The sequence below is a fragment of the Microcystis sp. LEGE 00066 genome, assembly GCF_015207925.1.
GTDB classification, from domain to species: domain Bacteria; phylum Cyanobacteriota; class Cyanobacteriia; order Cyanobacteriales; family Microcystaceae; genus Microcystis; species Microcystis ichthyoblabe_A.
On the sequence record NZ_JADEVX010000014.1, the window covers coordinates 1 to 44,724 of the forward strand.

The window sequence follows — 44,724 nt, forward strand, 5'->3', positions numbered from 1 at the left end:
GGTGTGGGGTGTGGGGTGTAGGGTTTTACCGATTTTGAGGGGGTCAATTACCTAATTTTCAGGGAAAAAGTCCCTGAATTTTCCCCCCGATCACTCCCATATTTGGTACTTTTTGATTGACAAAAAGTCTAAAAGTCTTACCCAACAAGGTTTTTAGATTTATTCAGCCAACCCTAAATAGGGTTGGCTGAATATCAGTTTAAGCCTTGCTATAAAATGGTTTTGGGACTTTTTTGGCTAAAAAAGTCCCAGAAACGAACGTTGAGAAATGGGAATGGGGACTCAAAACCCTTGCACTTTCGCTCTTCGATTGGGAAGGGTTCCACTTGCAGACGTGCGAGGTCATTCTGTTATTCTGACTTCCCCTCCCGACGACCGGCTACTGACGACCGACTCCTGACCCCAGCCTAGGACTTTTTCAGCAAACCCTAGGTAGTTGGGGAATCTGCCACAACAAATCGATATTCCGACGCAACAAACGCACCAGCTCCCCGTCATGGCCTTAAACCGCCGTTTTCCGTGACTCAAGGATGGGGTGGATAATTGTCCAGGCTAGGACGATAATTAAAGCCAAGATACCAAAACGAGCCATAGAACTAACTAACTGGTGCAAGGGGAACAAACGGCCTAAAAAGAAAGATAATGTCACCATAATCGTCGCCCACACCGTCGCCCCACCGAGATTACAGAGGAAAAAGCGACCGTAGGGCATTCGGGCAATTCCCGCCATGGGACCTGCAAAGATTCTTAACAAAGCCACGAAACGACCGAAAAAGACCGCCCGGGGTGCATTTTTACTAAATTGATCCTTGGCTAATTCTAGTTTTTGAGGCGGAATCCGAAAGAATTTGCCAACTTTTAACAAAAACGGCCAACCTCCAGCGCGGCCGAGCCAATAGCCAAAATTATCGCCCAAAACTGCTCCTGTAATTGCGCTGACTAAAACTAACCAATAGTTTAAATCACCGCTACCGGCAAGGAAGCCGCCGACAATGGTGATGGTTTCTCCTGGGATGGGAATCCCCGTATTTTCCAGGGTGATGCCGATAAATACTGCCCAGTATCCGTATTGGTGGGCGATTTCTTCAATATTTTCTAGGGATAATAGCTCTAGGGACATGGAGCGCTTTCTTAACAAAGGTTTACGAATATTCTAAGATATTTTTACAGTATTTAACCGTGGCTGAACATGACTTTTCCCAGTATTGATTTATTAGCAATTCGTCAGGGTGAGATAAAAGATTTAGCGGGCATGAACTTGGCAGGGGCTGATTTAGCGGGTGCAGATCTAGCCGGGGCGAATTTACGCGCAAATTTACGCGGTGCTGACCTAACTGGGGCAAATTTAAGGGGAGCAGATTTTCGTAATGCCGATTTACGCGGAGCAATTCTCCTCGATGCGATCGTGACTGGGGCAAGTTTGGCCGGCGCTTTTTTAGCCGGGGCGGTTTTTAATCATCTAGATTTGTCCGGGGCGGATTTTCGCGGTGTCGATGGCCGGGGAGTGAGTTTTGTCGGGGCGATTTTAACCCAAGCGGATTTTACTAGCGCTAATCTGTCCGGAGCAGATCTGTCGGCAACCGATTTAGAGGAAGCAATTTTTTTCGGGGCGATTTTACGCGGAACAAATTTTACTGATGCCAATCTTCTTTGTGCTAGTTTAGCCTCGGCAGTAACCACGGGGGCAATTTTCGATCGAGCTTGTTTAGAAGGGACAGGATTAACCTAAGTAGGTAGTCGTTAAAAATTATCAGACACCCCCCTTATCAAGGGGGGACTAAGGGGGGATCGACACCCCCCTTATCAAGGGGGGACTAAGGGGGGATCGACACCCCCCTTATCAAGGGGGGACTAAGGGGGGATCGGCACCCCCCTTATCAAGGGGGGATTAAGGGGGGATCAGAGGCAAAATCTATCTTCAATTTAATTATAACTACTTACTTAAATGGCTGATAGATAAAAGAAGATGAATTTCTAATCGGTTGCTATCTGCCTCCATAACTCCAGCTATTCTGAACCATTTAACCCCTTTGCTGCCCGGGGTCTTCCTCTTGGCCAAATTGGTCAAGTTTTTGCCATTCTCCACCAGAAAATTTAGTTTAATTGTCTGGGTAATCAGTGCAGTTATTGAAGAATTTTACCCAACCAATTAAGCAATCAACCCAGTTCCTTAAGGGAACCTAGAAGAAAAGATTATGCACAAAAATGATAGGATTGATCGATACCTAGCTGCCGTTAATCGCCATCGATGAGATCTTTACGCCAACTTTACCGCTATTTAAGTTTATTTTGCCTCTGTCTTCTTCTGACTGTGGGCTGTCAGTCCACTAATTCCAATTTACCCCAGGGGGATAGCGATCGCCTGATAATTGGGACAACCCTAAAACCACGCTCGATCGATCCGGCCGATAGTTATGAGTTAGCGGGACTTTTTATTATTTATAATCTCGGTGAAACTCTCTACACCTACGCCGAAGGAACCACTAATTTAAAGCCTCTCCTTGCCACGGAATTGCCCCAAATTAGCCCCGATGGTTTGACTTATACTATCCCAGTACGTCGAGGAGTTATCTTTCATGATGGCACGGTTTTTAACGCAGAGGCGATGAAGTTTTCCCTAGAAAGATTTATCAAAAATGGTGGCGAACCTTCCTTTCTTCTCCGGGATACAATTGATAAAATCACCGCCAGCAAAGAGGACGAAATTACTATTAAATTAACCAGACCTTTTGCCGCTTTTCCCGCTCTTTTAGCTTACCCCGGAGCCTGTGCGGTTTCACCCAAATTTTATCAAATTGGCGAGGGTAAATTTAAACCCGAAGAATTTATCGGCACAGGACATTATCGATTAAAAGCAGTTACTAGCGATTCTTTTAGTTTAGAAGCTTTTGATCGCTATTGGGGAGAACCAGCCAAAAATAAGGGAGTTAATGTGCAAATTTATCTCTCGAATCCTGCCAATTTATTTAACGGTTTTCAAACAGGTGCGGTGGATATTGCCTATCAATCTTTACTGCCTCCTCAAGTGAGAAAATTACGCACAGAAGCAGCCCAAGGAAAATGGCAAGCGATCGAATCTTCTGGGGCAGCAATTAACTTTATGAGCGTCAATCTCAAAAGTGAACCCACCGACAATATTTTAGTGCGACAAGCAATCGCTTCTCTAGTCGATCGAGATTTACTTAATGATCGCATTTTACAAGGTCAAGGCATCCCTCTTTTTAGTCTTATTCCTACTACTTTTTCCGAGTCACAACCGGTGTTTAAAGAGCGCTATGGCAACCATAATATAGAACAAGCCAAACAATTACTAAAAACCGCCGGTTATAGTCCAGAAAACCCCGCAATTGTAGAAGTTTGGCACTCCTCGGGATCGATTACTTCCAGCAGCGTGGCAGCAGTGATGAAAGCTCTAGCAAAACGGGATTTAGATAATATGATTCAATTTGAACCCAATAGTATCCTAGGAGCGGCCTTTTTCCGTAATATTAGCCGGGGACTTTATACCACTGCTCTATCTAATTGGTATCCCGATTTTTTGGATGCAGATAACTATATTTATCCCTTTTTGGATTGTGCTAAAGGTTCCCCAGAAACTGGCTGCGAAGAGGGAGGATCCCAAAGTCAAGGCTCATTTTTTTATAGTCAAGAAATGAATCAATTAATCTCCCAATCCCGTCGGGAAAGTAACCCAGCTAAAAGAAAGCAAATTTTTGGTAAAATTCAGGAAATTCTCGCCGATGAAGTTCCCTATATTCCCCTTTGGCAAACCAAAGAATATGCTTTTGCTCGTCATGGCATCACGGGAGTTATCATTAATCCCAGTCAAACTTTTCCCTTTTGGACAATTGCCCAAAAATCCCGATAATTAATCATGAGTCAGCCGTCAGCTTTTGCTCCCCGGCTCGCCCTGCTGCTAGGGGGATTTTATCTGTTAAAATTTCTTATCATCGTGAGGCGAAAACAAGCGGTTCTGGCCTTGCCTCCTGTCTTACAATGGTTAAATATAGGTTGTGTAGATAAATCGCCATGAAACACACATTATCCGTATTAGTTGAAGATGAAGCGGGAGTCTTAACCCGTATTGCTGGATTATTTGCCCGTCGCGGCTTTAATATTGAAAGTCTAGCCGTCGGTCCTGCCGAACAAATGGGAGTTTCTCGCATTACGATGGTAGTGCCAGGAGACGAGGACAGCATCGAACAGTTAACCAAACAACTTTACAAATTAATTAACGTCCTCAAGGTGCAGGATATCACCCAAACCCCTTGCGTGGAAAGGGAATTAATGCTGATTAAAGTTAATGCTACCGCCGAGCGCCGAGCAGAAGTGATCGAATTAGCGCAGGTATTCCGAGCGCGAATTGTGGATATTTCTGAGGAAACCCTGACCATCGAAGTGGTGGGGGATCCGGGTAAAATGGTGGCGATTATGCAAATGCTGAATAAATTTGGCGTTCGCGAGGTGGCGCGTACCGGTAAAATTGCTCTGATTCGCGAGTCGGGAGTCAATACGGAATACCTGAAAGCTTTAGAGGCTAAAATGGCAATTTAGGCATATTGGGGATGAATTGGGGTGTTAGGGTGTTAGGGTTTTAGTTAAAATTCCCCACTTCCCCGCTTCCCCTATTGCCTTCAGAAGCTGATAAAAACTATGTCTAACCAGTCGCCGAAAACCCAAATTAGTCAACTTGTCACCGTTGCCGTGCAGAAATTGCAAGGAAAGGTAAATTTTCAGGCGGTAAATCTCAAAAAAGGGGCGAGAGTTCCCGAATTACGCCTTAAAAACGAGAATGGCAGCGGGGAAAGCAAATATCCCCTCATTGGCGATCGCTATTTGTTAGGCCGTAGTTCCAGTTCCTGTGATATTACTATCCGTAATAATGTGGTGAGTCAGATTCACTGTTCCCTGCAGCGGGACCCGAAAAATCCCCATAATTTCCTGCTCACAGACGAAAACTCCACCAACGGGGTTTATATGGGTAAACGTCGTCTGAAAAGCGTTTCCCTGCGTCATGGGGATACTTTTACCCTGGCCCCCCCAGACTTAGCTAATTGTGTCACCATCTCCTATTACTGTCCCCCTCCCCTGTGGGCGCGACTTTTGCGCTATGGTTTCTATGGTGCGGGGGGTATTTTCGGTTTATTAGTTCTAGGGATTATCTGGGAAAGTCGCAAAGTTAATGTTTATCCACTCCCTTCCGGGGTGAGCGGTCCAGTGGTGGTTTACCCTAGGGATGGTCAAACTCCCCTCAATCCCAGGCGACAGGAAACTCACCAAGAATTAGGTAATCTGGGCGATTTTTCTCCCTATTTGCCCAAGGCGCTTGTCGCTTCCGAAGATAGTCGTTTTTACTGGCATTTTGGCGTTGATCCTTTGGGGATTGTCCGGGCTGTTATGATTAATCGGGAACGTCAAGGCATTCATCAGGGGGCCAGCACCCTGACTCAACAGTTAGCGCGTAGTTTATTCCCCGAAGTCGGTCGCCAAAATACTGCTGGTCGCAAAATCCGGGAGGCTGTGGTCGCTTTACAATTAGAGGCGGTCTATAGTAAGGATACAATTCTCAAAACCTATCTCAATCGAGTTTATCTCGGTCTGGCTGGTTACGGTTTTGAAGATGCGGCCCGCTTTTATTTCGATAAATCCGCTAGGGATTTAGATATCTCCGAGGCTGCCACCCTTGTGGCTATGTTACCCGCCCCGAATCGATTTAATCCCATTCAAGATTACGACACTTCCGTAGAATTACGCAATCGTGTCATCGATCGCATGGCTCAATTAAGGATGATTTCCCCAGAAGAGGCCGCCAGCGCTCGCAGATCCCGCATTGAAATCAGTCCCCAAGCCAAAAAATCCCTATCTAGTACGATTGCACCATATTTTTATAGTTACGTTTTCGAGGAATTACAGGATCTTTTAGGGGAAGAAGTGGCCAAAGAGGGCAATTTTATCGTTGAAACCAGTTTAGACCGCCGGCTGCAAGCGATCGCAGAAAAAAGCTTAAAAACTCATATTTTAAACCAAGGCCCCCGCTATCGATACTCCCAAGGTGCTTTAGTTACCCTAAACAGTCAAACCGGGGAAATTCTCGCTTTAGTCGGGGGAGTTGATTATCAAAAAAGCCAATTTAACCGCGCTATCCAAGCTAAACGTCAACCCGGTTCCACTTTTAAGGTATTTGCTTATACTGCCGCCCTAGAAAAGGGAATATCGCCCTATAAAACCTATACCTGCGCGGGACTCTCTTGGCAAGGACAGGCCTATTCTCCCTGTGAACGCAGTAGCGGGGCCATCAATATGTTTCAAAGTTTAGCGCGATCGGAAAATAGTGTCGCCCTTCGCATTGCTCGTGAGGCAGGATTAAGCAATGTGGTCAATGTGGCGGAACGTTTGGGGGTAAAATCACCTTTAAATGCTGTACCGGGGCTAATTTTAGGACAAAGCGAGGTAAATGTCTTAGAAATGACCGGCGCTTATGGGGTTTTTGACCATGGTGGACGCTGGAATCGTCCCCACGCTATTAAACGCATTCTCGACGCTTCCGACTGTGAAAATGTGGAGGATTTGAGTACCTGTCGGGTTATTTATGACTATGGCGAGGATAACGAGAGAAATCAGCAGGTAATCTCCCCTAAAACCGCCGAAACGATGAATAGCCTATTGCGGGGGGTGATAACCAATGGTACAGGAGGCGCTGCCAGTATTGGCATGGGAGAAGCGGGTAAAACGGGAACTACGAATAATTATGTGGACCTCTGGTTTATCGGCTATCTTCCCCGTCGCCATTGGGTGACAGGCATTTGGTTAGGGAATGATAACAATTCCCCCACTTCCGGCAGTAGTCAACAGGCAGCCAAATTATGGGGCGATTATCACCGTCAGTTAATCACTACACAAAATTAATCCCATTGACTCTCAAGCTCAGAGGCATTTTAACCGTCTATCCTTAAGATTGGTGGCAGGAACCACAAAGACAGAAAGGACACAAAGATCGATCGCTTCTATAGTAAGTTAAACTGATCACACAAAGAGTGAGAGAGCCGCTGAATCTCCCCCACTTCCCACTGCCCACATAATAAGGGTGTCCTAGTCCTAGCTAACACACCCGCAAATATTATTTCTGGTGGCTTGGTTTTACCCCAAAAATCCACAATTGTCCGACTCACCGCAGGGGAGGGACAGGGATAGATTAGGCAATCACCTGAATATTGCCTGCATTGAGAGTCGCTGCGCCAGGTCCAGCAATGTTTGCGATTGTAACCAGACCACCAATATTCGATAGGTCTTGGTCAAATGATAAAACACCGCCACTATAGATAATTTTGGCAGTGCCATTTTCAGTTGCCGAGAATAGGCTAGGAGTTAAAGCACCGCCAATGGTAGTCAGTCCGCCGAAACCACCGGAAGAAAGTACGATAGCATCTGCACCACCAAAACCAAAATCGGTGATGGTGTCAGCGCCTTCGTTGGAATTGTTGTAAACAAACTGGTCAGCACCCAAACCACCAGTTAGGGTGTCGTTTCCGTCGCCACCGATTAGGGTATCGTTTTCCGATCCACCATCTAGGCTATCGTTTCCGTCGCCACCAAGTAGGCTATCCTCTTCCGAGTTACCAAATAGGGTATCGTTGTCCGAGCCACCAAATAGGGTATCGTTGTCCTCGCCACCATCTAGGCTATCGGTTCCCGATCCACCATCTAGGCTATCGTTTCCGCCGCCACCAAGTAGGGTGTCGTTTCCGTCGCCACCGATTAGGGTATCGTTTACCGATCCACCATCTAGGCTATCGTTTCCCGCGTCCCCATCTAGGCTATCGCTTCCCGATCCACCAAGTAGGGTGTCGTCTCCGTTGTCACCGTGTAGAGTATCCGCGCCGCCGCCACCATCTAGGATATCGTTTCCGTCGCCACCAAATAGGGTATCCGCTACACCACCACCGGTTAGGGTATCATTGAAATTACTGCCTACAATGTTATAGGAATCGGTGGCGACGAAATTCCGGATCCCATTTGGAGTCAGAAGACTCGACGCTTTCGGTATCGTGTTATTAGTATCACCGCTTAGTTGATAAGTGCCGGCAGCCCCACCTCTAACATAGGTAAAGCTATTTGCTGGCAGGGAAAAGTTCTGAGAAAAGCCTCCACGGTACCGGAAAAGGGTTACATTAGCAGCAGCGCCGAAGTTGGTTATTCTCCAAGCTGTAGGGCCGCCGGCAGTTAAAGTGCGCTCGGAAGTGAGATTATCGCTGGTAATGTTAAGCCCTGGTCCTGATACATGAATGAGGATATCATTAAAGGTGTTCATGAAATTACGCACTGAAACAGTGCCACCAGGACTGAAATTAGCACCAGTGGTGAGGGTGGCGAATGATGTGGTTATAGTGGCCATGGTTTTTCCTTTGTAATGATATGTTTGAATGTGAAGAGTCTGATAGTCATCCTCCCGATTATTATATACCGAGAAAAAAAATACAACCCTGTTTTCTAGGCTTGTTTCCGGAATTATTGCTAATGGTTAAGTTTTTATCAATTCTAGGTTAATTTTTGGCTGGGTATGATATAGAGCACCCCAGAAATTAAAGTTAATGTTACTGATAGCCAAAAAGCCCCCTGAGCAATTAAATTATATTCAGAAGGCAAGGGAGCGATTAAGAGAGCGATAGCGATAATTTGGCTGACTGTTTTGCTTTTTCCCCACCAATTAGCCCCTTTTATGTCGCTATTTCCTGTTAAATTGGGATTAATGCGCCAACCAGCGATCGCTAATTCGCGAGCAAGAATCAAAAATACTCCCCAAGCGGCAATTACATCCATTTCAATGAGAGCTAAAAGAGGAGCGAGAACCAGCAATTTATCGACCAAAGGATCGAGAAATTTACCTAATTCGGTGATTTGATCCAATTTTCGCGCTAGATAACCATCGAGCCAATCGGTACTGGCAGCAATCAGAAAGATAATTAAACTTAACCAGCGATCGATTTCTGTGCCTTGATGCAACCAGTATAAAATTAATGGCAGTCCCAAGAGTCGCGATAGGGTAATCGAGTTGGGTAGGTTCATTTTTCAGTGATCAGTAAACAGTAATCAGTGATCAGTAATCAAGCTCTCTTAGGTTTGGTGGGCAAAATGTATTCTAAGATACAGTCCTGCTGGCGAGCGAGTGGAAGGAACCACAAAGACACAAAGGACACAAAGATCGATCATATAGTAAGTTAAACTTATAACACAGAACCTAGAAGAGCCAAAACTGATAACTGATAACTGATAACTGATAACTGATTTTAGCTGGCTAATTTGAGATCGAAATTACTTTGTTTATTGCCTAATTGCCTGAGCCAACGATAATTATAAGCTAAAGCACCCCAGAAGGTGGGATAAACGGCATAATTAACGCCAAATTCTTGGCAAACTTCCGCTAAAATTGGGGCAATTTTGTGGTAGTGAATATGACAAATTTGTGGGAAAAGATGATGAACAACTTGATAATTTAATCCCCCTAAATACCAATTTAAAAAGATATTTTTAGGGGCAAAATCTACGGTAGTTCGCACTTGAAAAATTGCCCATTCGTCTTCGATTTGATTAGCTGCCGAGGGTTGAATAAATTCGGCGGGTTCCAAAACGTGAGCTAACATAAATACATGACAGGCAAGCACTCCATAGGTCATAAAAACAATGAGAAAACCGATCGCTATTTCTAGGGGACTATAACCAACTAAGAGAGGAATGCCAATAAACCAAAAGAGATAAACAACTTTTCCGCTCAATAAAATGAATAGATCGATCGCTTTAGGATTGGGAATTTTAATCTCGCCAAAACGATGACGAAAGAGGATAGAGCGCACATCGGAGAATGACCAATAGATAGGAATTATAGCGTAGAGGATTGGGATAAATAAATGTTGATATCGATGATACCATTTATGCTCGGCATGGGGAGTCATTCGCACCACACCATCGCCGTGAATTTCCAGATCGTACCCTAAAACATTGGTGTAGGTATGATGGAGATAGTTATGACGAAAACGCCAGAGATAACTGGAAGCGCCGATGATATAATCGTAGGTCATGCCAAGGAGAGAATTAACCCATTTTTTACTAGAATAGCCGCCATGGTTGGCATCATGACCAATGCTAAAACCAATCCCTGCTAATCCTGCTCCTAAAACCAGACAACCGATGATTTTTAGCCACCAGATATCCGGACCAAAAAGCACAAATAACCAAGCGGCAATTACCCAAGTTAAAATCGTGATTGTCTTCAGGTACATGGCCAAATTATCTCTGGTGGGGATGCCGTTTTCGGTAAAATAAGCATCAACTCGTTTATTCAATTCCTTTCTAAAACCCTGATTTTCGGTAAAGGTTACTCGCATTCCTATTTTTGTCCTAGAAGTTGGTATGACGGCAATTTGTGGCAGCTCAGAGTTAATTTATGAGTCTTTTACTGGTTTGCTAAGGCTGTCTCACTATAACTGATAGTTTCTTATCAGTCTCTCATCTATTGTCAGAGAAAGAGGTGCGCTTGGCAAGGCAATCGCTCAATTTATTTGCTCCTCTTGCAGAAAATCCTCGGTTTTTACCTAATCAGATAGCAGATACCTGTAGCCGGTGATAGGGATGAGCATTAGGTACTTTTGTACTAAAAGCTTGCGCTTTGATAATGTACCTTTTGGGCGAACGCAGTTCGCCCCTAGATTGTGGACAAAATCCGTTACTGTAGGGGCGCAATGCTTGCGCCCTCCGATCGCTCAGGTTTGCTGATCACCTTAAGTAGGGGGAGAGCCTTCGAGGTGCTAGGGACTTGCGCTTTGATAATGTACCTTTTGGCTGGTCTGGTTCTTCTACAGAGCGATTTCTGGCTGGGATATTATTCCTACGCAAGTCCCTAAGTAGTCGTGCAAAATTAATTTCCTAGTGAAGATAGGCAAGAGCGGGGTTAGATATGTGTAATTAGGGCTTGCTGAATAATGGTAAAACCCTTTTAAAATAAGGCTTTTGACCTGTTAAAGTCCGATGTTAGTGCAAGAAAATAGGATTGGGACTTTCAAAAACCTTGCATTATCCTTCTTATAGTACATTAGTTGGTACAAAAAACAAGGGCAACAAAGCACGAAACTCCTGACTCCTGACTCCTGACTCCTGACTCCTACCCCCAGGAAAAACTTTTTCAGCAGACCCTAATTAATTTTGCTTGGGTACTTATTTTGGCTCTTCCAGGTTCTGTGTGATAAGTTTAACTTACATAGGGCTTGCTGAATAAATCTAAAAACCTTGTTGGATCACACTTTTAGACTTTTTTTCCCTCAAAAAGTGCCAGCCGTTGCGGGAATCGGGGGGAAAATTCCTGGACTTTTTCCCTGAAAATTAGGTAATTGACTACCTCAAAATAGGTAAAACCCCACACCCCACACCCTGCCCCTAGGAAAAGCTTTTTGCCGCAAACCCTACATAGGATCGATCAATTTATTTCATCGAAAATATTGCCAGATAATTTAACCAACACCAATTAATGAACCCTGGAATATAACATCGTCGCTATTCTTGGATATATCAGCTAATTGACTAATATTTTCTAACTCAATTGCGGGAGCAGTTCGTTTAATTAAACCAGTTAAAACCTTACCTGGACCCACTTCGATCGCTTTCTTCACACCCACATCTGGCAATTTTAACATAATTTCTCGCCAGCGAACCGAGCTAGTCATCTGCCAGATCAGATATTTTTTTAATTCTTCCCCATCCTGGGTAGGATTGCTGGGATCGACATTAGAAATCACAGGAACTTTTGCAGACCGAAAATTAACTAATTCTAAAATCTGCTGAAATTGAATAGCGGCATTTTCCATCAAGGGAGAGTGAAAAGCGCCAGATACTTTTAACTGGATAACCCGCTTAACTTTCACTTGACCTAATACTAAATCCACCGCTTCAGGAGTCCCAGAAATCACCACTTGTTCAGCACTATTATCATTAGCAATAACTACATTTTCCGTCTGATTAACCACTGTCTCTAGACTGGTGCGATCAAATTTCATTAAGGCGGCCATTTTACCACCTTCGGCCGCATCCATCAAACGGGAACGGTTCTGCACTAGATTTAATCCTGTCTCAAAATTAAACACCCTGGCCGCATATAAAGCGGAATATTCACCGAGACTATGACCGGCAACTAGATCGGGAAAATGACCTTTTTCTTGCAACAAATCCGCTAAAATACTCTCCACCACAAATAAACAAGGTTGAGTATAAAGAGTACGAGATAGGGTTTCTTCATCCCCTTGACATTTTTCTAAAACCGACCAACCAAGGATTTTTGCTGCTATTTCTAATCTCTCTTGGCCAAGTGCGCTTTCCGCTAAATCTCCAATCATTCCTAACGCTTGCGATCCTTGTCCCGGGAATATCCACGCTGTTTTCATAAGTTCTTAAAATAGATAGATAGTTGTGTTTCGGTCAGTTATCAGTTATCAGTTATCAGTTATCAGATGTGAGTTTTTAGTTTACTGGTTACTGGTTACTGGTTACTGAATTAATCTCCCCAACGGAAGATAATCCCACCCCAAGTTAAACCAGCACCAAAGCCGGAAGAAGCAATAATATCACCTTTTTTGACCTTACCACTCCTGACAGCTTCATCGAGAGCTAGAGGAATCGAGGCCGCGGAAGTGTTGCCATACTCGCTGAGATTGCTGATCACCTTTTCCGGAGGCAGTTTCAGGCGATCGCTAACCGCATCCATAATTCTTTGGTTAGCTTGGTGCAGAACTAACCAATCGATGTCACTGGTGGTTAAATTAGCCCGATAGAGAGCTTTTTCGATGACCTCTGGCACTTTCGCCACGGCAAAACGATAGACTTCCCGTCCGTTCATCTTTAGGGGCTTATAGGTCCCTTTTTGAACCCTTACCCCCTGCTTAAGGGGCAATTCCTCCCCCTCGTAGGCGAGATTGAGAGAACCATTCTGGCTGCCGTCGCTATGGAGTTCAAAACCGAGAATGTTATCTTTTGTATCATTTGCTTGACAAAGAACCGCCCCTGCCCCATCACCAAAAAGGACACAGGTAGCGCGATCGTTCCAATCCACCCAACGGGAGAGAACATCGGCCCCGATAACCAAGACATTGCGGTAAGTACCAGTACGGATAAACTGGGTGGCGGTGACTAATGCCACCAGAAAACCCGAACAGGCGGCGGTGAGATCAAAAGCGATCGCCCGATTGGCCCCGATCTGACTTTGCACTTGGGCCGCGCTACCGAATAGATCATCGGGGGTAGAAGTAGCCAAAAGAATCAGATCGACCTCCCTAGGCGACACCTGAGCCATTTCTAGAGCCTTAATCGCCGCTTGGGACGCTAATTGGCTTAAAGACACCGATTGATCCGCTAAATGGCGTTTACCGATGCCTGTACGACTTTTAATCCACTCATCGGAAGTATCGACAATTTGGCTGAGTTCTTCATTACTGAGAAATTGCCCTGGTGTGGCCGATCCACAACCGGTAATGACGACTGCTGCCCCGAATCCGTTCAAAATATTCCCCCTTTTTCAGTTATCAGTGATCAGTTATCAGTTATCAGTGATCAGTTATCAGTGGGAAGTGGGAAGTGGGGAAGTGGGAAGAATAAATAAAAATAGTCTCCCGTCTCCCGTCTCGGAGTCTCCTGACCGCTTCAAGATGGCTGACAGCTTAATCTTCACCGTTCACCGACAACTTTTTTAATTGATGATGGTGGTCATTGTAGGCTTGAATGCGCTCAGAAACGCGATTATCAACGGCATTTTTCGCCTGTCGGATGGCGTTAAAAATCGAAGGAGCTTGGGAACTGCCGTGACTGATCACACAGACCCCATCGACTCCAAATAACAGCGCACCACCGTGTTCCGCGTGATCCATGCGTTGTTTGATCTGTTTAAGATTGGGTTTAATTAAAGCCGTCCCGACTTTACCCTGTATCCCCCTAGGTAATTCCTCTTTGAGAATTTGTAGGATAACTCCTCCCACCGCTTCGGCAAATTTTAACAGGACATTACCGACAAAACCATCGCAGACGATCACATCAAATTGTCCCGATAGCACATCCCGGCCCTCAGCATTGCCGATAAAGGGAATTTGCTGGTTATTTTCCAATAATTCGTAGGTTTTTAGGGCGAGATCGTTACCTTTGCTGGCTTCTTCGCCGATATTGAGTAAACCGACTTTCGGATCTTCAACCCCCATAACGTATTTACTGTAAATTGTCCCCATTAGGGCAAACTGCTCTAAATATTTGGGTTTACAGTCCACGTTCGCCCCGACATCGAGGATAATCACCGATTTACCTGCCAACATCGTCGGCAGCACCGCACCGATCGCCGGGCGATCGATTCCTTTTAAACGACCTAAACGCAGCAACGCCGCCGCCATGGCTGCCCCGGAGTGACCGGCGGCCACCACCGCATCGGCGCGATTTTGTTTGACTAAATCCATGGCCACATTAATCGAGGCCGCTGGTTTGCGACGGATAGCGGTGATCGGCTCTTCGTCCATGGCCACCACTTCCTCCGCGTGGACGATCGTGAGATTCTTGGGACGGGGATGATGCTCGAAATAAGCCTCAATCCGTTCAGAATCGCCGACTAATAACACTTCTACATCTAATTCTTCGGAAGCTCGCATCGATCCCGCGATAATCTCGTTGGGAGCGTAGTCACCTCCCATCGCATCTACCGCGATTCTTGCCCGATTTAATGCCGTTTCTGCCATTGAGTCAGTGGGATAGAAATCTTTAATAAGTTGAGCGGCAGCTCTTGACAAAAGCTGGCCGATCGAGGATTAGTGTTTTCTGATCGAGCAATTGTTAAAAATTACCAATCATTTCTATACAATAAGGCATCATTGCGATTAAGGAAAAGATGTTCTCAGTTTTTAATTTGGCAGTTTTCGGCTTTCTCTTGGGTTGGCTGGGGGGGCAATCCCAACCGATCGCCAATATTCCCCTAATTTCTTGGCAAAATCAGCCTATTTTTGACCTTCCCACCGCTCCCGATCCCCGGGTAGCGGCGATCGTGGCCGATTATCTGCAAGAGTTGACGAAAAAAGGTTTAAACTCTAGTCAACAACGGGTCTTAATTGAGACGGAATGGGCTGATTTAGCGGATCATCAGGGTAATCTGCCCGCTTCAGCCGCATCTTTAACTAAAATCGCCACTACTCTCGCCGCCGTGGAAACTTGGTCTCTCGATCATCGTTTTGCTACTCGTTTTTACAGCACGGGAGAGGTAAAAAACGGGGTGTTAGAGGGAGATTTAATTATTGAAGGGGAAGGGGATCCGCTTTTTGTCTGGGAAGAAGCGATCTCAGTGGGCAATGGCCTCGATCAATTAGGCATCCGTCAGGTCAAAGGCGATCTGGTCATTACCGGTCAATTCGCCATGAATTTTCAAACCGATCCCCTCAAAGCGGGAGAATTGCTGAAAATTGGGCTTAATCAATCGAAATGGTCAAAAGAAACCCAAAAAGCTTTTCAGAGCCTTCCTAGCGGCACAAAAGCCCCACAGGTGAAGATTTTGGGCATGGTTCGAGCCAGTCCAATTCGCCCCGAAAATGCCCAATTATTATTGCGTCATCAGTCCTTAACTTTAACGGAACTGTTGCGTCAAATGAATATTTATAGTAATAACGTCATGTCAGAAATGTTAGCGGAGCTGCTCGGTGGCCCGGCGGCAGTGGACGCAATTAATACTAAAATTACTGGGGTAGGAGCGGAAGAAATTCAATTAATTAATGGTTCGGGATTGGGTGTAGAAAATCGCTTGTCTCCCCGGGCAGTTATTGAGATTCTGAAAGCATTGGATCGCAAGTTAGCCAATCAACCGATACAAGTCGCCGATTTATTTCCGGTGGGGGGACGTGATACCAAAGGAACTATGCAGTGGCGGGCCATTCCTAAAGGAGTGATGATTAAAACTGGAACTTTAGCCCAAGTTAGCGCCTTAGCTGGAGAAATTCCCACCCAAGAAAGGGGTAAAGTTTGGTTTGTAATTATGAATGCTGGTAGTAGCAATATCGAGGGATTCAGAAATCAGCAGGATCGAGTTTTACAAGCTTTAGATCAACACTGGCAAATTCTCCCAGAAGCGACTCAAGGATCGATTCCTGACAGATCCTTTCTAGGTGATCCCAGTCGAATAAGTCAAGGTTTCTAGGGTGGTTTGGGGGGTTCTACCCCCCAAAGGCTTGGATTGAGTGGTAAAATCGGAAGTAATGACCAATTTTAGAAGATAGTTTCCCTTTAAAAATCCCAACTCAGTAGATTTACAAAAATGAGATGTACCCGGTTAAACGCATCCAGAAATTTTTAGGGATAAAAACACATTTGCGGCAAACCAAGGGATTCTTCCCAACCCATCATGAGATTGAGACATTGTAACGCTTGTCCCGATTGTCCCTTAACTAAATTATCGATCGCTGACATCACTATCACTCGATCAGTTCTCCGATCCACTTCAATACCGAGATAACATAAATTAGTACCACAGGCCCATTTAGTTTGTGGATAGACTCCCCCGGGTAGGATTTTGACAAAGGGAGAAGCGCGATAAAAAGCATTGTAGATAGTGATTAAATCATCCCGCACCAGATTGGGATCCCGCAATGTTGCATAGACTGTGGACAGGATACCCCGAACCATGGGCATTAAATGGGGAGTAAACTGGACGCGCACCTCATGACCGGCTAAATCACTGCAAATCTGCTCAATTTCGGGAGTATGACGGTGTTTTCCCGCTACATTATAGGCCCCGATCGAATTATCTGCTTCTGCCAATAACATATTAATCTTAGCTTGTCTTCCCCCTCCCGAAGTTCCCGATTTGGCATCAATAATCGTGGTTTCCGGGAGAATTAAACCCTGTTTTAACAGGGGAGAAATCGCCATTAAACTAGCAGTAGGATAACATCCGGGGCAACCGATCAAAGAGGCATTTTTAATCTCTTCCCGATAAAGTTCCGGTAAACCGTACACAGCCGTAGATGCGATGGCTTGATCCTGACGTTCCTTGCCATACCATTTACTATAGGTTTCTAGGCTAGTAAAACGATAATCTGCCGACAGATCCAAAACTTTACACCCTTTAGCGATCAAAGGGGGGGCTAAATCACAGGCTAAACCATTGGGTAAACCCAAGAAAACCACTTGACAACGGGAGGCAATTATCTCTAAATCGATCGCCTCCACATTAAGATTAATGCTATGACCGAGATGGGGATATAAATCACTGTAGGGTTTTCCGGCGCTACTATCGCCCCCCAGATAGGCTAATTCTACGAAGGGATGTTCTTTGAGCAAACGTACCAACTGTACGCCACCATATCCGGAAGCGCCGACAATACCCACTGAAACCTTCTGTTCTTGCGTCATTTCCCTTATTCCTAAAAATTCTTATCGTTAATATAACGCTTTAGTATGGCTGAATTTTAGCCTAACCGGCAGGATTTAAATCAAAAAACTTCCTTTAAAAACCTAGTATCTCGGCCGGGTTGTCCATAAACCGTCAATTTCTTTTGATCAATAGGCAGTTATCTTAATGATGAGGTACAAGGTTTTCCTTTTATGATGCCAAATTAAGTTAAACTTCATCCTTAGGAGAAAGGCTGTAATTCAATCCCCCATATTTAAAATTTTGAGCGCACCGTAAATTCATAATCTCCTCCCGGTTCTAATTGATAATCGTAGCGTTCTAAAAACCGATTCAAGGGTTCAAAAATCAAAGCCCTACCTAGGGAAGGTTGTACTAATAACTTGCCTTGAAGAAAATGCCACTGAAAACGCCATTGATATTGTTCCGTCCGCACTTCTCCCTCTAATTTCCCCGTTTGCCAAGATTGCTTAATTATCCGCACATAAGCCGTGCTTTCTGGTCGATTGCCGCCACTCACCTGAACCCTACCTATAGATTAAATATCAAACATTAAGATAGCGAATTAATCCTTGTTTGTCATTACTTGAGCTAATTTTCTCGACGCTATTCCGGGGAAGTGACCTCATTAACCTTAGAAACCAAGACATTTAATTGAAAAGGTCGCCCCATTTCCTTGGCAATGAATTCTTGCAACAATTCTACCTGTCTGGGGGTAATGCTTTCGGCGGTTCTTACGACTAATCTCACCTGGGGAGGTTGATTGAGCCAATTAATCGAAGACTCCAATAATTCTGTCCGTTGAAAAGTAACTGTTCGTTGTAATAAAGCTTTTTTGATCAGCCTTTCTAAGCGAGCTTGATTAGCCAGAGTTGCAAAACTTATTCCTAAGGGAATTAGCAAAACCGCTGTCAGGATAGAAGTCAAAATTAGAGCGTTACGCGCCCGATGAAAACTAGAATAACCTGCCAGCAAAAAGACCAACAAACAGGCGAGAGCAATGCCTAATAAATTGGTAATATATAACAGAGTCGCCCCCAAACTTAGGATCCAATTGCCTTGGGATAATCCTAAACCAATCGTGCAAACTGGTGGCATTAAAGCCACGGCGATTGCTGTTCCCGCTAAAGTACCTGAAATTTTCGGTTCTATTTTGGCATAACCACTGATTGCCCCTGCCGTAATTGCCACTCCTAAATCTAAAAGATTCGGTTGAGAACGGGCTTGAATTTCACTACCAAATTCAGAAATTCCGATTAATAATCCTAGCAACCAAGCTATCGCTAAAGCGATAATCGTACCAACTAAAATCGCCAGGGCTGACTTACGAATTAATCGCCAACTACCAATTAAACCACCAAAAGCCAGACTACGAATCGGCAACATCAAAGGGGCAATAATCATCGCCCCAATAATCACGGCTGCACTATTGGCAACTAAGCCAAAGGTGGCGATCGCACAAGAACTAACAATCAAAGCTAGATAGGGAAAATCGAGGGACGCTTCTAACCATAAATCGCGCCACATGGCCCGCGATTGTTGCCAGGTCAAGGGTTTTCTTGAGAACCACGAGTGGGGCCGTTCTTTTCTCGTCATTGTGCTGAGGAAGATGGACTTTTATTTTACCGAAATAACACGGGAGCATGAAAGCCATTGTCTTTTTAAGCAATGGATGAAATGCGACTTTTCTAGAGAAAGATAGACCCTCTCTCACTAGCCGAGAAATCCTTTGTCGATAGGGAAGATATAGGAAAAGAACAATTAGCGATCTTTGAAAAGAGGGCGAACGAGGGGACTCGAACCCCCGAGTGGTGGAACCACAATCCACTGCCTTAACCACTTGGCTACGCTCGCCGTACACTTTTTCAAGTATAACACAAGACGAATGGTTGACAAGAGGTTTTTTATCCTAATTCAGGCTATGGTTAGGGTAAGTGAGTGATGATTTGAGAGCTTATGAAATTGGCGCGGTTAGGGGGAATGGTGTTAGGAGTGGTTTTAGGGGGAATTGCGGGTATATTGCTGACAACTAACCCTAATCGTCAAGATTACGAACAATACGCTTCCCAGAGGTTAACTAGCTATCTTAAGGATAATGTCTGCGCTCGGGCGCAAGCTTCCCCCGAGGTGCAAGCTCTCTTACGGGGTTACTGTAAAATGTTGGTGGATACGGGTCATCCTTTTTTACAAGAAGCGATCGCCACTAACACCACTAGAAAGAATTTTCTCATTTTCAGCGTTTATCAAACGGAATTATCGTTCCCTCCCCCTTTACCTAGTTATCAATTCAGCAGCGTCGGTTTTTTGAATAAATTATACATCTACGAAGCTTTAGAACTGTAGTCAGATAATTAGACCTCTTGCAAAAATCAAAAATCTGACCTTAGGTGAGGAGTCAGGAGCCAGTAGTCAGGAGTCAGGAGAATTAAGAATGAGCATTAATCAATTAAATGCTCTATTTAGGGATTTTATGCAATTTTATGTCTATTTTTCTCATTTTTGCACTCTCAAAAATTAATTATGCAAGAACTCAATTGAAATTTTCTGAGGGTAAATCCTGATGATAGTGATTTTAGGTACCTAAGCAAAATTAATTACACATCTAAGCCACTACTCCGTCAGACTTCTGGTGTGAGGAAACAGTGAACTGAAAACTCAAATCCGATCCCTAATAGCTGTCTCCCTTCTCCCGTCTCCTGTCTCCTGTCTCCCGTCTCCTGTCTCCTGTCTCCTGTCTCAACTAGGAAATTAATTTTGCACGACTACTTATTGTAGCTGGGTGATTGGGATTTCCTCCATTTACGGAAAAAAGCAGACTTTGCCATTCCAAAAGTACAGGAGTCGGGATAGTGAGAGCGCGGGGATTGTCTAGGGGTAGGGAAAGCTCGATCGCTTCGGTAACGGGTAGCTGCGTTAAGATATCCTGCATCTTGTATTGACCAACGTTAGCTGCGGGTGATTCTTGGGCAAAAGCATCCTCAGCCGCTAAAATTTGGCCTTGAGCAGTGGTTATCGTTAATCTTTCCGGGTGAAGGAACTCAATCCCCTCTGGAAATCCCACCAAGCGCAAACTAATTTCTACCGTTTCCCCATCTTTAACTCGTTTAAATAACACCACCTGCCAAGGACTACCGGTATCATCGCGCAAACTATGACGGGATTGATATAACAGCTGCCCCGGTCCTTCTAGCTGTTGTCGAGTTAGAGCTAGTGCGGACAAGGAAAAATCGATTTGAAGGCTGATAAATACCAAAAAACTCACGAGAACACAAAATAATAACAGGAATCGTTTCATAACTTTATTGACATTAGCTAAAAAATGTGATACAGGCTTCGGCACTTGAGCCAAATTAACATAATTAGGGTTTGCTGAAAAAGTTTGTTGGTGGGAGCAGGGTGTAGGGTGTAGGGTGTAGGGTGTAGGGTTTTACCGATTTTCAGGTAGTCAATTACCTAATTTTAAGGGGAAAAGTCCCAGAATTTTCCCCCTGAGTACTCCCGGTCTCGGCACTTTTGGATTTCAAAAAGGTCTAAAAGTCTTATCCCACAAGGTTTTTAGATTTATTCAGCCAACCCGAAATAAATCCTCGCTCCGCCATTGCCTTGATTCTCCCTGATAATTATGGGACTTTTTGCCCGTTACCAAAACCTCCGTCAGTGGTTTAAATCCCAACACTTCGGACGTAGCGCCACCGATAGTCGCTATGCTTTACTGGTCGCCTGTTTAATCGGAATTCTCTCCGCCCTTGCCGCTATTATCCTGAAATTGGGCATCGGTTGGTTAGGTGGTTGGCGGGTGCATCTAGTAGCCAATTCCTCTCCTTTCCTAGTTTTGCCCCTCGGCGGTTTTCTGCTTGGTTATAGCGCCGGCTGGATTGTGGAACACTTCTCCCCCGCAGCCGCCGGGGGGGGTATTCCCCAAGTAAAAGCAGCCCTAGCTAAATACCCTTTGCCCCTGTCTTGGCGCGTTGCCGTCGTAAAAATGATCGGGGCGATCCTGATCCTTGGCGGTGGTTTAACCCTTGGTCGTCGGGCCCCCACGGTACACATCGGGGCAGCCCTGGCGGCCCAGTTAAGCGTCTGGCTGCCCACCAGTCCCGATCACCGTCGTCAGATGATCGCAGCCGGGGCAGCCGCCGGGTTAGCGGCCGGTTTTACTACGCCCATCGCCGGAGTCCTCTTTGTGATCGAGGAATTAATGCGCGATGTTTCCAGTATGACCCTAGAAACGGCGATCGTGGCTTCCTTTACCGGGGCCGTGGTTTCGATGATGCTGCAGAATACCCCCTCGATCATCACTGAATATGCCAATATTAGCTTCTCTGCCCAAGAAATACCCATTTATTGCCTTTTGGGGGTTTTAGCGGGCTTATTGGGGGCTTTATTCAATCAAGGCATCCTTTTTTGTAGCCAGATGCAGCGGCGTTGGCGGTTATCTTTAGCTTGGCGCATCGGTCTGGTCAGTTGCTTATCGGGAACGGTAGTGGCTTTTTTACCCGACTTTTTTCGAGATAATACGGGTTTACGCGAATTTTTGCTGGCAGGGGAATTAAGTTGGCAGAATACCGCCCTCGCTTTTGTGGTCTATTTTTTCCTGACGATGATTTCCTATAGTTCTGGCGCACCGGGAGGACTGCTCGCCCCTGCTTTGGTGTTGGGCTCCTGTTTGGGGTTTCTGGTGGGGGGAATCGAGACGAAAATTATGGGTTTCGGCAGCGAACCTAGTTATGCTTTAGCCGGTATGGGGGCCTTTTTTACGGGAGTAGTCAGGGTTCCGGTAACGGCGATCGTGATTGTCTTTGAACTGCATCGCAATTTTAATATTGTGCTGCCCCTGATGTTGACCTGTGCCGTTTCTTATATTACTGCCGAAAGCATTCGCCCCGGTTCCCTCTATGAGCATTTACTTTCCGCTAGTGGTATTATTCTCAACGAGGAAACCCCTGCTAATGATGTGCTGGCCCATCTATCGGCTATGGATGTGATGCAATCGCAGGTGGAAATTCTGGCGGCGGATTTACCCCTGGGGGAAGTGGTGAAAATTATGTCCCGTTCCCATCATCGCGGTTTTCCCGTGGTGGAACAGGGGCGACTATTGGGGATTTTTACCCAAAGTGATCTGGATAAATGGCGATCAAAAAACAGTCAAACCGTCCTACGGGAGATGATGACTCCCAATCCGATTACGGTGGCTCCCCAGGCAGCCTTAAGCGATGTTTTATTTCTGTTAAATCGCTATCAGCTTTCCCGTTTACCCGTTACCGATGGTCAAAAACTGGTGGGGATCATCACCCGCACCGATATTATCCGGGTGGAAGCTGATCAATTGGGGGGGGTTTGTCAACTGCCTCAACCCACTACCCCTTCCTATGTGGTTTATCAAACTCGTTCTCCGGCTGTGGGAATAGGCCGGATTTTGTTACCCATTGCCAATCCCGACACCGCTACCGCTTTGTTTAAAATTGCTGCTGCTGTCGCCCGTGAACGCAATTATGAGATAGATTGTCTCTATGTGATTACTGTACCTCGTCTTAGTTCTCCGGCGGAAGTAAAGGTAGATACGCGGGAAGGACGCAAATTACTTCATCGTCTGGAAAGATTAGCGCGACAGCAGAATATCTCTGTTCATACACAAATTTCGGTGGCTCAGGATATCGCCGAAGGGATTTTGGCCACGATTCGCGAACGACACAGCAATTTATTAATTATGGGTTGGACGGGGGAAAGATCCACTACTGGGGCGATTTTTGGGTTTTTAGTCGATACTTTGATCGCCCAAGCTCCCTGTGAAACCATCTTGGTAAAATTGGGGACAAAGGATTGTTTTCCCAATGATCCTAATCGGGAAAGGATTTGGCTGATTCCCACCGCCGGCGGTCCTAATGCCCAACGCGCTTTAGCATTATTGCCTAGTTTGTTGTCTTTGTCCGAGTCTTCGGATTATCCCAAACTTTGGTTATGTAAAATCTATTCTCCGACGGATTTACTGCCAGATCTGTCTATTTTGGAAGTTTTACAAGCATCTTTACAGAAAGCGATCGCACAGCCGATTGTGCCTTTACCGATTCGTTCGGCCTCTCCGGCCGAGGCAATAATTAATCTGGTAGAATCGGAAGACTGTTCCTTGGTGCTTTTGGGTGCATCTAGGGAAAGCTTGCTCAATCAGTTCTTAAATGGCAATATCCCCTCGACGATTGCCCGTGCGGTTAATTGCACTGTGATTCTCGTGCGAGGGGAATTATCAGATTAGTTTATTAGCTAGGCGGAAGCTAAAGTTAAACTGAAGGGTACGGTGTTGTCAATTTTCGCCCCTTGACTTTCCTCTAGGGAATGGGGGTAGAATATTTCCCCGTCTAGTTGACCGTCGGAGTCATCGTCATCCCCATCGCTGATATAAAGGCGTTCACAGGGGATGTTATCGGAAAGGATGGCACTGGCCATCATCCCCGTATGAATCTCTAAGAAAGCATCCGCTAGGGTCTCAAATACTAAACGCTGCCCGGGGAAAACCACCCTTTCAAAATACCAGTTAGCAATATTGGTGATGCGAACAATTTGAATATGATTGGTCGCATTGACATAACAACAAAGAATACTATTTTTCTTGCCGTTGGGGAGGGGATCGAGAATCTGTGCCATAGCAATCGGGGTGATCTTAAAGTGGGTTTGTCATCGCTCCTTCACCCTAACATCCTTTGATCCCCGATAGTTGTAAAGATGATTACATTACTCGGATAAAAATCTACCGATAGCTTTTTCTGGTGATAGAAAGCGGTTTTTATTAAAAAATAATTAAATTTAACTAATGCCTAGTTTTGGCTATTTGTCAAGGGGGAAACTACGCTTTTTTGCTGTTTTTCTCAATTTTTTGCCCAGCTATTTAGGATCTGCTGAAAAAGGTTTTCGTGGGGTGTGGGGTGTGGGGTTTTTCAGGGAAAAAGTACCTGAATTTTCCCCCTGCTCACTCCCAGCTCTGGTATTTTTTGATTGACAAAAAGTCTAAAATTCTTACCCAACAAGGTTTTTAGATTTATTTAGCCGGCCCTAAGTATGCGCTCTCTGATTCTATCTTTTCGTCCCTGTTCGGTAACAATATCAACTACATTGTCAAGTTCACTACCGTTTAGCGGACTAAGCTGCACTGAATTTAAACTGCGTATTGAAAATTTAGTACAAATGCTCTAACTGCCTCTCCCTGCTCATAGACAGTTTTAACGAGTAATTTAGATAGTCAACAGCTTACCACCTAAAGTCGGTAGCTGGAAAAAGGTTAATTGTCTCAGTTGCTGATTTTAGCCTCTAGATTAATCATCGAGAATTGAGCAAGCGATCGCATTTATGATCTGATTTTAATGGCTCTCTTAGGTTTGGTGGGCAAAATGTATTTTAAGATACATTCTTTCTGGCGAGCGAGTGGAAGGAACCACAAAGACACAAAGGACACAAAGACTGATCGATCCTCTGTAAGTTAAACTTATCACACAGAACCTAGAAGAGCCATTTTAATTTATTGAGGGTCAGTAAGAAGAATAGCGATAATTGACATTTCTTAATATCTTATCTCCGACCACTGATAATTAATATTAAGATAGAAAAAAACTTTCTAAAATCTGCTTAGATAAAGATAAATATTGACATTTGCTGTTAAATTAGTCAGCTTATCGCGCCAAATTTGCTAACCATGCCTTCCAGCAATCAAACCCCAGAAAACCAATCGCGTGAACTGATTGACGAACAATTGCGTCAAGCGGGATGGTCCATCCAAGATAAAAAAGAAATCAACTTCAATACCAGTTTGGGAGTGGCTATCAGGGAATATCCAACCGATAGCGGATTCGCTGATTATGTCCTGTTTGTGGATAGAGAACCCGTCGGTATTATTGAGGCCAAACGAGAGGAAAAAGGCTTCTGTTTAACGGTGGCGGAGGAACAATCAAACAAATACGCTAATAGTAAGCTGAAATATATCAATAACCAGCCCCTTAACTTTATTTACGAAAGCACAGGCAAGCTGACGCGCTTTACCAATCGCCGCGACCCGAAACCTCGTTCCCGTCTTGTTTTTTCCTTTCACCGACCGGAAACCCTGCAAGAATGGCAAGATAAACCCAAAAGCTTGCGGGATAAAATGCAAGATATTCCCACCCTTGAGCCGAATGGACTAAGAGAATGTCAAATTAAAGCTATTACCAACTTAGAAGCCTCCTTTAAGCGAAATTTTCCCCGGGCCTTGCTGCAGATGGCCACGGGAAGCGGCAAAACCTTCACCGCTATTACCGCTATTTATCGCCTCCTAAAGTTTGCCGATGCCAAACGGGTGTTATTTCTAGTCGATACCAAAAACTTAGGAGAACAAGCTGAACAGGAGTTTATGAATTTTGTTCCCAATGATGATAACCGAAAATTTACCGAACTTTACAACGTTCAGCGATTATCCTCCAGTTATCTGGCCAAAGATGCTCAGGTCTGCATCTCAACCATTCAAAGACTCTATTCTATCCTTAAAGGGGAAAGTCTCGATGAGGCTGCCGAACAAACCAACCCGAATGAATTAGTACAAGGGAAACAACCCGTCCCCGTGGTCTATAATCCGAAAGTTCCTCTTGAATTCTTCGATTTTATCGTCATCGATGAGTGTCATCGCTCGATTTACAACGTTTGGCAACAGGTTTTATTATATTTCGACGCTTTTCTGATTGGTTTAACCGCCACTCCCGACGTGCGGACATTTGCCTTTTTCCATGAAAATGTAGTTAGTGAATACAGCTACAAACAAGCGGTAATGGACGGCGTAAACGTAGATTATCAAGTCTATACTATAGAAACGGAGATAACCAAGAATGGCGGGCGTATTCTCAGGGAATACATCGAAAAAAGGGAAAAATTAACCCGTGAAAAACGCTGGGTACAACCGGACGAGGATATTGTCTATACCGGCAAGCAACTTGACCGAGATGTGGTCAATCCCAGCCAAATACGCCAAATTATCCGCACCTTTCGCGATAAACTGCCAGAATTATTTCCCCATCGCCAAGAAGTCCCGAAAACCCTGATTTTTGCCAAGGATGACAGCCATGCTGACGATATTATTCAGATAGTCCGGGAAGAATTTAGCGAAGGGAACGATTTTTGCAAAAAAGTTACCTATAAATCGCCAGAAGACCCGAAATCCGTGCTTTCTCAATTCAGAAATGATTTTAATCCCCGTATCACCGTCACAGTCGATATGATTGCCACGGGAACCGATGTTAAACCCCTTGAGTGTTTAATTTTTATGCGGGATGTCAAATCTCGAAACTACTACGAACAGATGAAAGGACGAGGTACACGCACCCTTGACCATGATGGTCTCAAAAAAGTCTCTCAATCGGCTCTTTCTGCCAAAACTCACTTTATTATCATCGATGCTGTCGGTGTGGAACAATCAGCCAAAACCGATAGCCGGCCCCTGGAAAGAAAATCCAGTGTCCCTTTTAAAGACCTGATGAGGGGCATTATGATGGGAACAGACGATAGCGATGCCTATATCTCCCTAGCCTGTCGTTTTGCGCGATTAGAACGACAAATCACGCCAAAAGAAGCTGAAAAGATAAAAGAAATCACCGGAGGGGCAACTTTGGGAGATATGGCCAAAGCCCTGCTTAATGCCACAGACCCCGATAATATTGAGGATAGGGCCAAAGAAACCTATCAAACCACAAATCCGACCCCAGAACAGTTAAAAGCGGCGGAAAAAGCCCTTACTCGTGCGGCTGCCGGCTATTTGACTGGGGAATTGAGTCATTACCTTGAGAATGTGCGGAAAGTACACGAACAGTACATAGATACTCAGAATCTGGATAGGGTGACATTCTCAGGATGGAGTGAAGCGCAACGGATAGACAATCAAGCCCTAATAAATGACTTTACAGCCTTTATTGAGGCAAATAAGGACGAAATCACCGCCCTGCGTATCCTCTATAACCTGCCCTATCAACAGCGTCCCGTCACCTATAAAATGGTCAAGGAAGTCTTAGATATTCTCAAAAAAGACCGCCCCAACCTAGCGCCGGTGAGGGTATGGGCAGCCTATCAACAGATAGAAGCGGTGGCAAGCCATCCCACCAGTGAGTTAACGGCGTTAATTGCCCTAATCCGGCGTGTTATTGGCTTAGATGAGGTTTTAACCCCCCATGAAAAACGCATCGATAAAGCTTTTCAAACCTGGGTTTTTCAAAAACAGGCGGGCGCATCAGTAAAATTCAATCAAGAACAGATGCAATGGCTACGGGCAATCAAGGACCATATTATCAGTTCTTTTGCCTTAGAGCGAGAGGATTTGGACTATACCCCTTTTGATAGTATGGGGGGAATCGGTAAACTCCATCAGCTTTTTGGCGATGAGATGGAGGCTATTATCGAGGAAATGAACTACCCCGCCGCAAGCGGACGGGGTATCAGAATCAAAATAGACTCAATTGTAGATTTTGGTGTAGCTGCAGGTATTCTTTATCTTGTTCTTTTACATATCTCGCTATCATACCTTCATCCCCATGCTTTCCTACCGTACTTGCGTAATATCCATCACTCCAAAACTCTCCTCCCCACAACTGCTTTTTCACTTGAGGACACTTTTTGAAAATTTCTCTCGCCGTTATACTTTTAATCATTGTCACTATCCTTGTCACACTATAGGTCGGTACTGATTGCACCAGAAAATGCACATGATCTTTATCCACTCCAATTTCTACAAACTTTATCTCGTATCGTTTTTCCATCTCTAGACAGACTTCTTTCAACAAGCTATCTACCTGTTCGTCGAAAACGGCTTTACGATATTTGGCTGGGAACACTAAATGATATAGCAAAACACTTACATTATGGCTCTTATGGATGTATTCACTCATTTTTCTATTGTACGCCGCGAGCGGCGGGGAATTAGACCCGAAGAGATTAAACACCGCTTTAGTGGCATAAAATATGACTGTAACTTTAACCCAACCTATTGCCATAAACCCTGATATTCGTAATGGCAGACCGCATATTGTCGGCAGTCGCATAACGGTGGCTGAAATTGCCATTATGTATCTGAAAATGGCGCAATCTTTGGAATTAATAGCAGGGAAATATCATCTTTCTCTGGCTTCGGTTTATGGAGCTATGTCTTATTATTACGAGCATCAAGGGGAAATTGACCAGCAAATGGCTGAAGATGAAGCGTTTGCCGATGAATTTCAAAAAAATCATCCTTCTCAGTTACAAGAAAAATTGAGGGCTTTGCGGGGTGAATAAACGGATTTGCTATCATTTAGATGAAAATGTTGACCCTGATGTTGCCTTAGCCCTTCGTAGTCAGGGAATTGAGGTAACGACAACTTTTGAGATGAATATGGCAGGCACATCCGATGCGGTACAATTAGCCTTTGTAAAGCAGGAAAAACGGGTGATTGTTAGCCATGACACGGATTTTCTCAAGATTGCAAGTCAAGACAATACCCATTATGACATCGCTTTTTTGTAAGAAGGGCAGTGGTTCAATTGGAGAGATTATCCGTAATTTGATATTAATTTATCAGGTGATGTCTCCTGAAGAAATGCACGGTATTGTCGAGTATTTATGACTTAACCATTGCTGAATTTAAGAAATTACTATGAAAACACTCACAAAATCACCCGCAGAAAATTATCTGATACTACACCCCATTAGTTGGCAAACCTTTGGGCGAATCTGCGAGGAATTAAGCCAAAATTCGAGTAAGCGTCTGACCTATAATCAGGGATATTTGCAGATTATGAGTCCTTTAATGGAACATGAGAACAATAACTGGTTTATTTCCCGTCTTGTCTTTATCATGGCAGAAGAATGGGATTTAAACATTAAAAGTGTCGGTTCTCTAACCCTGAAAAGAGATGATATTCAAAAAGGAATTGAGCCGGATGCTTGTTTTTACCTCAAAAATGAACCGGAAGTCAGAAATAAGTTATCAATCGACCTTAACCAAGGAGATAAACCCCCAGATTTAGCGATAGAAATTGATATTACCAGTGGTTCCCTCGATAAATTCGCCATTTATGCCGCCTTAGCCGTGCCGGAAATCTGGCGATATGATGGGAATAACCTCCGGTTTTATGGATTGAATCAGGAAACAAACAGTTATGAAGAAATAACCGAAAGTTTAGCCTTTCCCCTCTTAGATATAACCCTAATTCCTTCATGGCTAGAACAAAGGTTTATCATCGGAGAAACAGCCACCTTAAAGCAAGTGAGACAATGGATAAAAGAACAAATTAAGGAGTAAATATGACCTTACAAGATGTGATGGAATTAGCCAACTTAAATTATTCAGATTTACCCCCGGGGTGGACTAAATCAGCTATTAAAGAATTGATCGGTCATGATGGTATATTCTGTGATGGTGATTGGGTAGAGTCAAAAGATCAGGATCCTAATGGTGAAGTAAGGTTAATTCAGCTTGCTGACATTGGAGATGGATTTTTTAAGGATCAATCAGATAGGTTTTTAACTTTTAAAAAATCTATTGAATTGAATTGTACTTATCTACAAAAAGGAGATATTTTAGTAGCAAGACTTCCTGATCCTTTGGGACGTGCTTGTATTTTCCCTTTAAGTGGAATCAAAAAATTTGTTACAGTTGTAGATGTTTGTATTATTAGGAATAATAGCAACTTCATTAATTCACAATACTTGCTATATTTGATCAATTCTCCTCAAACTAGATTAGAGGTCGATAAATATAAAAGTGGTTCTACCAGAAAAAGAATTTCAAGGAAAAACTTTGCTAAAATTCAATTTCCAATTGCTCCCCTACCTGAACAACATCGAATTGTCGAGAAAATTGAAGAATTATTCTCAGAATTAGATAACGGGGTTGCATCCCTGAAAAAAGTGCTAGAACAACTAAAAACCTACCGTCAAGCAGTGTTAAAATGGGCATTTGAGGGCAAATTAACCGAAAAATGGCGCAACACACATCAAGACAGTCTAGAGGATGCCGATACCCTATTAGAACAGATTAAAGCTGAAAGAAAACGCCATTATCAGCAACAATTAGAGGACTGGAAACAAGCGCTTAAAGAATGGGAAAATAACGGCAAGGAAACCAAAAAACCCATCAAACCCCAACAGCCAAAAGATTTACCTCCCCTAACCAAAGAAGAATTAAGCAATTTACCCAGTTTACCTGATGGTTGGATGTGGGTGAAAGTTGATTATCTTCTATCTCTTGATAAAAAAGGAATGACAACGGGACCTTTTGGAACTTTATTAAAAAAATCAGAACATCAAATATCAGGTATTCCCGTTTTGGGAATTGAAAATATTGGTAATGGAGTATTTCTACCAAAAAACAAAATTTTTATCACAGAAAAGAAAGCAAGAGAACTGTCATCTTTTGAAGTTTCAGGAGGTGATATTATCATTTCCCGTTCTGGAACAGTGGGAGAAATTTGTTTAGTCCCTGATTATTTTGGCTATTCTTTAATTTCAACTAATCTTATTAGAATTTCCTTGAATAAAAACATAATAATTCCTAAGTTTTTTGTATTTTTATTTTTAGGAGGTGGAAGTGTACGAGAGCAAGTAAAAGAGTTATGTAAAGGTTCTACCAGAGATTTTTTAAATCAAACCATTTTACAAACTATCATATTTCCATTTCCTTCCCTCCAAGAACAAACGCAAATCGTGCAAGAAATCGAATCAAGATTATCAGTATGTGACCAATTAGAAGCCACCCTCACCGAGAACTTAGACAAAGCAGAGGCATTGCGTCAAAGCATCTTAAAACGGGCCTTTGAGGGGAAACTCGTACTATGATTAGGAATGATTAAATGAGAACTATGATTGAGGGATTGATAGGATGCTCAATTCAAAAACTTTTGATATTCGTAGCAAAATCTAATTATAGTCAATCAAAAAATCACATAAATCATAGTACAGAAATGGCACAAGCAATTCGTCAAACCACCTTCGTTCAATCCGATGGAACAATAAAAATCGACACCCCCCAACTTCCCCAAGGGGCAAAAGTCGAAGTTATTGTCATCCTCGAAGACAATCCTCAAACCCTGTCAGCCGAAGCTTTAGCTATAGAAAGACTGCCCCAATTAGATAATCCCAGTCAATTAATTACTCTTATCGAAGCAAACCAAGAAATTGACGAAGATGAGCTAAAACAGTGGATTGCCAATGAGCAAAGCTAAAAATAATAGTCCATCAAAAAATTAAACAAATTATAGTTATGAATACCGCCTCAATTGTGTCAAAAGTTTGGAGTTTTTGTAACACCCTGCGGGATGATGGGGTCAGTTATGGGGACTACCTTGAACAACTCACCTACCTCCTATTCCTGAAAATGGCTGATGAATACGCCAAACCGCCCTATAATCGCAAAATCGGCATCCCCTTTGCATACGACTGGCAAAGTCTGCGGAGCAAACGAGGGGCCGACCTCGAAGCTCATTACCTCGGCATATTACGCGAATTAGGGCAAAAAAAAGGCTTATTAGGGCAAATCTTCACCAAAGCTCAAAACAAAATCCAAGACCCTGCCAAACTGCTCAAAATCATCACCATGATAGATGAAGAAAACTGGGTGATGATGGAAACGGATGTCAAAGGCGACATATACGAAGGACTTCTAGAAAAAAACGCCGAAGACACCAAAAGCGGCGCCGGCCAATACTTCACCCCCCGGCCCTTGATTTGGTCCATGGTAGAATGCTTGCGTCCCCAACCCATGGCAACTATTGCTGACCCTGCCTGTGGAACCGGCGGCTTTTTTCTGGCAGCCTATAACTTTTTGGTCAAAAATTATCCCTTAGACCGAGAACAGAAAGAATTTCTCAAAAAAAGCACCTTTCACGGTAATGAAATCGTCGCCAATACAAGACGCCTGGCATTGATGAATATGTTTCTGCATAATATCGGCGATATTAACGATGAGCAATGCTTTATCGCCTCCACCGATGCTCTGATTGCTCCTTCTCCCTTTAGCGTCGATTATGTCCTTGCTAATCCCCCTTTCGGCAAAAAAAGCAGCCTGACTTTCACTAATGAAGACGGGGAACAGGACCGAGAAGACTTAACCTATAATCGTCAGGATTTTTGGGCAACCACTTCTAATAAACAACTCAACTTCGTCCAGCATATTCGTTCCATGCTCAAAAGCAGAGGACAAGCTGCCGTGGTTGTCCCCGATAACGTCCTTTTTGAGGGTGGCGCCGGGGAAACCGTCCGCAAACAACTATTATCAACCACCGACCTGCATACTATCCTCAGATTACCCACCGGCGTATTTTATAAACAGGGAGTGAAAGCCAACGTCATCTTTTTTGATAATAAACCCGCCGCTAAAGATCCTTGGACAAAAGCTATCTGGTTTTATGACTTTCGCACCAATATTCACTTTACCCTCAAGAAAAACCCCTTAAAACCCGCCGATTTACAGGACTTCATCACCTGTTATCATCCCCAAAATCGTCATCAACGCAGCGAAACCTATTCAGAACAGAATCCCGAAGGACGTTGGCGAAAATTCACCTATGATGAGATTATCGCCAGGGATAAAACCAGCCTCGATATATTTTGGCTCAAAGATAAAAGTTTAACCGACCTTGACAACCTGCCTGACCCCGATGTGCTGGCTTTGGAGATTATGGAAAACCTCGAAGCTGGATTAGAAAGCTTTCGGACAATTGTGGACAGTTTAGAAGTCACCGAGACTTAATGCTTCCAACTTCCATGGGGGAAGGTGAGAAATTCTCGATTAATACACTTGTTCGCACCATTAATTCTATCAAAAACCCCAGAAGGGAACCGTCTATCTGGCCACAAGCGATCGAGATTTTCTGGTATTGTAAAGTTTCAATCCAATTTTGATGGTTTTGCCATTGGTATTTTAGTCCCCCAGACGGGAATCGCCCTACATAACCGTGCTAGTGGTTTTACCCTCGAATTCGGTCATCCTAACCCCATTATCCCCGCTAAACGCCCTTTTAACCTGATTATCCCCAGTTTTCTCCGTTGGGATGATGGCACTTTTGATGGGCGCACCGATGCCCCCCAAGTCCCCCGATAAATGGCGGTAAACATGGTTAACCATCATTTCAATCCTCAAACCGCCCTTGATGCCCCTAGATGGCGATTTTTACGGAGAAATAGCGTACTTTTAGAAAGGGGTGCAGCCCCGAATTATTCCCAGTATTAACCGCCAGAGTCCATCAGGTAGCGATCGCAGATTCCTCCCATTTTGGCAAGGGTCAAATTATCCAGCAAATTGCGAACCTCGGTCCGATGGGTTAGCTTTGGGATACTAAACTAAAAAAAAGCTCGTGTTAAACACGAGCTAAATTAACTAACTTCAAGGACTAATTAGCCACCGACCTTAACTACTGGTTTAAAACTGGGAACCACCAGTTCACTATCCTGTTTAGTCAGCTTATTGTATAAGCGTTCCGTATTGGGGAAATTAGCAGCCGGTAGAGTTGGGAAACGACGATAGGGAACCGTATCTTCACCAAATAATTGTAGGTATTCCATGCTATTAACCATGGCACCAATAAAGGCCTTTAATCCCTGAGTTGCCAGAATTTGGTTATATTTCTGGATTTCCTTTTGATTCAAGGGAGCGCGACCTAAGAAGTGCTTGGTTCCCAATTCAATTACTTTCGTATTCGGATAGGGAGCATAGAATTCTTTCAGGTAAAGATCCGAACCACCTAAACCCTCAATAAACTCTTTCACCGTGATCTCAGCATTGCTTAATTTACTCTCTAAAGCGGTAAATTCGGCATTGATGATATAGGGTTCGAGATCCCGTTCAAAAATCTGACGATAGGCAGCACGAACAGTATTTTGTACGGCAACTTTATCGAGATTAGTTAACAGTTTAAAGACCTTAGTTTGTTCCCGTTGAACCGTGACACCTTGACCGACACGGGATTGAATATCGGGTTCAGTGCGAATCGAGACCGAAGGTGTACCCAATTCAATAAAGCGCGGGGTTTCCTCTTTATCAACTCTTTGGCCGATATCTTCGCGGAGATTACCCAAACGCACCATCCGTAACTGCATCCCTTGGGGAGTTAGATAGCGCTCGTAGGGAACCGTATCTTCGCCAAAAGCTTCCGTATATTCAGCACTATCGATAATGGCATCGATTAAAGCATAGAAGCCTTTTTTCGAGCAGATATCGAAGTATTGATTCATTTCCTGACGACCGTAGGTGGGACGACCGAGCAGACGACGGTGAATATATTCGATCGCTTTCACCACATAGAGAGGGGTCCAGTAGATTTTCCGGAAAGTCTCGGATTTAGCTAGGGTTTTGATAAACTCGCGCAGAGTAATATCGCCATTTTCTAACTTAATCTCGGCCACGGATAAACGCTGACCTTCGTAGGGCATTCGACCGAAAACCTGACGATAAGCCGCTAAAATCACTCTTTGGGTGGAACTTTCGCCAAATTTAACGCTTACCCCATTGCTAGAACCGGGTAACTCGTTATTGAGACGAAAAACTTTCGGTCCCAAAGTACCGGGGAATTCACCTCGGGCGCCGGGGTTGCTATTTTGGTTATTAGTGGCAGGTCCGCGGTGGATGAGGATACGTTTGGTATCCTTACTGAAGGGAGCGGGACTAGAACTAGGTTCGCGGGTTTCTTTCGGGAAAATTGCCCCAAATTGGATTTCTAGGGGATCATTTCCAGAACCGTAAACGTGCTGATCCGGTAAGGGGCGATCGTATTTAGCAAAGGTGGTGATAAATTGGGGAACTTTGCGGAAAGGTGCGCTGTAGTTAAACAGGTCGATCTGCATCCCCCAGTTGCGACATTCCTGTGCTTCTGCACCCAAACCCCGGAGATAGGGAACGGTTTCTTCGCCGAAATAGTCGGAATACTCCTGAGAATCGACTAAAGCATCGATTAAGGCCGCTAAACCGCCGCTAGAGACGATCGAGAAGTATTTCTGCACTTCTTCCCGGGAGGAAGGACCGCGACCGAGGAAATGACGGAAAGCCAATTCTAGAGCGCGACTATTGATAAAAGGTTCAAAGAACTGTTTACGATAGAGAGGCGATTTACCGAGACGACGGACGAATTCTTTCATGGAGATGTCGCCGTTTTTCACCTTCGATTCTAGGTCAGAAATGGACTGACTATAGGCGCGGGTGATGTCCCGTTCAAAAATTTGTCTGTAGGCGGCCTTGATAATCGAAGATTTTTCCGACTCCGATAAACCGGTTTTCATGACAAACTTTTGCCGTTTTTCGGCACCATTGTAGTAGCTTTGGGGAAGACTTAAACCCTGTTGGTCACTACTGGGACGCTGACGCAGTTTATTAGAGGGGGTGGGGGCTTTTAATTCCCCTAGTAGGATATTGAAATAGTCACTGATTAAAGTGACCGCATCCTTGTCTCTTTGGAAATACTCGATCGAAGCGGCCCGCATTTCCTGTAGGGCCACGATGGTGGCATCAATAGAACAGGCATTTTCGAGAACTTCCCTTAAACCGCGGGTATTAACGATCAGGATACTGGTATCACCAGCCACGATCGCATAGGTAATGTAACGCAGGAACCAGGATAAATCCCGGAGGGACTTCTGCATATTGCTCGGACCGTAACGAGAGACGTTAATCGGTCGGAATCCGGGGGGAATCGGGCCGCTAGAGGCGAAAATCCCTTTTAAACCACCAAGGAAACCACCACCGCCACCAGACCCGCTTTCAGCGTAGGTAACGGTTCCTAATTTCATCCCTTCCTGGACGTTGATCATTTTACCCGCACCCACCAGGGCCAATTCTTCCACGGGGGGTTTTTCTAGGTAGGCCATGGGTGAACCACCGGTAAAAATCCGGTTAGCTGCCCGCGAGACAATCAGATCGGAGTTCCGGGTGAGCGTTTGGGCAATATCTAAACGCTTGCTCCCCGATTGGAAGTAGGCGATCAGTTCGTTGAGTTCGGGTTTATCGAGAAAGCGGTCTTGTTGTTCTGCTTGGGTAATGGCAGATACCGGGACGGTTTGATAGAGTTGGGGACGCGCTAAGGAGCTGCCACCGCTTGCCTTAAGACTCATTGGATTTTAACTATCTCCCTTGACGATGTGCTGAGTTCTCCAATCGTGGAGGCGATCGGTCTTAAAACCAGATGTTTAAACATTTAATCAGCATCTAGATTAAAACTTTTTGCGCTTCCTGAGATAGTTTATTAAGAATTATATAGATTTTTTTCGCTAAAGTTGCTGATTGGTCTATTCTGACACCCCACTGGTATGGGAGGCTAACCAGTCTAAATAGGTCTGAGAACCCGCCACAATCGGTAAAGCGATGATTTCTGGGACGGCATAGCTATGAAGTTCCTGTATCTTCGCCGATAACTGCTCAAACTGCTTTAAATCGGTTTTAATCACTAATTGCCATTCGCGCTCGTTTTCAATCTGTCCCTGCCAACGATAAATGGAACGAATCGGGTAAATACTGACACAAGCGGCCAGGCGCTCGTTAAGTAAGGCGATCGCTAGGTGTTCCGCTTCCGTTTCGCTGGCCGTTGTCACCAGCACCACTCCAAAACCGGTTAATTTTTCAGTCATAAGTAGTCGTGCAAAATAAATTTCCTAGTGAAGATAGGCACTCATGCAAAAGGCAACAGGCAACAGGCAATAGGAGGAATAGATAATCAGTCTTTAATAACCGGATTTAGTATGATAACTGGTAACTGATCCCTGATCACTGATAACTGAATTTAGGCGATCGCTTTTTCTAAAGCGGCCAGATCGGGAATACAGAGAGATTCCTGCTGTCGTTGAATCAGGCCTTTTTTCTCCAATTTCGTCAAGGAGCGGGTCACGGTTTCCCGGGCCAGTCCACTAATACCACTCAATTCCCGGTGAGGTAAATTAGGAATTATCGCACCCTGACCGCTTTTTTCTCCTTGACCTTCGGCTAAAAAGAGTAAAGTATCGGCGACTCTGGAGAGACTATCGGCCTCGCGCAAACGTAAACGCCGGTTAACTTGACGCAAACGCTTGGCCATTAACTGAGAAAGACGAATTCCCGCTAAAGGCTCCGATTTGAGCAGATTAACAAAATCTTGGGCGGGAATACTGCTAATTGTGGCCGTGGTTAAGGTGATAGCATCGGTGGAGCGGGTAGATTCTTCTAAAGCGGCCATTTCTCCGACTATTTCCCCTTTACCGAGGATATTTAAGGTGACTTCTTTGCCATCCATATTGTAAGTACGAATTTTCACCCAACCATCCAGAATAAAGTAAACTGACCCCCCCCAATCATTTTCTAATAAAATCGCCCGATTAGGGGGATGAGTGCGGGTGACAACATGAGAAGTAACTTTATCGATGGTTTCAGGGGGTAAACCGACCAATAAGGTGGCTGTATCCAATAATTTTTGAATCTCTGCCGATTTTTCGGCAGGATAGCGTTTTTCTTCCATAGTTTAATATTTAAGTTTTGTTTGTTTTAAGTGAGTGATTCTACAATAGACAGTTGTGGGTATTTTTATTTATCTAGTGACCGATAAACAGGATTTTTCCTCTCTACTGACCGAGATCGATCGGATTCTTGCCAAGGTGATTTCATCTCTAGTTAACCCGCAAGAAGTTACTTCCGAGACAATTATCGCCACTCGTCAACATTTAGAATCGGCCAAAGCGCTTCTTTTTCCTTTATTATCCCCCGATCGAACCCCTGAAGTTGTCCGTTGGTCCCTGGGAATGGAGGTACAACCACCAGGGGTGAAAATCGTCTTTTTTCGGGAAAGCCAAGGATTGATCGATTTTTATCCTCTTTCTTGGAGTCTAGCAACGGGAACGAGCGATCTCTTACCCTGCTCTCAGGTGGAAGAATATCTAATTAGCTGGCTATCTAATCGGGATTTTAGCCCCGATTCTTGGCTCTGGGAAGCCCTAGAGCGATTAGAAGCTATTATTATTACCGATGACGGGGAAACCCCCACGGATGACCTAAAAAAAGCCCTTCTCACAGCGCAACTAATACCCCCCGATCGCCTCTCTAGTCTGGAAACAGCGATCGCTACTGCTCTGGCCTATATTCCCACTAGCGACCAACCCCAACCCCAAACCCTACTTGTTGTCGAAGGTAAACGAGAGACTACCACTTTAGCGCTGCTGGAAGTCCCACCGCAAACTTGCTCTTTATCCCGTCCAGCAATTGCTCTAAGCCATTTTAACTACGGGGAAAACACCTATGAACAGGCCATACTCTCTCAGTTAATTTATCCTCTCTGGCGTTCTTTTTTGCCGCTTTCTCCCTCCGATCTCACCGATACTAATCCCTTAAAAAAATCTTTACTGGCAGCCGCTAGATTAACCAAATTAATCCTGCAAGAAGAAAGCGAATTTACCTCCTCTCTAGCCGGTCATACTTGGACGGTCAGTCGCACCGATTTAAATAAGAAGGTGATTGCACCATATCTAGATAATTTAAGACAGAAAGTTAATGATTTGTTAGAAAAACAGCAAAAAAGTCTTAAAGATATCGATAAAATAATTTTTAGCGGTAATTTTTTCTTGACTATTTGGCCCTATTTCTTAACAGAAATTCAGCAAGAATTTGCTGGCTGCCATCTAGAAGCCCCCAGTCAGGAAAGCTTCTCACCGACAATCTTGGGTTTGGGCCGTCTCTGTTTATTTTCGGCTCTTAGAGGGGAGAAGGTCAATAATGCTTAAAAAATCGACCTCAGCCTCATTTAAAAGTCAGAATTTAGGGGTGAATAGAATTTTTAGGGTAATTGGGTCGAATACTCAACAAAGGCGCTGGTGATTCGGTAGCAGTGATGGTGGTTTAATGCTTTGCCAGTTGGGTATTATAAGCTAAGACGCATTTTAACCGCCTATCCTTAGATTAGCAACAATCTCCCCCAATCCCTTTACTATTGCCCCTTGTCTCATCTCAACAAGCAGTTTAAATACACGGACAGCTTATTATTCATAGCAGATAACCAATCATGGCTCTTCTAGGTTCTGTGTGAGCATGGTATATAATAGTAAAACAGAACAGGAGGTGGGTTATGTGGATAAATTTTGATCAACTCCTCGATTTACCAAATGTAACAGTGGTCAATTATCAAAAAATTGCTCAGACAATTTTCCTAAAGCTTGCTCTTTTAAATGAAACAATTGAATGTCCGATGAAATACAATTGCAATTTGCTTTATCCAATGGTCGCGTGATTTTTACTCAAGATACTGATTTTTTAAGAATCAATCAACTAGCACGTTGCTTCAAGTCAGAAAAATTCCCCTCTATCCGTCCCAACCTAATCGAGACTATTGGTCACTGGCTAAATAACGCGATCGCCGAACCATAAAAAAATGCCTGCCAAAGATATTTTCCATGATTGTGTAAAACACGCCCTAATCAAAGATGGCTGGATAGTTACCGATGATCCCTTAAGTCTTAAAATTGGCAAAAAAGACTTGTTTATTGATCTAGCAGAGGAACTGTTAACACAAATTGATCCCCCCTAGTCCCCAAAAGAAGAATCTCCCCATGAGCAACCCTATTATCATTGAAACTGACTTAAAAGATATTCTCGCTAAACTTGACAATCGGTTAGAGCGAATCGAAACAAAACTAGAAGTATTACCGAAAATAGAGGACGAAGTTTCCCAACTCAAAGAAGATGTCAAAGACTTGAAAGAAAGGGCAACGGCTCAAATATGGGCTTTGATAGTCACTGTTATGGGTGCAACTGTTGCAGCAATTATCAAATTCGGTTTTCTGACTAAAACTTAAATCATCCCTAAAAACTAAGTTGGAACTAGACAAGTTCCAACCAGTAACAAAAAATTGACCTTGAAGATTAACGACGAATCGGTGCCATCGCACCGTCGGCAGCAGCACGAAAAGGTTCCACTGCCTCGCTATAATCGATCGGTAAAATAGCCACCACGTTATCGTGAGGACGGGGAATAATTACCCAGGTTTCTAAAGCTGCCCCCTCGGTTTTATTGACGGCTTCAATGCCGGCAGCCATAGCGGTTTTTACCTCCTGTACATCCCCACGAATATTGAGGGTAAAACGGGCGCTTCCTGCCCTTAAATAGCCAACAATCGTGATCCGTCCTGCTTTTACCATCGCATCGGCGGCCGCTAGAATACCGGGGAAACCTTTTGTCTCGATCGATCCCACCGCGGGTTGGGCTGTCATAAATTAACTCCTAATAACAAAAATCAGATAAGTTTAATTGATAGAATCCAATCTATTTTCCAGTCTTTAACTATAGTCTAGTTTGGGGCTAATCGCTAGGGAAATTAACTGCGAAAACGGTCCGACTTAGCCGTATGCTGCACTGGTAAAACCGCCAGTACATTTTCTGGAGGATTCGGTACGATGTAATGACTGACCACATTACCACCAAAAGCGGTCATCGCTGCCGCTAATCCGGCCTCTACTGCCGGTTTAACCTCGGAAATCGGACCGCGAATCGCCACCAAAAATTCGCCCCTTTCCGCTAGATCAAAATAAACTAGGGTGACTCGTCCCCCTTTAACCATGGCATCCGCCGCCGCTAAAACGGGGGGAAAACCCAACGTTTGAATGACTCCGACCGCCTCGGGCATTTTTTCTGATCTCCTGCGAAAGCAATTTTACATTATACCCCGATCCTGTCTTGATATTTTCTTCTAGAAATCCTCGACCGATCGAGCCTGTTTTTTCTCCAAATACTGTTGATGGGACTGATCGGCCAGATAATAATCTCCTGCGGGTTCGATCAAAGTAACGATATCCTGCTGAAACTTTGCCGATAGTTGTAGTTGACCCTTGGAAGCAGTGGCGATTAACTTTTGTTCCGGGGTGTGATAGAAAATAATCGATCGATATTGTTCTCCCCTGTCCGGTCCTTGGCGATTTAACTGAGTCGGATCATGGATTGACCAAAAAACGGCTAATAACGCCTCGTAGCTTATTTCTTGGGGATTATAGGCAATTTGTGCCACTTCCGCATGACCGGTAATTCGCGATAACACATCGAGATAACTAGAATTGGGAAAATGTCCTCCCATATAACCCACAGAAGTGGCTAAAACCCCCGATAAACGCCGAAATGCGTCCTCAGTTTTCCAAAAACAGCCGGCCCCAAAGGTAGCTTTTTCGCCGCTATTCATTTATCCTCACATCCTTGGCAAATTCTACCACTGCTTTTGTAATTGTTTCGCTTAAATTAGCATAAACTTTGGCAAAAGGGGGAGCTTTTTCGGTTAATCCTAGGATATCCGCCGTTACCAACACCTGACCATCACAATCTTCCCCCGCACCGATACCAATCGTCGGGATAGTCAATTTATCGGTAATAGTAGCGGCTAAATTGGCGGGAATATGTTCCAAAACCAGGGCAAATACTCCCGCTTTCTCCAAGGCTAAAGCTTCCTCGATTAATCTTTGTGCCTCCGATGGAGTTTTTCCCTGCTGACGGTATCCTAACCGATGCACCGACTGGGGAGTTAATCCGATATGACCCATAACAGGGATGCCTATCTCGGTTAAACGGCTAATAGTCTCGATCATAGCGGGATAACCTCCCTCTAATTTTACCCCTTGCACTCCCGCTTCCTTTAACATCCTTCCGGCGGAGTGAATTGCCTGACTGACACTTTCCTGATAGCTGAGAAAAGGCAAATCACAGACAACTAAAGCTTGTTTTACCCCGCGAGACACGGCCGCCGCGTGGTGAATCATCGCCTCTAGGGTGATCGGTAAAGTGGTAGGATAGCCCAAAGCGGTCATAGCTAAGGAATCACCTACCAAGATAATATCAATTCCTGCTCGATCGAGCAGTCGCGCGATCGGATAATCCCAAGCTGTGAGGGTGACAATCGCGCGTTTTTGCTGTTTCCACTCGATTAATTTGCTGGTGGTGACTGCCATTATTTATTCACTGCGGACAGCTTCAAGGATACGGGAAAAATAGAAACGAGTGCTAGTCATACTCGTCCGTTCAATTTTAAAGCCATTTTCGTTGAGAGCGGCGATAATAGTTTTTTCCTTGTGTTGATAAGCGCGAGTGGTTTTACTCGGACCGGGGAAAAATTGACCAATTTTCTTGAGAATGGTTAATAAACAGGTTTTAGGGGCAAAACTGAGGATTAAACGGGATTGAGCTAGGGATCCCAGGTGTTTAATCATGCCCAATGCTTCTTCTGTGGGATAGTGAATGAGAACATCAAGACAGATGACCGTGTGATATTGGCCGGTTAATGCTTCTAAATCTTGAACGGCAAAGGTGAGTTTACCAGTATCTGCTAACTCTTTGGCTGCTCTTTCCTTGGCTTCTGTCACCATTTTCTCGGAAATATCACTGGCGAAAATAGTTGCGCCCGCTTTAGCGAGGGGAATACTGAGACTACCGACTCCACAACCAGCATCACAGATCGAGAGATTGGGTAAATTGTCATCATTTTCTAACCAACCGATAACGGTATCGATCGTCTGTTGATGACCGATGCGAATATCTTTTTGTACTTTGTTAACTTCGCCATCCCCATAAATCCGGCGCCAGCGATCGAATCCTGTGGCGTTAAAATAGTCCTTGACTATGGCTTTATCGTCTAATGTGTTGGTCATAACGAAATCTAAACGAGCGGAGATGGTTATTAGTTTATCGTACCGTGAAAGCTCTCAACCGTTGCCGCTGATAGCTGACTCCTGACTGCTCAGGAGAGGACCGTCCGCGATTGCAACTCTGTGGAAAAGCTTAATTTGTTTTCCGCTTCACCGTTAGTTAACCTAAAGTGAATATCATGTAATCGTCCCAAGATCGATTAGTAAGGGTTCCATGTCAATTATTACCCATAGAACTAAGATCGTAGCCACGATCGGCCCTGCCAGTAATTCGCCGGAAGTCCTCAAGGAAATGATCGGTGCGGGGATGAATGTAGCGCGGCTAAACTTTTCCCACGGTAGCTACGAGGATCATGCGAGAGTTGTTAGCCTTTTACGGCAAATTTCTCAAGAATTAGACAATCCTATCACTCTCTTGCAAGATTTACAAGGGCCAAAAATTCGCGTTGGTAATCTCCCCAACGGTTCGATTACCATCAACGACGGCGATTATCTCACCCTTGTACCCATGGATGAGTATCGGGGAGAAGCGAACACCGTTTCGATCGATTATCCCTATCTGGCCGAGGAAGCAGAGCTAGGTGAGCAAATTCTCCTTGATGATGGCTTATTAGAGCTAAAAATCGTTGAAATTAACGGAAAAGACCTAAAATGTCAAGTGTTGGAGGGAGGAATTCTCAAAAGTCGCAAGGGAGTTAATCTACCCCGTCTCAATTTGCGCTTACCTTCCATGACCGAAAAAGACAAACAAGACCTAGAATTTGGTCTTTCTCAGGGGGTTGATTGGGTTTCCCTTAGTTTTGTTCGTAAAGGAGAAGATATCAAGGCAATTAAGGCATTTTTAGCCGAGAGAAATCATGCGGATATGCCAGTAATGGCTAAAATTGAAAAACCGCAAGCGATCGAAAATTTGGAGTCAATTATCGAGGAATGTGACGGAATTATGGTGGCCCGGGGCGATTTGGGGGTAGAATTAAGTCCCGAAAAAGTCCCCATGTTGCAAAAACGCATTATCAAACTCTGCAACATGAAAACTATTCCCGTCATCACTGCCACCCAAATGTTAGAAAGCATGATTCACAATCCCCGACCGACTCGGGCCGAGGCTAGTGATGTGGCTAATGCAATTATCGATGGAACCGACGCGGTGATGTTATCGGGGGAATCAGCAGTGGGAGATTTTCCCGTCAAAGCGGTGGCTATGTTGGCCAAAATCGCCCATGATGTGGAAGCGGATGTGAAGTTTGATAATGTTCCCCCCAATCAGTCCGATGAAACTCACGCTCTCAGTGAGGCTTTAGTGGCGATCGATCAAACCCTTAATCTCCGTTATATTGTCACTTTTACCACCTCTGGCTACACTTCGCTACTGGCTTCTAAGGAACGTCCCTCGGTTCCTGTGATTGCCATGACTCCCAACAAACGAGTCTATCACCGTCTCAATCTAGTCTGGGGTGTGATCCCGATTCTTCTTGATCATCAGGTGTCCGTCTTTGAGGATGTGTTAAAGCAAACGGAATCAATTCTGCTTCAGAAAAATCTAGCCCAATCGGGCGATAAAATCCTGATTATGGCGGGAATTCCCATGCAGAAAACTAAAGGCACTAATTTCCTCAAAATTCACAGGATTCCCTAAGTTCTAGGAGTCGGGAGTCAGGAGACAGAAGACAGGAGACAGGAGATTATTTCTATTTATTCTCCCCACACCCCACACCCCACACC

The 44,724-nt window shown here is 44.3% G+C and carries 40 protein-coding genes, 1 tRNA gene and 3 pseudogenes; 22 read left to right on the forward strand and 22 right to left on the reverse strand.

Annotated elements, in window-relative coordinates; genetic code table 11:
* Positions 1–502 precede the first annotated feature (502 nt).
* Positions 503–1,120 (reverse strand): DedA family protein, encoded by a 618-nt coding sequence (locus IQ224_RS03565; RefSeq protein ID WP_002734739.1) that lies wholly within the window; start codon positions 1,118–1,120, stop codon positions 503–505.
* A gap of 69 nt (positions 1,121–1,189) precedes the next feature.
* Between IQ224_RS03565 and IQ224_RS03570 the strand changes: the two genes are divergently transcribed.
* From IQ224_RS03570 to IQ224_RS03590, 5 genes are all read left to right on the forward strand, one after another.
* Positions 1,190–1,729 carry a pentapeptide repeat-containing protein gene (locus IQ224_RS03570; RefSeq protein ID WP_002775354.1) on the forward strand — a complete coding sequence of 180 codons (540 nt, stop codon included), beginning with the start codon at positions 1,190–1,192 and terminating at the stop codon, positions 1,727–1,729.
* 519 nt (positions 1,730–2,248) lie between these two features.
* A complete protein-coding gene (locus IQ224_RS03575) occupies positions 2,249–3,868 on the forward strand; it encodes an ABC transporter substrate-binding protein (protein WP_194032564.1) in 1,620 nt (539 codons plus the stop codon).
* 6 nt (positions 3,869–3,874) lie between these two features.
* The gene (locus IQ224_RS03580) at positions 3,875–4,033 is read left to right on the forward strand and encodes a hypothetical protein (RefSeq protein ID WP_194032565.1); all 159 of its coding nucleotides are present in this window, start codon (positions 3,875–3,877) and stop codon (positions 4,031–4,033) included.
* Entirely contained in the window at positions 4,030–4,554 is a 525-nt protein-coding gene (gene ilvN / locus IQ224_RS03585) for an acetolactate synthase small subunit (protein WP_002743360.1), read from the forward strand. The genes IQ224_RS03580 and ilvN overlap by 4 nt, the downstream gene beginning before the upstream one ends.
* 99 nt (positions 4,555–4,653) lie before the next feature.
* Entirely contained in the window at positions 4,654–6,906 is a 2,253-nt protein-coding gene (locus IQ224_RS03590) for a transglycosylase domain-containing protein (RefSeq protein WP_194032566.1), read from the forward strand.
* Between the two features lie 286 nt (positions 6,907–7,192).
* Here the strand turns inward: IQ224_RS03590 and IQ224_RS03595 are convergent, their stop codons facing one another.
* The 6 genes from IQ224_RS03595 to plsX form a co-directional block, all read right to left on the reverse strand.
* A complete protein-coding gene (locus IQ224_RS03595) occupies positions 7,193–8,392 on the reverse strand; it encodes a calcium-binding protein (protein ID WP_194032567.1) in 1,200 nt (399 codons plus the stop codon).
* Between the two features lie 143 nt (positions 8,393–8,535).
* Positions 8,536–9,063, reverse strand: a complete 528-nt coding sequence (gene pgsA / locus IQ224_RS03600; RefSeq protein WP_194032568.1) for a CDP-diacylglycerol--glycerol-3-phosphate 3-phosphatidyltransferase — start codon at positions 9,061–9,063, stop codon at positions 8,536–8,538.
* Positions 9,064–9,284: 221 nt separating this feature from the next.
* Positions 9,285–10,379, reverse strand: coding sequence for an acyl-CoA desaturase (locus IQ224_RS03605; protein ID WP_194032569.1), 1,095 nt, complete (start codon positions 10,377–10,379; stop codon positions 9,285–9,287).
* Positions 10,380–11,498: 1,119 nt separating this feature from the next.
* A complete protein-coding gene (gene fabD / locus IQ224_RS03610; RefSeq protein WP_036400609.1) occupies positions 11,499–12,425 on the reverse strand; it encodes an ACP S-malonyltransferase in 927 nt (308 codons plus the stop codon).
* A 110-nt stretch (positions 12,426–12,535) separates the two neighbouring features.
* Positions 12,536–13,537 carry a beta-ketoacyl-ACP synthase 3 gene (locus tag IQ224_RS03615; protein ID WP_194032570.1) on the reverse strand — a complete coding sequence of 334 codons (1,002 nt, stop codon included), beginning with the start codon at positions 13,535–13,537 and terminating at the stop codon, positions 12,536–12,538.
* A gap of 157 nt (positions 13,538–13,694) precedes the next feature.
* On the reverse strand, positions 13,695–14,750 hold the full coding sequence (plsX, locus tag IQ224_RS03620) for a phosphate acyltransferase PlsX (protein ID WP_194032577.1): 1,056 nt from the start codon (positions 14,748–14,750) through the stop codon (positions 13,695–13,697).
* Between the two features lie 149 nt (positions 14,751–14,899).
* On the opposite strand from plsX, the gene IQ224_RS03625 reads away from it, so the two are divergent.
* Positions 14,900–16,192, forward strand: a complete 1,293-nt coding sequence (locus tag IQ224_RS03625) for a D-alanyl-D-alanine carboxypeptidase (RefSeq protein WP_002743343.1) — start codon at positions 14,900–14,902, stop codon at positions 16,190–16,192.
* A 152-nt stretch (positions 16,193–16,344) separates the two neighbouring features.
* Here the strand turns inward: IQ224_RS03625 and argC are convergent, their stop codons facing one another.
* The 4 genes from argC to IQ224_RS03645 form a co-directional block, all read right to left on the reverse strand.
* Positions 16,345–17,406, reverse strand: coding sequence for an N-acetyl-gamma-glutamyl-phosphate reductase (gene argC / locus IQ224_RS03630; protein WP_194032571.1), 1,062 nt, complete (start codon positions 17,404–17,406; stop codon positions 16,345–16,347).
* A gap of 254 nt (positions 17,407–17,660) precedes the next feature.
* Positions 17,661–17,924 (reverse strand): DUF3146 family protein, encoded by a 264-nt coding sequence (locus IQ224_RS03635; protein WP_002733391.1) that lies wholly within the window; start codon positions 17,922–17,924, stop codon positions 17,661–17,663.
* An 86-nt stretch (positions 17,925–18,010) separates the two neighbouring features.
* Entirely contained in the window at positions 18,011–19,000 is a 990-nt protein-coding gene (locus IQ224_RS03640; protein ID WP_194032572.1) for a DUF389 domain-containing protein, read from the reverse strand.
* Between the two features lie 185 nt (positions 19,001–19,185).
* Positions 19,186–19,258, reverse strand: a tRNA-His gene (locus IQ224_RS03645).
* A gap of 102 nt (positions 19,259–19,360) precedes the next feature.
* Here IQ224_RS03645 and IQ224_RS03650 point away from each other — a divergent pair.
* Positions 19,361–19,747: a DUF4359 domain-containing protein gene (locus IQ224_RS03650; protein ID WP_002731964.1), complete on the forward strand. Its 387-nt coding sequence runs from the start codon at positions 19,361–19,363 to the stop codon at positions 19,745–19,747.
* 397 nt (positions 19,748–20,144) lie between these two features.
* Here the strand turns inward: IQ224_RS03650 and IQ224_RS03655 are convergent, their stop codons facing one another.
* The gene (locus IQ224_RS03655) at positions 20,145–20,699 is read right to left on the reverse strand and encodes a DUF3122 domain-containing protein (RefSeq protein WP_051048467.1); all 555 of its coding nucleotides are present in this window, start codon (positions 20,697–20,699) and stop codon (positions 20,145–20,147) included.
* A 327-nt stretch (positions 20,700–21,026) separates the two neighbouring features.
* On the opposite strand from IQ224_RS03655, the gene IQ224_RS03660 reads away from it, so the two are divergent.
* Positions 21,027–23,654 carry a chloride channel protein gene (locus IQ224_RS03660; RefSeq protein ID WP_194032573.1) on the forward strand — a complete coding sequence of 876 codons (2,628 nt, stop codon included), beginning with the start codon at positions 21,027–21,029 and terminating at the stop codon, positions 23,652–23,654.
* An 8-nt stretch (positions 23,655–23,662) separates the two neighbouring features.
* Here the strand turns inward: IQ224_RS03660 and IQ224_RS03665 are convergent, their stop codons facing one another.
* The gene (locus tag IQ224_RS03665) at positions 23,663–24,043 is read right to left on the reverse strand and encodes a DUF1830 domain-containing protein (RefSeq protein WP_002743331.1); all 381 of its coding nucleotides are present in this window, start codon (positions 24,041–24,043) and stop codon (positions 23,663–23,665) included.
* 1,042 nt (positions 24,044–25,085) lie between these two features.
* Between IQ224_RS03665 and IQ224_RS03670 the strand changes: the two are divergent.
* Positions 25,086–27,815: pseudogene (locus IQ224_RS03670) on the forward strand (DEAD/DEAH box helicase family protein); the annotation flags it as partial.
* Between the two features lie 31 nt (positions 27,816–27,846).
* On the opposite strand, the gene tnpA reads toward IQ224_RS03670, so the two are convergent.
* Positions 27,847–28,290: an IS200/IS605 family transposase gene (gene tnpA, locus IQ224_RS03675; RefSeq protein WP_002740761.1), complete on the reverse strand. Its 444-nt coding sequence runs from the start codon at positions 28,288–28,290 to the stop codon at positions 27,847–27,849.
* 73 nt (positions 28,291–28,363) lie between these two features.
* Here tnpA and IQ224_RS03680 point away from each other — a divergent pair, with 73 nt between their 5' ends.
* From IQ224_RS03680 to IQ224_RS03710, 7 genes are all read left to right on the forward strand, one after another.
* The gene (locus tag IQ224_RS03680) at positions 28,364–28,675 is read left to right on the forward strand and encodes a DUF433 domain-containing protein (protein ID WP_002743325.1); all 312 of its coding nucleotides are present in this window, start codon (positions 28,364–28,366) and stop codon (positions 28,673–28,675) included.
* Positions 28,668–28,904, forward strand: coding sequence for a DUF5615 family PIN-like protein (locus IQ224_RS23785; protein WP_370583124.1), 237 nt, complete (start codon positions 28,668–28,670; stop codon positions 28,902–28,904). Before IQ224_RS03680 ends, IQ224_RS23785 begins: the two co-directional genes overlap by 8 nt.
* Before the next feature lie 130 nt (positions 28,905–29,034).
* Complete coding sequence (locus IQ224_RS03690; protein ID WP_194032574.1) at positions 29,035–29,682, forward strand: Uma2 family endonuclease; 648 nt, start codon at positions 29,035–29,037, stop codon at positions 29,680–29,682.
* A gap of 2 nt (positions 29,683–29,684) precedes the next feature.
* Entirely contained in the window at positions 29,685–31,217 is a 1,533-nt protein-coding gene (locus tag IQ224_RS03695) for a restriction endonuclease subunit S (RefSeq protein ID WP_002743322.1), read from the forward strand.
* Positions 31,218–31,231: 14 nt separating this feature from the next.
* Positions 31,232–31,603, forward strand: coding sequence for a hypothetical protein (locus IQ224_RS03700; RefSeq protein ID WP_228036077.1), 372 nt, complete (start codon positions 31,232–31,234; stop codon positions 31,601–31,603).
* 38 nt (positions 31,604–31,641) lie between these two features.
* Positions 31,642–33,129, forward strand: coding sequence for a class I SAM-dependent DNA methyltransferase (locus tag IQ224_RS03705; RefSeq protein WP_002743316.1), 1,488 nt, complete (start codon positions 31,642–31,644; stop codon positions 33,127–33,129).
* Between the two features lie 48 nt (positions 33,130–33,177).
* Positions 33,178–33,480 (forward strand): gamma-glutamyltransferase, encoded by a 303-nt coding sequence (locus tag IQ224_RS03710; RefSeq protein ID WP_002743314.1) that lies wholly within the window; start codon positions 33,178–33,180, stop codon positions 33,478–33,480.
* A 293-nt stretch (positions 33,481–33,773) separates the two neighbouring features.
* Here IQ224_RS03710 and IQ224_RS03715 read toward each other — a convergent pair whose 3' ends face one another.
* The 3 genes from IQ224_RS03715 to IQ224_RS03725 form a co-directional block, all read right to left on the reverse strand.
* The gene (locus tag IQ224_RS03715) at positions 33,774–36,479 is read right to left on the reverse strand and encodes a phycobilisome rod-core linker polypeptide (protein WP_194032575.1); all 2,706 of its coding nucleotides are present in this window, start codon (positions 36,477–36,479) and stop codon (positions 33,774–33,776) included.
* A gap of 174 nt (positions 36,480–36,653) precedes the next feature.
* Positions 36,654–36,992, reverse strand: coding sequence for a divalent-cation tolerance protein CutA (cutA, locus tag IQ224_RS03720; RefSeq protein ID WP_002743309.1), 339 nt, complete (start codon positions 36,990–36,992; stop codon positions 36,654–36,656).
* Between the two features lie 152 nt (positions 36,993–37,144).
* Complete coding sequence (locus tag IQ224_RS03725) at positions 37,145–37,852, reverse strand: Crp/Fnr family transcriptional regulator (RefSeq protein WP_002743307.1); 708 nt, start codon at positions 37,850–37,852, stop codon at positions 37,145–37,147.
* A 55-nt stretch (positions 37,853–37,907) separates the two neighbouring features.
* Between IQ224_RS03725 and IQ224_RS03730 the strand changes: the two genes are divergently transcribed.
* From IQ224_RS03730 to IQ224_RS03750, 5 genes and pseudogenes are all read left to right on the forward strand, one after another.
* On the forward strand, positions 37,908–39,107 hold the full coding sequence (locus tag IQ224_RS03730; protein ID WP_194032576.1) for a hypothetical protein: 1,200 nt from the start codon (positions 37,908–37,910) through the stop codon (positions 39,105–39,107).
* 341 nt (positions 39,108–39,448) lie between these two features.
* Positions 39,449–39,586, forward strand: a pseudogene (locus tag IQ224_RS03735) (ISL3 family transposase); the annotation flags it as partial.
* The gene (locus IQ224_RS03740; RefSeq protein ID WP_002734259.1) at positions 39,562–39,747 is read left to right on the forward strand and encodes a hypothetical protein; all 186 of its coding nucleotides are present in this window, start codon (positions 39,562–39,564) and stop codon (positions 39,745–39,747) included. The pseudogene IQ224_RS03735 and the gene IQ224_RS03740, both read left to right, overlap by 25 nt.
* A gap of 4 nt (positions 39,748–39,751) precedes the next feature.
* A pseudogene (locus IQ224_RS03745) lies at positions 39,752–39,886 on the forward strand (element excision factor XisH family protein); the annotation flags it as partial.
* Positions 39,887–39,929: 43 nt separating this feature from the next.
* A complete protein-coding gene (locus IQ224_RS03750; protein ID WP_002792147.1) occupies positions 39,930–40,175 on the forward strand; it encodes a hypothetical protein in 246 nt (81 codons plus the stop codon).
* Positions 40,176–40,242: 67 nt separating this feature from the next.
* Here IQ224_RS03750 and IQ224_RS03755 read toward each other — a convergent pair whose 3' ends face one another.
* The 5 genes from IQ224_RS03755 to bchM all read right to left on the reverse strand — a co-directional run bounded on the left by IQ224_RS03755 (position 40,243) and on the right by bchM (position 43,005).
* A complete protein-coding gene (locus IQ224_RS03755; RefSeq protein ID WP_002733188.1) occupies positions 40,243–40,590 on the reverse strand; it encodes a carbon dioxide-concentrating mechanism protein CcmK in 348 nt (115 codons plus the stop codon).
* 104 nt (positions 40,591–40,694) lie between these two features.
* Complete coding sequence (locus IQ224_RS03760; RefSeq protein WP_002782143.1) at positions 40,695–41,003, reverse strand: carbon dioxide-concentrating mechanism protein CcmK; 309 nt, start codon at positions 41,001–41,003, stop codon at positions 40,695–40,697.
* A 63-nt stretch (positions 41,004–41,066) separates the two neighbouring features.
* A complete protein-coding gene (gene msrA, locus IQ224_RS03765; protein ID WP_002743297.1) occupies positions 41,067–41,549 on the reverse strand; it encodes a peptide-methionine (S)-S-oxide reductase MsrA in 483 nt (160 codons plus the stop codon).
* Entirely contained in the window at positions 41,542–42,309 is a 768-nt protein-coding gene (panB, locus tag IQ224_RS03770; RefSeq protein WP_002743296.1) for a 3-methyl-2-oxobutanoate hydroxymethyltransferase, read from the reverse strand. Before panB ends, msrA begins: the two co-directional genes overlap by 8 nt.
* Before the next feature lie 3 nt (positions 42,310–42,312).
* Positions 42,313–43,005 (reverse strand): magnesium protoporphyrin IX methyltransferase, encoded by a 693-nt coding sequence (bchM, locus tag IQ224_RS03775; RefSeq protein ID WP_002743291.1) that lies wholly within the window; start codon positions 43,003–43,005, stop codon positions 42,313–42,315.
* A 211-nt stretch (positions 43,006–43,216) separates the two neighbouring features.
* On the opposite strand from bchM, the gene pyk reads away from it, so the two are divergent.
* The gene (pyk, locus tag IQ224_RS03780) at positions 43,217–44,638 is read left to right on the forward strand and encodes a pyruvate kinase (RefSeq protein WP_002731777.1); all 1,422 of its coding nucleotides are present in this window, start codon (positions 43,217–43,219) and stop codon (positions 44,636–44,638) included.
* Positions 44,639–44,724 lie beyond the last annotated feature (86 nt).

Bases quoted from the DNA above. Each gene is read 5' to 3' on its own strand.
- IQ224_RS03565 (WP_002734739.1), bottom strand. From the start codon at position 1,120: ATGTCCCTAGAGCTATTATCCCTAGAAAATATTGAAGAAATCGCCCAC.
- IQ224_RS03570 (WP_002775354.1), top strand. From the start codon at position 1,190: ATGACTTTTCCCAGTATTGATTTATTAGCAATTCGTCAGGGTGAGATA.
- IQ224_RS03575 (WP_194032564.1), top strand. From the start codon at position 2,249: ATGAGATCTTTACGCCAACTTTACCGCTATTTAAGTTTATTTTGCCTC.
- IQ224_RS03580 (WP_194032565.1), top strand. From the start codon at position 3,875: ATGAGTCAGCCGTCAGCTTTTGCTCCCCGGCTCGCCCTGCTGCTAGGG.
- ilvN (WP_002743360.1), top strand. From the start codon at position 4,030: ATGAAACACACATTATCCGTATTAGTTGAAGATGAAGCGGGAGTCTTA.
- IQ224_RS03590 (WP_194032566.1), top strand. From the start codon at position 4,654: ATGTCTAACCAGTCGCCGAAAACCCAAATTAGTCAACTTGTCACCGTT.
- IQ224_RS03595 (WP_194032567.1), bottom strand. From the start codon at position 8,392: ATGGCCACTATAACCACATCATTCGCCACCCTCACCACTGGTGCTAAT.
- pgsA (WP_194032568.1), bottom strand. From the start codon at position 9,063: ATGAACCTACCCAACTCGATTACCCTATCGCGACTCTTGGGACTGCCA.
- IQ224_RS03605 (WP_194032569.1), bottom strand. From the start codon at position 10,379: ATGCGAGTAACCTTTACCGAAAATCAGGGTTTTAGAAAGGAATTGAAT.
- fabD (WP_036400609.1), bottom strand. From the start codon at position 12,425: ATGAAAACAGCGTGGATATTCCCGGGACAAGGATCGCAAGCGTTAGGA.
- plsX (WP_194032577.1), bottom strand. From the start codon at position 14,750: ATGGCAGAAACGGCATTAAATCGGGCAAGAATCGCGGTAGATGCGATG.
- IQ224_RS03625 (WP_002743343.1), top strand. From the start codon at position 14,900: ATGTTCTCAGTTTTTAATTTGGCAGTTTTCGGCTTTCTCTTGGGTTGG.
- argC (WP_194032571.1), bottom strand. From the start codon at position 17,406: ATGACGCAAGAACAGAAGGTTTCAGTGGGTATTGTCGGCGCTTCCGGA.
- IQ224_RS03640 (WP_194032572.1), bottom strand. From the start codon at position 19,000: ATGACGAGAAAAGAACGGCCCCACTCGTGGTTCTCAAGAAAACCCTTG.
- IQ224_RS03650 (WP_002731964.1), top strand. From the start codon at position 19,361: ATGAAATTGGCGCGGTTAGGGGGAATGGTGTTAGGAGTGGTTTTAGGG.
- IQ224_RS03655 (WP_051048467.1), bottom strand. From the start codon at position 20,699: ATGAAACGATTCCTGTTATTATTTTGTGTTCTCGTGAGTTTTTTGGTA.
- IQ224_RS03660 (WP_194032573.1), top strand. From the start codon at position 21,027: ATGGGACTTTTTGCCCGTTACCAAAACCTCCGTCAGTGGTTTAAATCC.
- IQ224_RS03665 (WP_002743331.1), bottom strand. From the start codon at position 24,043: ATGGCACAGATTCTCGATCCCCTCCCCAACGGCAAGAAAAATAGTATT.
- tnpA (WP_002740761.1), bottom strand. From the start codon at position 28,290: ATGAGTGAATACATCCATAAGAGCCATAATGTAAGTGTTTTGCTATAT.
- IQ224_RS03680 (WP_002743325.1), top strand. From the start codon at position 28,364: ATGACTGTAACTTTAACCCAACCTATTGCCATAAACCCTGATATTCGT.
- IQ224_RS03690 (WP_194032574.1), top strand. From the start codon at position 29,035: ATGAAAACACTCACAAAATCACCCGCAGAAAATTATCTGATACTACAC.
- IQ224_RS03695 (WP_002743322.1), top strand. From the start codon at position 29,685: ATGACCTTACAAGATGTGATGGAATTAGCCAACTTAAATTATTCAGAT.
- IQ224_RS03700 (WP_228036077.1), top strand. From the start codon at position 31,232: ATGAGAACTATGATTGAGGGATTGATAGGATGCTCAATTCAAAAACTT.
- IQ224_RS03705 (WP_002743316.1), top strand. From the start codon at position 31,642: ATGAATACCGCCTCAATTGTGTCAAAAGTTTGGAGTTTTTGTAACACC.
- IQ224_RS03715 (WP_194032575.1), bottom strand. From the start codon at position 36,479: ATGAGTCTTAAGGCAAGCGGTGGCAGCTCCTTAGCGCGTCCCCAACTC.
- cutA (WP_002743309.1), bottom strand. From the start codon at position 36,992: ATGACTGAAAAATTAACCGGTTTTGGAGTGGTGCTGGTGACAACGGCC.
- IQ224_RS03725 (WP_002743307.1), bottom strand. From the start codon at position 37,852: ATGGAAGAAAAACGCTATCCTGCCGAAAAATCGGCAGAGATTCAAAAA.
- IQ224_RS03740 (WP_002734259.1), top strand. From the start codon at position 39,562: ATGTCCGATGAAATACAATTGCAATTTGCTTTATCCAATGGTCGCGTG.
- IQ224_RS03750 (WP_002792147.1), top strand. From the start codon at position 39,930: ATGAGCAACCCTATTATCATTGAAACTGACTTAAAAGATATTCTCGCT.
- IQ224_RS03755 (WP_002733188.1), bottom strand. From the start codon at position 40,590: ATGACAGCCCAACCCGCGGTGGGATCGATCGAGACAAAAGGTTTCCCC.
- IQ224_RS03760 (WP_002782143.1), bottom strand. From the start codon at position 41,003: ATGCCCGAGGCGGTCGGAGTCATTCAAACGTTGGGTTTTCCCCCCGTT.
- msrA (WP_002743297.1), bottom strand. From the start codon at position 41,549: ATGAATAGCGGCGAAAAAGCTACCTTTGGGGCCGGCTGTTTTTGGAAA.
- panB (WP_002743296.1), bottom strand. From the start codon at position 42,309: ATGGCAGTCACCACCAGCAAATTAATCGAGTGGAAACAGCAAAAACGC.
- bchM (WP_002743291.1), bottom strand. From the start codon at position 43,005: ATGACCAACACATTAGACGATAAAGCCATAGTCAAGGACTATTTTAAC.
- pyk (WP_002731777.1), top strand. From the start codon at position 43,217: ATGTCAATTATTACCCATAGAACTAAGATCGTAGCCACGATCGGCCCT.